Below are 57,671 nucleotides of genomic sequence, written 5' to 3'. Positions count from 1 at the left end.
CGGCATTCCTGGACCGCCTTTAGGACCTTCGTAGCGGATTACCACTACATGGCCGGATTTTACCGTTCCATTATGAATGCTTTCTAATGCCTCATCTTGGGATTCAAACACAATTGCTTCACCTAAAAATGTTTTAATCGAAGGATCTACAGCGCCAACCTTGATTACGGCGCCATCTGGAGCAATATTTCCATATAGGATGGATAGTCCTCCAACAGGGCTATATGGATTGTCTTTTGTCCGAATAACCGCTTCATTGGTGATTGTTGCTTCCTTCACATTTTCCCGAAGAGTTTTTCCTGTAATCGTTAGGCAGTTATCATGCAAAGCACCTTCGACTTTATAAAGTTCATTAATGATGGCACTTACACCGCCGGCACGATGAACATCGTCCATTGAATAATCAGATGCTGGCATAATCTTGGAAAGGTATGGAACTCTTTCAGCAATTTTATTAATTTCGCGAAGATCATAATCGATACCTGCTTCATGAGCAATCGCTAATGTGTGTAACACAGTATTAGTTGATCCGCCCATCGCCATGTCTAGTGCAAAGGCATTATCAATGGCTTCTCGTGTAATGATGTCGCGAGGTTTAATATCTTTTTTAATTAAGTCAATCAAGTGTCTTGCTGCTTGCTTAATTAATTCATGTCTTTCTTCAGAAGTAGCAACCATCGTTCCATTGCCAGGAACGGTCATTCCTAAAACTTCCATTAAGCAGTTCATAGAATTCGCTGTGAACATACCAGAACATGAGCCACAAGTAGGACAGGCATTGGTTTCAATTTCAAGCAGCTGCTGCTGGCTGATGGTACCATTGTGGTAAGCACCAACACCTTCAAAAACTGAAGTAAGGGAAAGATTTTTTCCTGTTGTTGGTGAAACACCAGCTTCCATCGGACCGCCTGATACAAAAACGGATGGTACATTGGTTCGGGCTGCTGCCATCAACATTCCTGGCGTGATCTTGTCACAGTTCGGAATGTAGAAGACTCCATCGAACCAATGGGCATTGATGACTGTTTCGGCACTGTCCGCGATAATTTCGCGGCTTGGAAGCGAATAGCGCATTCCGATATGTCCCATGGCAATTCCGTCATCGACACCGATTGTATTAAATTCGAAAGGAATACCGCCGGCTTCGCGGATGGCTTCCTTGACTATTTCACCGAAATGATTAAGGTGTTTATGACCAGGGATAATATCAATGTACGAGTTACAAACACCGATAAACGGTTTTTCCAAATCACTCGTTTTGACCCCTGTTGCGTATAGTAAGCTGCGGTGGGGAGCACGATCAATCCCCTTTTTAATCATATCGCTTCTCATTTTACGATCTCCTAACTGACAGGTCATGGTTTGTTTCTTCATATTGACAAGCCATTCCGTTATTAAAAAGAAGAGCCTTTGTCGTTCTCATTTATAAAGAATTGAATAAAGGCGCCAAGAAAAATTTCTTAGTACTTATTGACGATTATCATACAACCAATTAAAGACATGGTCAACACAAAAATCTGACAATTCAAACTAGTTAAACAAACTGGGAGCGTTTACAATCCTTTCATCATGGGGTTATATCGAAAATAAAAAAATTTATGAATTTTTTTATTTGCAGATTTATTGTGGGAATTTAAATTAGAGGGGAGGAAATAAACGGAAACAAAGTTAACTTTTCCTTCCATTAATTATAGTAGAAAAAATGTAGCGGCTTGTATATTTATTCAACTGACTGTTATCGTTACTTGAACTTTGAAAGATATTCATATATTTCCTGCAGATTTTTAAAGCCTTTTGTTTCTGCCGCTTTTAGATAATGACTCCAAATCTTGGCTGTCATAAGCGCATCTCCAAGAGCATGATGCCGGTTCCTTATTTCAATGCCGCAGTTCTGGCAGATTTCCTCAAGCGGCCTTGGATTAAAGAATGGGTCTTCGAGCCGTAGCAGGAAGGATGTATCAACAATACGGTGGTCAAAACTACAGCGCAGATAATCCCTTGTCATCTTTCTCATAAAATTCAGCTCATGATTGGAGTGATGGGCGACAAGAATATTACTTTTGATAAATTTGAAAAAATTCACCAGTACATCTGCGGGATTAGGGGCATGACGTAATTCTATCTCTTGAATACTGGTTAGTTCAGAAATCTCCTTTGATAGAGGAAGGTCTGACTTTACGAGAGTATAAAAAGTTTCCCCCGCTTTCATTTCTGCTCCCATCATTTTGACCGCTCCAATCGAAATAATCTGATCCCCCTTATCTGGATAAAAACCTGTTGTCTCAATATCAAATACAACTACCGGCAGCTCATAGAGGGGGATTTGCAGCGTGTTCGTCTGCTTGAGTTCTTTCTGCAGTTCCCTGAGAAATGCCTGCTGCTGCGGTGAAGAGCTCCACGGCAGGCCAGCGTAAAGATTGGAATTGATTTTTCCGGATAGTTGTCTGAAGAATTGAATCATTTCATTCATTGGCATGGGAATCTTCCTTTTCAATTAACTTTCGGACAGAGTGAAAAAGGGCCGAGCCGTATTTGATAACATCTTTTAATTCTTTCGATTGCTCTCTCGATAAGTGGGCGACAGGCAAATAATGGCCAGAATCGTAATTTGTGTGGTTACAATAGATTAGCCGAAAGTTTAATAATTTAATAAACTGATGTTTGAATAAATCTATATCAATATCGGAAAAATGTAGTTCTGAAAGCTTATCTAGCCGTTCAAGTGTGGGTGTTGTCAGCAGATTCTCTTTGATAGCAATGAGACGGACGGCATTTACGTAAGGTAAGATGCCGATTTCTTTGATGTTTAGCAATCCTGCGTATGGCCCGTGTGTTTCAGTCACTAGCTTTCCGAAAACGTTAATGCCATTTTTGAGATACTTCGTGTTGTTAAGCATTTTTTTAACAAGCTGATCTTTATTTGCATTCTGATAGATTTGATTTTTTAAAGTATCTACAAATTCCTCATCTCCCAATAATGTTCTTGCGTCTATAAAGATTAATAGATAGCGAACAGATTCCCATGAGAACTCAAAAATCCACTTCATCAATTGCTGATGCCATTCATTTAAGGATTTGCACCATAACGGATTGCTGGACATCACCCCGCCATCACAATAAGAATATCCGGCTTGGAATAACCCCTTTGATATTTCTTTTCCAAGTTCAAGGAAATAAACCTTTGTTTCAACACGATCATCCTGATAAATAATTCCATGATCTTGGTCGCTCCAGATAGACTGTTCAAACCGGCCGGCTGAACCCATGACAAAAAATGAGAAGGGACAGGGCAAAGGTCCGAGCTTTTCAGCAGTTTGCTTTAAGGCTAAATGGATGACCTTTTTCATTATTTCATCGTGGAGTTGATTTAAATTAATGTGATCGTGAGATGCTGGCTTCATTTTGTCATCCCGAAATTTACGGATTTCCATATAGCAGGAGTCCGCCATTAGGTTCCACCCCTTTTAGAAAGAGGAGGCTGCTCTTGACAGCCTCTTTGTAATAAAAAATTTAAGCATTAAGGCGTTGTTCAGATTTCAGTAATTCAGGGTAGCCGTAGCTGCCGTGTTCGCTCATATCAAGACCGATAATTTCTTCCTCTTCAGTTACTCTCAGTCCGTTCATTGCTGTTTTCATGATCTTAAGAAGGATAAAGGAGACAATAAAGGCAAAGGCGCCGCACACCAAAACCCCCATTGCTTGAACACCTAGCTGATGCAGGCCTCCGCCATAAAATAATCCCGGCTGCCCAACCGTTGCTAATTCTTTTGTGGCGAAGAATCCCGTTGACAGGGTACCCCAAACTCCTGCTGTACCATGAACGGATAATGCTGCAATCGGATCATCAATTTTTCCTTTTTCAAAAAAACGAATGCTGTAGAAGACGAGGATTCCTGCAATAAATCCGATCACCACTGCCGCCCAGGTTTCAACGAATGCGCAAGAAGCAGTAATTGCCACAAGACCTGCTAGTGCCCCGTTAAGCATCATCGGCACATCGGCTTTTCCTAAAACCATCCAAGAGATCATCATCGCCGCGACGGTACCGGCTGCAGCGGCCAAGTTGGTATTGATGGCAACAAAACCGAAAAAGGCTTTGTCAACCGATAACGTGCTGCCAGCGTTGAAGCCGAACCAGCCTACCCATAAAAGCAACACGCTAAGGGCGGTAAATACTTGGTTATGACCGGCAAGATTATTGGCGGAGCCATCCTTATTATATTTGCCGATCCTCGGTTTTAAGATAATCGTAGCTGCCAATGCCGCCATCGCTCCTGTTAAATGAACAACAGTGGAGCCAGCAAAGTCTTGTTTACCATGCTCCGCCAGCCAGCCTCCACCCCAGATCCAATGGGCAATCGGCGGATAGACAATAACGGAAAATAGGAGGGCGAAGACGAGATAGGCGCCTAATTTGGCGCGTTCAGCAAATCCCCCAAGGGCGATTGTTAATGAAATGCCTGCAAATGCTAATTGGAATAGGAAGAATACTGAACCTGAAAGCGCCAAACCATCAATTTCATATCCTGAGTAAAAGAAGTCGGAGAAACCAATAAGAGAATTTCCTTTCCCAAAAATGAGGCCATAGCCAACTGCCCAAAATACAATGGAGCCAATACCAAAGGTAAGAATGGTTTTCCCGGCCACATGACCGGCATTTTTCATTCGAGTTGATCCTGTTTCCAAGAGGATGAAGCCACCGATCATCAAGATGACGAGGACTGCTCCCAGCATCACCCACAGACTGTTCATTAAAAATAAAGTATCCATGATTGTTCCTCCTTTAAAGTATGTTAGTATTTGTAACGTTTAGTGTAGTTGTATTGTTACATGTATTTGTTAGGAGTTCTACAATCCTGTTAGGAATTCTTACATGATTTTTCCTGTTTGGAAGGTCTTCGATGTTGATAGTTGAAACAGAGTCAGCCTAAGACATCAAAAAAGCCCGGCTTCCTTAATGAGAAGCTGGGCCTTTTCGTATCCCGAATTGTGCATTTAGCTGACCTTGTATCATCTTTCTGCGAATTTCTTCCTGGTTTTGTTTCTTTTGTGCTTTTAGCATTTCCTTTCTGATTTCGTGTGTCTGGACACCGTCCTCAATTTTGTTGGCGATATCCACTAGTAGTTCCACGTCTGCGAACGAGTATTTCCGGCTGCCGCCGGCGGTTCTTTCCGGGAAAATGAGTTTGCGCTCTTCATAGTAACGAATCTGTCTTTCGGATAAACCGGTAAGTTCTCTAACAATGCCGATGGTAATGACCTTTTTATCTTTGTAAGATGATTCATTTCCCATGTTTTCTTCTCACCACACTCCATTCTAAGGTCCAATAAATCTTAATATATTTTATGTTATATTTTCTCACATGTAATTGGATTTGACATTTATTTTGTTTTGCTTTGGGAAAAAATTTATCAGGGTAGATAGTGAAACATCCCCCGCGCTTAAAGGTTCTGAAGTCTTCTTAATAATTCGTGTCCTCTTGAGCCCAGGTTTTTCATGAGTTCTTCATATAACTCATCCCGTAATTTATCTAAAAGAAGAATCGTTTTAGCCAATCGAATGGAATTTTTTTGATTCATATGAATCATCCTCTCTAGTTTTATATGAAAAAATTTATCTGAAATTTCGAGTTTTGTCAGGGATTCTGTGAGATTATGTAACATATTTTTTAAAACGGGGTTTGGTAACTTGAAAGGAAACCTTACGGGGGGGGGGGGAATAAAAATGAACCAGGTGCTGGACCTGGTTCATTTTTATTAATATTCCCCATCGAATGGAGTAAACGGAAAGTTAAATCTTCTTTCAACAGCACGCAGGCGTTGATTTACACGCTGCAGGCGGCGCGAGAGCTGGTTAACTTCACGGGAAAGCCGCTCGATTTCCTGCTGCTGGCGATTATTTTCCCTTTCGAGTTGGTTTACCCTGCGTTCAAGCTGCTGCGGCTGTCTATTCGGATCGAACTGAGCATGGGTTCCTTGCGGGAGAATTTGCGGGACATAGGTATTATAGTCCATTTGCGATTGCGGGCTATGATAATAACCGTATGGATTCATTGGGCTACACTCCTTTATTTATGTGCATGTGATATACAATATGTAGGTATTCGTGGAGGAGCAACGGCTAATACCCAGGGAAAATCCTTTTGAATATTTTAAAAAATGAGCTAAATGAATTAGGAATGTGTAAGATTTCAAAAAACTATATATATAATATTATTTTAACTTATTAATATAGTAATAAATTAAAATCTACGAATAGATAAACAATGTTAGGTATAAAAATTTATTATCCCAATATTATAAAGATTTTTGATAAACTACTTTTAAAAATTTATTCAATAGTGTATATTCAAAATATTATCAGAATTAAAAAAATTGATTTTATAAAAAAATATAGGAGGTCCAAAATGAAGAAATTTAAATTATTCACTACAATTTTGGTTGCTGCATTTGTGTTCATTCTCTCAGCATGTGGAACAAGCAAAACAAGCGGGGGCGAAGAGAGCAAGGATAAGACGTTACGAGTCGTTACGGATGCCGCATATGCCCCGTTCGAGTACCAAGATAAAGGGGAAGTGGTCGGATTTGATATCGACTTCATTAACGCTGTTGCAAAGCAAGCGGGCTACAAAGTAAAGGTTGAACATGTTGGCTGGGATCCATTATTCGTTGAAATTAAAGGGAAAACAGCAGACATTGGAATTTCTTCTATTACGATAAACGACAAACGTAAACAAACCTATGATTTCTCAGTACCTTACTTCTTATCTACTAATAAAATCATGATTCCAAAAGACAGCCCGATTAAAAGCGCAGAGGATTTAAAAGACAAGGTCGTAGCTGTACAGAACGGAACAACCGGTCAGGAAGCAGTTGAAAAGCTCCTTGGGGCAGAAAATAAAAATCTTAAAAAGTTTAAGGATAACAATCTGGCAATTATGGAGTTAAAAGGCGGCGGTGCGGACGCAGTTGTTGCTGATAACACTGTCATTGAAGAGTATGTAAAAAATAATCCGAAAGAAAATTTTGTCATCATAGAAGATGAAGCTGCCTTTGATAAAGAGTTTTACGGGTTGTTGTTCCCTAAGGGAAGCAAGTTAAAAGCTGATTTTGATAAGGCTATTAAAGAAGTCATGGAAAACGGTGAATATGCGAAAATCTACAAGAAGTGGTTTAAGGTAGATCCGGACCTTACCGAAGTCAAAGCACAACAAAAATAAACTTTTAAAACTAGAATTGCGTAACTCTTACAAACTAGTAGTTACGCAATTTTTGTCTTAACAACATCACAGTTAAGCACAAGGTTTAAATAGGGGGATTCATGAATGGATATTCGTTGGGACATACTTGCTGAATATGCTCCATTTTTTGCAAAAGGAACATTACTTACCATTGGCCTCTCAATTGCCAGTATTTTAATAGGCACTGTCCTCGGACTATTTATTGGGCTGGGGAAAATGGTGCAGAATAAGTGGCTGGCTTTCCCGTTTAAGGCTTATATTACGTTTTTCCGGGGCACGCCATTATTAGTACAGATTTTATTAATTCACTTTGGACTTATTCCACTCATTATAGGTGAAACAAATGGCATTATCGCTGGTATTACAGCTCTATCGTTAAATTCAGCAGCCTATGTGGCAGAAATTTTCCGCGCCGGTATTCAATCAATTGATAAGGGCCAGATGGAAGCCGCCCGCTCGCTTGGGATGAATCATGTACAGGCAATGCGCTTCGTTATCCTGCCACAGGCTATTAAAAGGATGATTCCGCCGCTTGGAAACGAATTTATTGTCTTAATCAAGGATTCATCACTGGTAGCCATTATCGCTGTTAAAGAATTGATGTATTGGGGACAGGCAATGCAGGGGCAGTACTACCGTGCATGGGAACCATATATTACAGCAGCACTCATTTATTTGGTCTTAACTTTTTCACTCAGCTTATTGTTAAATCAACTTGAAAGAAGGTTGGCCACAGAATGATAGAAGTAAAGAGTCTGAAAAAAACATTTGGAACGAACGAGGTCCTGAAAGGAATTAACGTATCCGTAAAGCCTCAGGAGGTAGTAGTGGTCATTGGCCCCTCAGGATCTGGAAAATCCACCTTTCTGCGCTGTCTTAATCTGCTAGAAACGATTACAGACGGCCATGTTTGGATTGAAGGGACTGACATTACCGATAAGAAAACGGATATCAACGCGGTCCGTACTGAAGTGGGTATGGTGTTTCAACAATTTAACCTGTTCCCGCATAAAACGGTCATTGATAATATCATGCTGGCGCCACTTAAGGTAAGAAAAGTCCCAGCGGAAAAAGCCCGGGAAAAAGGCTTGGAACTTTTACGCAAAGTCGGGTTAGCGGAAAAGGCAGATGCCTATCCTGATTCGTTATCAGGCGGGCAAAAGCAGCGGGTCGCAATTGCGAGAGCACTGGCGATGGAACCGAAAATCATGTTGTTTGATGAGCCTACCTCTGCACTCGATCCGGAAATGGTTGGCGAGGTACTTGAAGTTATGAAGCAACTGGCCAAGGAAGGGATGACCATGGTGGTCGTGACCCACGAAATGGGCTTTGCCCGCGAGGTAGGTGACCGGGTGATTTTTATGGATGGTGGCTTTGTGGTCGAAGAAGGGGTACCGAAGGATATTTTTGAAAATCCTCAAGAAGAACGGACAAAGGCGTTTTTAAGTAAAATCCTATAGAAAACGGAAGGAGGCGGATTATGCCTCCCTTTTCTTTAGCTATCGCTATGCGCAAAAAGAAAAAACCTGTTAAAGCTCGAATACGTTTACAATTTGATCAGCTTTTATTCGATTTTGACATAGCTTAAATAATTGTGTTAAAAAGTCATCAACATCCGTTTCGGAAACCGGGAAGGGAATTTGAACTGAGGTGGAACCGAACATCTGTTTAAAATAAGCTTTTCGTTGATCATTTTTTCCGTCCCGCTTAAAAGGTTTATAGCTCCACATAATATGAGGAATTCCGTCAATATCCTGAACCTGCCGTAATTCTGCCAAGGTAGTAGACTTGTCATAAGCATATATAACTAAGTAATAGATCCCCTTGCGGTGCCAATCAATAAATAGAAGGTAACAGCCTGTTTCAGTACTTGGCTTATTTACCTTAAAGGCAGCTAAGGTAGTCTTCCCATTCGTCCATTGGTGGAACTTGGGTAAGGTACCATTAACGGTTTCTAATTTCTTTATCTCATATTCAGTGGACCTTAAGTTTTCGATTTTTTTTGATAAAAATAATGCCTGCTCCCTTTCCATAATAGATTTCTCCTTTGGATTATTTGTCTTATTATACTTTTTGAGAAGGTAAATAAGGAAGGATGATCTAATTTTTATTTTTTAAAACAGAAAGAAGGTATGTTGTTTGTCTCGAAAATGAAATACAACTGATATAATTTACATAAAAACATTTGGTAAAATCGGTAAAAAGGGACTTATAAGCCACATAACCTTCGAATAGTATGAGGAATAATTATGCCTCTTTACCATATATACAATAGAGTGTTGGCAATTGGGGGGATAGAAATGACGTTAGAAGATCAGTTAAAGGATAAAACCTATTATAAAATGTTCATTAATGAACATGAGGATGAACACCCCATTAAGGTGCTGGGGGAAGCATTTCAGGAGGAAGCCCGAAAGGATCTCCCGGATTTAACACGGATAAGGTATGCCCAAGGGGAAGTATATTTTCATCATAAGGACTATGAAGCAGCTATTTTTAAATGGGAAAATATTATCAACGAGCTTGAACCGTGGGCCAGAAAAAATACCGCGGATGCCTATTATGAACTGGGCCTGTTGTCGGCGGCGGAAGATATATACACGGTGATTGAAACCGATAATTCTACATTGAATGCTGAGGTCGCGTTAAAGTTATTTGCTCTTTATATTGAACGCAGTAAAATTGATGCCGCTGTGGCGGTCATTAAAAGAACGGTGGCTGCTTATCCGGATTACCCAAATGTCACGAATGTGGCCCGCGCTTTTTTTGAAGAGCGGGAAGATTGGGATAATGCCATTGAACTAGCGGTAAACGAAGCAAAGCGGACAGATTCGCTTGAGTGGTTTGAAATTCTAAACACCTATGTGGAAAAAGGAGTGACACGGACGCTGTCACCTAGCTATTTTTCCCATGCCTTATTTAGTTTATATGGCGTAAATAAGGAAAAATTTGAGCAGCTTGTTTCATCGTTATGGAACAGTTATATGAATGAAAATTCCTATCTGCTTTGGATTAAGGAAATCAATCAATTATTGTTGAATCTGGAGTTGGACCGCCAAGATCAATTGCGCGAGCTTTCGCGACTGCATAAAGATACGTATTTTCACTATATTGGCGGTAAGTACTACATTAAACAAATTGATGATTTTCTTCCGGACCTGCTGACAAACTGGGTGCGGCTAGCTGATGGCGGGAATGTTGTTGCCGCGGCAGCGGCTATTTTGTCCTGGAACGAACTATTTCCGGCAAGCCTCAGCGTCTCCATTGTGGAGGAGGCTGAACATTTAATCAGCAAGACAGAGTGTGACATGGATGAACTGGAAGAGTGCTTGTCGTTACTTGAAGCGATTATTAAATGGGCGGAAGTCAACGATATGGGGAAAAACAACCGTGTGAACTGGATTGTTGACCAGCTTGTTGACTTCGATACGCAGCATCTGTTTGTTACCGGACTCGTAGGCAGCGGAAAGTCTACCTTTATCAATACCATCTTCGGTGAGGACGTTCAGGACAGCCCTACTTCATCCGTTGTGATGTTTAAAAACGGCGGAGAAGTGGATATTACCGAAATAACTGACGGAGAGGTTAAGACACTTTCCGGATTTACAGACTTCCAAGAGCGCATGGACCGTCTTCGTAATGCGCTTGAGTCCATCATTGAATTTAAGCAGCCAACTCCTTTTTTACAGGAGAATAGTTTGGCTATAATTGATACACCAGGGTTAAAAGGGAACCAAAACGACCGTTTTGAGGTTTTGAAGTATTTAAACCTTGCTGACTCTGTTTTGTTTGTATTGGATGCGAATGCTCCGTTTACGGAAAAAGAGCGGGCGGTTGTGGCACAAATCCAAGGACTTGCCCCTGACCTGCCGATTCATTTTCTGTTGAGTAAGCTGGACACAATTGTAAATGAACAGGATGCCATTAAGGTTTATGAGGAAACGAAGCATGCGATTCATTCTTATTTGCCTGATGCCAAGCTGTTAGGCTTTTCTTCACAATATGACCGTGTACAGCAGTTAAGCGATCTACAGGTGTTTATCGACTCAATTCGTAATACAAGAAACATAGCAGATAAACGTCTTGCTAAACTGTTATATTTTATTCGCGCGACGATTGCAGGTCTTTTGCAAAAGCGGCTTGACGTTGAAAATCGCTTAATTGAAACGGTTCATTGGAACGAGGAAATGAATATGAAGTTAAGTGGTGCTGTCCATCAATTGAATGATGAGGTATCGCAGAAAACAAAGTCAATCACCAAGCTGTACCGCTCTGTAAAGGAATCGATTGAGGCGGATATTTTTGAAGCTATTCCCAAAATGCTGTCAGAGTGCTCGAACTTGATCGAGGAGGACAGTAATTTCAGTACCATTCATTTGGACCTGAATCATGAGATGAACAACCGCATTCAGGATTATCTGGAGCAGCAGGTAATGCCGAATTACTATAAAAGGCTTCAGGAATGGATTAAGGGCTGTCGGGAGGAATTTGACCAAGGGCAGGATTTATTAATTGAGCTCGGTGCAGGTTTCAATCAAATGTACGGCGAAGAGAGGCTTAGCCTTGAGTGTGATTTTAAGGTGCTTGATGATTGGCTCCGCGATATCGACCGAATGACAAGCCGATTCGTGCTTGAGCCTGTCAATATTTTGCTGAAGCGGACTCCTTCGCAGTTCTTATTGAAAAGTGCCGGGAAGCTGTTTGGGGCCTTGTCGCAGAACAAAACGATGGTATATAACAAATACAAGTCCTTTGTGGAAAACGAGGATTATACAGAGGTTGCTGCACAGGTCTGCCGCCAGTTTTTCCAACCGTTCGAGCTATTTGAAAAATCGTTGGAGAGGGATGTCTCTTGGTTTTTCAAGAGTCCACTAGGTGTCTTAAAATCTGCAGTGGAAGAAACGCGCGGAGAAGCGGCATCAAACCGCGAGATGCTGAACAAGTTGAACGCCAACCCGGAAATGTTCCGCGACCCGCTTACGCTGTTCGAGGTAAGGCTGCGCCAGTTCGAGTGGATGACAGTGGCCGGAAAAGGAATGCAGACGATATATTAATAGTTTTGTTGGGAGATGTCCAGTGGTGGGGGCATCTTCTTTTTTAGTTGCTGGGGGATGAAGGACAAAATCAGGTTCCGGAAGTAGCGAAATGTCCTTGATAAGCCGGATGAAGGACAAAAACAGTTGTCAGTCGAATCAAAATGTCCTTCATATACCTAATAGTTGCAAAAGAAATTTGTCGCACAAAAATCGATTGTTTAAATCCCCCATCAATGGTAGCCTATTGTTAATATCTGTAAAAGGAGGCGAAAAAACTCGTGATTAAAATAACGGGAACACAGACGGAGGCAAAGGTATTCTCCAATTACCCGCAGGAAGCAGCTCTTGAGCAAATCAAGGAGCTTTGTAATCAAGCTTTTTTAAAAGATACCAAAATTAGTATCATGCCAGACTATCATGCCGGGAAAGGCTGCGTGATCGGCACAACCATTCAATTGAAGGATAAAGTGGTCCCGAATCTGGTAGGCGTGGATGTCGGCTGCGGCGTTCTGACTGTCAAACTTCAAGAAAAAAAGGTCGATTTTAATAAACTGGATCAAGTGATAAGGACGTACGTCCCGAGTGGGCAAGAGATTCATACGGATGAGACTGTCGGTTTCGTTAACACGAGTTTTCCGTCCACGGAAGAATTTAAAGCAGCCCATATTCTGAGTCAGAATAAAAGCCTTTATAGTCTTGGAACGCTTGGTGGCGGCAATCATTTCATTGAGGTTTCGACTGACTCTGAAGGATTCCACTATTTAACTATCCATACCGGAAGTCGCTATATAGGAGCAAAGATTGCACAATATTATCAAAAGCTGGCCATTTCTAAGCTCCGTAAGCATGATTTAAGCGAAATCATTGAAAAACTAAAGACTGAGCGGCGCCAAATGGAAATTCAAGCTATGATTCAAAACTACAAAGAAAAAAATCCCATCATTCCGGATGATTTAGCTTATTTGGAAGGCGAGGATTTTAATGACTATATTCATGACATGAAACTGGCTCAGGCATTCGCAAAAGCCAACCGTGAAGAAATCGCCAGAGCGATTACTGAAAATATGGAGTTCGAAGAAGCGGACCGTTTCGATACAATACACAACTATATCGATACAGATAACCTGATTTTGCGTAAGGGTGCAGTATCTGCACAAAAAGGGGAGCGGCTGATTATTCCTATCAACATGCGGGACGGGTCGATTTTAGCAGTAGGAAAAGGAAATGACGAGTGGAATTACTCGGCACCGCATGGAGCGGGCCGCGTCTTGAGCCGGACCCAGGCCATGAAGAAATTAAAGATGGATGATTTCCACAACACAATGAAGGGCGTATGGACGACATCAGTTTCCGAAGAGACACTAGATGAAGCGCCAATGGCCTACAAGCCAATCAATGAAATTCTTGAAAAAGTGGAAGAAACCGTCGTGATTGCAAGCTTTATTAAACCGGTATATAACTTTAAGGCGAGTGAAAAATACACTCCTGGAAGATATAAAAAATAGAAGAGAGACCGCAAGTGGTCTCTCTTCTATTTAATACCCTTTTGCATAATCAACAAGATTAATAGAAGGGTCTTCACCTGAAAGGTAGCTTTTTAAATTCGGTATCAAGATATTTTCGACGACACGATCATTATAATGCTCAGTGGAACCGGAGGTGTGCGGAGTGATAATGACATTTTCCAATTCCCAAAGCGGACTGTCCTGGCTTAATGGCTCTTTTTCGAAAACATCTAGACCTGCTCCGGCAATCTCACCTTCCTGCAAGGCTTTGACGATTTCTTCTTCAACCACGATTTCACCACGGCCGATATTGATAAAGAAGGCCTCAGGTTTCATGAGTTTGAACTGTTCGGCGCCGAACATGCGGCGTGTTTCTTTCGTCAGCGGCAAGGTGACTACCACATAATCGCACTGCGGTAAAAGTGCGTCCAATTGATCGGTAGTGTACATCTCATCGACAAACTCAGCCGGCTGGCCCGAATGCCGTACACCGAGAACTTTCATCCCAAAAGCTTTGGCAATTTTGGCGGTTTCCTTTCCGATTGTTCCGACCCCGATAATGCCAATCGTTTTTCCATGGATTTCGAGCTTCATATTAGCATGATGCCAGGTTTTGGCTTGCTGGTTTTGTACATATGTATGGATTTTTCGGGTTAGACCTAGCATTAAGGCGAAAATTGTTTCAGAAATGGGATAGGCATGCACGCCGCTTGCACCTGTTAAAAGAATATTATGGGCTTCCAGCTTTTCAAGCGGCAAGGTATTGACACCGGCACTCCAACTTTGGAGCCACTTCAGTTTTGAATCAGGAGCAAGGCAATATTCATCAAGGCCTTTTTTCCATCCGGCAATGATTTCAGCATCCTTGGCATGTTCCTGCCAAATATTCTTTTCCTTACTTGCAATCAATTCCCAATCAGGAACAACCATTTTAATTTGGTCGAACAGATTCTGTTCAAGGTTATGAGTAATTACAATTTTTCTTCGCAAGGCTTGGTTCCTCCATTCATTGCAAATCAATCTAAACTAATGATATAGGAATTTTCAAAAAAAGGTAACTGATTTGACTTTTCTAGTTAATTCTAAACGTAAAAATCAAAAGTGTCCCGCAATTGGTTAGTAGAAAGGAGCACCGACATCTTTCATGTGGAAAAATAAGGATTAAAAATACAAAAAAGTCTCTGTTTTTGTTAAAATAGAAAATGAAGAAAGCGTTTTCTAGAAAGAGAGGTTTATAGGAATGAAACACCCTTATTTAAATGAAGATCATGAAATTTTTCGCCAGTCTTTAAGAAAGTTTTTAGAAAAGGAAGCATATCCCTTTTATGAGCAATGGGAGGAAAATCGACTCATTCCCCGCTCGTTTTGGACGAAGATGGGTGAGCAAGGCTTCCTTTGTCCAGACATTGATGAAAAATATGGAGGCAGCGGGGTTGATTGGGGCTTTTCGGTTGTTATTAATGAAGAGCTTGAACGAGTCGGAACCGGAACGATAGGAATTGGACTTCATAGTGATATAGTCGTTCCTTACATAACCGCTTATGGAACAGAGGAACAAAAGCAGCGCTGGCTGCCGAAGTGCGTCACCGGTGAAATCATTACTGCGATTGCGATGACAGAGCCAGGGACAGGTTCTGACCTTGCCAATATTAAAACCACTGCTAAGCTTGACGGGGACCATTATATTGTCAATGGACAAAAAACTTTTATCACCAACGGTATTCAAGCGGACCTCATCGTGGTGGCGGTGAAGACCGATCTGCAGGCAGTTCCAAAGCATAAGGGCGTCAGCCTGCTGGTCATTGAGCGTGACGCTCCCGGATTTTCTAGAGGCCGCAAGCTGAACAAGGTTGGTCTCCATTCCCAGGATACGGCAGAGTTAATTTTTGAAGACTGCCGTGTGCCAAAGGAAAACCTTCTAGGAGAAGAGGGAAAAGGCTTCCTATATTTGATGGAAAAACTTCAGCAGGAACGCCTGCTAGTGGCAATTGGAGCGCAAACAGCAGCCGAAGTGATGCTGCAAAAGACGATTGAATATGTAAAAAGCCGTGAAGCATTCGGCAAACCAGTCAGCCAGTTCCAAAATACGCAATTCAAAATTGTCGAAATGGCCACCGATATTGAAATGGGCAGAGCCTTTTTGGATCAGCTGATTGCCGAGCATATGGAAGGGAAAAACGTTGTGACCAAGGTGTCCATGGCAAAATGGAAGCTGACCGACATTGCCAAGAAGGTTGCATCCGAATGTATGCAGCTACATGGCGGCTACGGCTACATGGAAGAATACGAGATTGCTAGACGGTTCCGTGATATTCAAGTAGGAGCTATTTATGCAGGTACCAATGAAATTATGAAAACCATAATTGCGAAAAATTTAGGATTATAAAAAACCACATGATAATGATGGCAATTGGCCGCTGGCCGATTGCCTCCTTATAAATCCAAATAAAATGGAGGCGAGTAAATGAGCAATACGACTATCGGTAAAATTTTTGAATTAACAGTCCAAAAGTACCCCAACAAGGAAGCCCTCTATGATGTTCGCAAAAATGTCCGCTACACCTATAAAGAGTGGAATGAGCAGGTTAATCTTCTGGCAAATGCTCTCCTTAAACTAGGCGTGAAAAAAGGAGACCGCGTCTCTACCTTTATGTTTAATACAGAAGAACTAGGAACTGCCTTTTTTGCCTGTGCGAAAATCGGTGCCATCTTCAACCCGATTAACTTCCGCCTCATGTCGGAGGAAGTAGCGTTTATTTTATCCGATGCCGCCCCTAAGGTTGTAATTTTTGAAAAGGCATTGGAGCCAGTAATCACGGCTATTGCCAGCCGCTTTGACAGAATCTCGTTCTGGTTTATTGATGAAGAGGCTCCAGCCTATGCCGCCAGCTACCAAGAAAAACTCACCTCCGCCACTGCAGAAGCAATCCAAGCCGAAGTAAACGAAAATGATATTTATGCCTTTATTTATACGAGCGGTACAACAGGAAGACCTAAAGGGGTCATGCATAGCCACCGTAATATGGTCGACCAAAGCCTGCTCTGCGTTGCCTCCCAAAAGCTTGAAAAAGAGGATGTCGGCCTTGTTACAGCTCCGATGTTCCATTGTGCCGAACTCCACTGTGCGTTCCTGCCAAGGGTGCAAATAGGGGCGAAAAACGTCGTCCTGCATCAATTTAATCCGAAAGTGATACTGTCATTAATCGAAAACGAAAAAATTACAAAGTTCTTTGCAGCGCCTACCATGTGGAATATGCTTCTGCAAGAAGATTTGAGCAAGTACAATACCGAAAGCCTGAAGCTAGGCTTATATGGTGCCGCTCCAATGGCGCCATCACTTGTCCATGCTCTCCATGACCGCTTGGGCATCTCCTTGATTCAAGCTTACGGGATGACAGAAATGGGCCCTGCCATAACCTTCCTGTCGGAAAAAGACCAGCTGAGAAAAGCAGGGTCTGCGGGACAAGCGGGACTAAACCATGAAATTCGCGTTGTCAGGACCCGGGAGGATGGGCCGTCCGATCCAGGTGATGTTTGTCCAGCAGGAGAAGCAGGAGAAATTATTGTAAGAGGGCCAAGTATGATGCTAGGTTATTACAATCGTGAAGAGGCTACAGAAAAGGCGATGTATAAGGGCTGGTATCATTCAGGCGACATCGGCTACATGGATGATGAGGGTTACCTTTTTGTAAATGATCGGGTCGACGACATGATCATCAGCGGCGGTGAGAATATTTACCCGCGCGAAGTGGAAGACGTGCTCCATGCACATGATGGCGTGCTAGATGTGGCTGTCATCGGACAGCCTGACGACCGCTGGGGGGAAACCGTCACAGCCTTCGTTGTAAAAAAAGACCCGAATATCACCGAGCAGGACCTAGACGAATATTGCAAAAACAGCAACAGCCTAGCAAACTATAAACGTCCGCGCAAATACATTTTCTGTGAAGCGCTGCCGCGGAACGCCAGCGGAAAAATCCAGAAATTCGTTCTGCGAAAACAATTAGAGGAGCTTTTCAGCCCAGATTCAACAAATAAGTGATAGTTTAAGTGATGCTGTACCAAAGGAATTTGGGTTTAGCCTATTTAAAATAGTAAAGACTGCCGCGTTTATACGGCAGTCTGTTTTTATAATAGTAAAGCTTATTAAAAACACAAACTAACTTGCTTTTCTCGGAATCTCTGAATGATTTGCAAAGTTTCTTTGAATTTGGGCATCTAAAATAGATAATTCATATTGTTCTCTTTCTCTAAGTCCGTCCATAATAACGGATGTTGTATAATAAAAAAGAATAAATGAAGCAATTGTAACCAACCAAGCGACTGCCATTCTTAATTCCCCCTTTTAATAACTTAATTAAATTGTAAATAATGTTTTCTTCGTTTTGTGTGACGTATATCACATAAAATAGGGGTGAAATTTGAACATTTTTAAAACATTTTTATCGGTTGTGAAAGTCCTATTTTTGTTTCATAATTGTGATTTGAAATTTTTTTAAGGGATGAGTGAACTTGGAGTCTACCAACTTAGTAAACGTAACAAGGGGTAATTTAATTGAAAGCGTTCATCATGGACATATTGCAGTGGTGGATGCCAAGGGGAATTTACTTTATTATGCAGGCAATCCTGAAGCAGTGGTTTTCGCCCGTTCTTCGATGAAACCGATTCAGGCAATTCCTGTAGTGGAAACGGGGACAGCTGATCATTATGGCTTCAGCGATGCCGATCTTTCGTTATGCTGTGCTTCGCACAATGGAGAGAAAATGCATACAGACAGGGTTCTAGCCATTCTTGCAAGGGCAGGCCTTGAAGACATTTGCTTGAAATGTGGAACCCATCCACCGCGATGGGAAGAGAGATATAAAGAGCTAATCCGTGAAGGTAAAGAGATTACTCCTTTATATAACAATTGTTCCGGAAAGCATACCGGGATGCTCGTGACTGCCAAACATTTAGGAGAGACACTCGAAAACTATTACGAGCTGAATCATCCCGTTCAACAGCGGATTCTTGCCGCTGTCAGTGAGATGACGGATTATCCGATAGAAAAAATAGAAATAGGTATCGACGGATGCGGCGTACCGGTTCATGGCCTGCCTCTTGAAAAAATTGCTTATGGATATGCCCGCTTGGCACAGCCGGATGCCCTGCCTGAAAATCGTCGTAATGCCGTTAGACGGGTGGCGAAGGCAATGATAATAGCCCCGGAAATGGTTGGCGGGACAGACCGTTTTTGTTCCGATTTTATGAGGATAGGAAAAGGCAGATTCATAGGCAAGGTTGGGGCGGAGGCTGTTTATTGTATTGGTGATCTTGAAACAGGGCTCGGGATTGCCATCAAGGTTGAAGACGGCAATAGCCGCGCGGTCTTTCCTGCAGCAGTCGAAGTGTTGAAACAGCTGAATTTAGTAACTGTGGAGCAAATCGAAGAACTTGCTGAGTACCACCGTCCGAAGTTGCGCAATGCTCGTAATGAGGTAATTGGTGAATTGGTAGCGGATTTTAAATTGCAGCCAGCCACATCCAGTCAGGTTTAATCTATTTATTTTTTGGGGCGTGGTGTTATGAAAGATTCATAAGACTTGACCGATGGGTAAAATCGGAGCACGGGTCGTTATGAAGGGCTCATAACACCTGAACGATAGGTAAAATCAGAGTCCCGGTCGTTATGAGGATTAACCAAACGATAACTATTCAATTTTTCATATCTATTTAGAAAGTAGTATAATAGAGGGGATTAAATCTATCTTCAAAGTAAAAGGAGGACTTCCCTTGTTTGAACAAGCACTTCCCCTGCTGCAATCCCACTTTGGCTACAGCTCCTTCCGCACCGGCCAAGAGCAGGCAATTCAATCCGTTTTAACAGGAAATAACACTATATGCGTCATGCCGACTGGCGGCGGAAAATCGATCTGCTATCAGATTCCTGCTCTCATTCTCCCAGGTACCACCATTGTTGTCTCTCCGCTGATCTCATTAATGAAGGATCAAGTCGATGCCCTTATTCAGGTAGGAATTCCAGCCACTTTTATTAACAGCTCGCTTAGTTTCCAGGAGGCCTATGAACGAATCCAAGCAGCAAAGCACGGAGAATACAAATTATTGTACATAGCACCCGAACGGTTGGAATCGCCGGAATTCCTAAACGACCTTAGACAAATGGAAATCCCATTAATCGCAGTGGACGAAGCGCACTGTATTTCACAGTGGGGGCATGATTTCCGACCGAGCTATCGGCATATCCAAAAAATGATTCAAATGCTGCCGCAAAGGCCAAGCGTCATCGCCTTAACTGCAACGGCAACACCAAGGGTGCGGGAAGATATTTGCAGCCTGCTGGAAATAGATGAACGAAACACCATTATCACAGGCTTTGAACGTGAAAATCTCTCATTCTCTGTCATTAAAGGACAGGATCGTCTTAAATATCTGTTAGATTATCTGAAAAAGAATGACAAAGAAGCGGGCATTATTTATGCTGCGACACGGAAAAATGTCGATATCCTTTACGAACGGCTCCGAAAGGAAAACATCAATGTCGCCCGCTATCATGCCGGAATGGGGGATGCGGAACGCGCCCTCGAGCAGGAACGGTTCCTAACAGACCAAGCTTCGGTTATGGTAGCGACATCTGCATTTGGAATGGGAATCGACAAATCCAATATCCGCTATTGTATTCACCTGCAGCTTCCAAAAAATATGGAAAGCTACTATCAGGAGGCGGGACGTGCAGGCCGTGACGGACTCGCCAGCGGATGTATCGTGCTCTACTCGCCGCAGGATGTGCAAATTCAGCGTTTTCTAATTGACCAATCCAGCGATAGGACCAGAATGACTCAAGAACTTGAAAAACTCCAGCAGATGGTCGATTATTGCCATACAGAAAGCTGCCTGCAGGAATTTATTTTGCATTATTTTGGTGAGACAGAAACGGAGCCGTGCGGCAGATGCGGAAATTGCACGGACGCAAGGACAAGCATTGATGTAACAAAAGAAGCGCAAATGATTTTGTCCTGTGTGATTCGGATGGGGCAGCGCTTTGGTAAAAACATCACCGCACAGGTATTAACAGGCTCGAAAAATAAAAAAGTCACCGAAATGGGTTTCGAAAGGTTATCAACGTACGGAATCATGAAGGACAAAAGTGCAAAGGATGTCAGTGATTTTATCGAATTCTTGATTTCACAGGACTTGCTAGCGATCGAGCAAGGTACCTTTCCAACCATTTATGTATCAACAAAGGGAAAAGAAGTTTTACTCGGAAATCAGCAGGTCCATCGCAGGGAAACTGTCCAGGTGAAACAAGTAACTAAGAGTGACCCATTATTTGAAGAATTAAGGGAAGCCCGCAAACGGATTGCCGAGGCAGAAAAAGTCCCTCCGTTTGTGATTTTCTCAGATGCTTCGCTAAAGGATATGTGTGCTAAGCTGCCGAAAGCAAGTGAAGAAATGTTAAATGTGAGCGGGGTAGGGGAACACAAGCTTCAAAAATATGGATTGGAGTTTATCCAAGTGATTCGAGCGTTTTTAGAGGAAAACCCAAACTACCAAAGCGAATTGGAACCTGAACCGGTAGCGGCAAAAAAGCCGGCGAAAAAAGCGGTGACAGATTCGCACTTAGAGACATTGAACCTGCATCAAAGCCAATTATCCATTCAGGAAATAGCCGAACAGCGCGAGTTGGCAGTAAGCACTGTCGAAAATCATTTGCTGCAATGTGCCCAGCAGGGACTTGCTGTTGATTTTACAAGGCTGATTCCAGGCGAGTATATTCCGCTTTTAGAAAAAGCAGTGGAACAAGCTGGCCGAGACCGCCTAAAACCTATTAAAGATTTGCTTCCAGATGAAGTGAGTTATTTTATGATTAAAGTATATGTGTATTTTTTAAGCAAAAAAAAATAAAAACAGGGCTGTACAAGGCGCTAGTGTCAGGTACAGCCTTTTTTGAAAGACGAGAATATAAATTTCTGGAAATTCAAAGAGTTTGTCGATATTCCTATAAATTTGTTCTATTTCCCCGGCAATTTGTCGATAAACGGATAAGCAGATTGACAAGCATCCATCTGAATATAAACGTAATGGTGTTCATAAGCTTTTGTGTACCATCAAATCCACAAAGTCGGCTATAATAATTAAGTTTGTTAGATTCGATTTAAAGGAGCAAATCATGAAAACGATGAAAAAAATTTCCCCTCAATATGATCCTTGGGAAGCCTATCTGGACATTGAGGAGTACGGAAAGCCCCAGTTGACGAATATTGAATTCACCACCACAACACTTTGCAATATGCGCTGCGAGCATTGTGCGGTCGGCTATACCTTGCAGACAAAGGATCCGGAGGCTCTTCCGCTCGAACTGCTATTACAAAGGCTGGAGGAAATCCCGACACTAAGAGCCCTTAGCATCACTGGCGGCGAACCGATGCTTTCCCTTTCCTCAATCAAAAATTATGTCGTTCCCATTTTAAAATACGCACATGAACGCGGAGTGCGGACGCAAATCAATTCTAATTTAACAATGGACCTCGACCGCTATGAATTAATTATTCCTTATTTGGACGTCCTACATATTTCGCATAACTGGGGAACTATAGACGATTTTGTTGAGGGCGGTTTTGCCCGGATGGAAAAAAAGCCTGATCACCAGCAGCGGGCTAAATATTTTGAAAGAATGATAGAGAACAGCCGCGAGCTTGTCAAAGCAGGTGTGATGGTATCCGCAGAAACAATGTTAAACAAACGGACGCTGCCGCATCTTGAAAAAATTCACCGGCAAATTGTCGATGAGATGCTTTGCCAAAGGCACGAGGTGCATCCGATGTATCCGAGTGACTTCGCTAGCAATTTGGAAGTGCTGACGCTCGAAGAAATACGAGAGGCGATCCATCGTTTGTTGGACATTAGGGATGAAAAAACGTGGATGCTGTTTGGCACACTGCCATTTTATCCGTGCAACAATAAAGAGGAGGACCTTAACCTATTAAAACGGCTCTATTCCAGCAAAAATATCACCGTTCGAAACGACCCTGACGGCCGCTCCCGTCTAAATGTCAACATCTTCAACGGAGATATTATCGTAACTGATTTTGGTGATGCTCCTCCGCTCGGAAACATTCAAACGACGAAACTTCAAGATGCGTATCAGACATGGCAAACCTCGAACTTAGCAAAAGAACTGAGCTGCCACTGTCCATCCGTAAGGTGTCTTGGCCCAAATATTCTTGTCAAAAACAGCTATTATCAAGACATTGATTTTTCAAAACGGCAGACCAATATTTAAAAGCAGGATGACAGAGTATCCTGCTTTTTTATCTTACTATTTAGTAAAAATTCCCTTATACTAGAATTATAGTTTTATACATAGGGGGTTTGTAGCATGAGGATTTTAGTCGTTGGTGCAGGGGCAGTTGGCGGATATTTTGGCGGACGCTTGCAGGAAAAAGGCGTTGATGTCACTTTTTTAGTAAGAGAAGGAAGAAAGAAGCAGCTTGACCAAGCAGGGCTTGTCATTGATAGTGTTCACGGCAGCGTCACACTGACTCCAAAACTGATTTTGTCTGGAGAGGAAGCGGATCCGTTTGACTTAATCCTGCTCTCGACGAAAGCCTATCACCTGCAAGGTGCAATTGATAGCTTCCGGCAATATGTAAATGAAAAGACAGCCATTCTTCCATTATTAAACGGAATCTCCCATATTGAACAATTAGCAGCAGAGTTCGGCCAAGAGCGGATCATTGGCGGCCTGTGCTTTATTGAAACTACCCTAGACCAAGAGGGAAGAATCATCCAAACAAGCCCAAGACACGATATTGTCTTTGGTGAATTAACCGGTGAAAAGACTGAAAGAATCTTAAAAATTGAAGAAGCCTTCAGCGGCACTAGGTCTGGCTATCGACTCAGCGACAACATTAATCAGGATTTATGGAACAAATATTTGTTTATTTCGATGATGTCAGGAATTACGACTCTGATGAGGGCGCCGATTGGACCAATCAGGGAAATGCCAAGCGGCCGGGCAACAATCGAAAAACTGTCACAAGAAATCATTTCCGTCATGAACAAAATTGGTGCGCCTCTGCCTGAAGATATAGCAGCACTTCAACTTAATCAAATTGATAGCTTGGGCTATGCGATGAAATCCTCGATGCAGCGGGATATGGAGAAGCAGCTTTCTGTCGAAGCGGACCATCTGCATGGGTATTTATTAACGATCGCTCGTAAAGAACAAATTCCAGTTCCGGTTTTAGAAGCTGTTTATGCCAATTTAAAAGTGTATGAACTGCAACTGCAGCAAGGCAAATAAATAATAAAAAGGGTGAGCAAAAAGTTGCTCACCCTCTATGCCGTGTGCTTTGCCAGCTTTGGATGCTTATTCATAGATACCAACAAAATTACACCGCTAATGATTAATAACGCGCTGGTACTGATAAATACAGCCGAAAAACCAAGATATCCGGAAATAAAGCCGCCGAGCATTGGGCCAATGATGTTTCCAAGAAACCTCAGACTGTTGTTATAGCCAAGAACCTCACCTTGCATGGCAAGAGGTGCCTCCTGGCGGATATAAGCAATTCGCACCGGAATAATTCCCCCGATGGCAACCCCTAGAACAAACCGAATGATGACCAGCTGCCAAAGATTTGTAACCGCGGCCCCAGGTAAGTAAATAATTCCCGCTAGGAAAAGAAGAATCACCAAAACCTTAATATAACCGTGCCGGTCAGCAATATTTCCCCATCTTCTGGACATCAATAAATTCCCTAAACCAGCAGCAGAAAAAGCAATTCCTGAATAAAAGGCGATATTTTTAGGGCCATGCAGCTCGCCTACAAATAGTGATAGGATTGGCTGAATACTAAAATGGGCGATTTGTACAAGGGCTGAGATGAGCAGAACAGTCAGCATGACCGGATTACGGATAATATGCTGGACAACTTCTTTGCTTGAATAGTGGGACTTCACTCCCTTTTTTACTTCTATTCGAACTTCTTTTACTGCTATCACAAGCAGGGCGGAAAGGAAAATCGTGACGGAGGTCCACTTAAAGGTGTCTGCATAGCCAAAGGTGTCAGCGAGAACCCCGCCAAGCATCGGGCCTAATAAGGAACCCGTAATACTTCCTGTTTGCAGGGTGCCGAGGACACGGCCGGCAATTTCCTTCGGCGTTTGTGTGGAGATAAGTGCCTGTGACATTGGAATAAATCCTGAGAAGAAGCCCATAAAAAAGCGGAGCATGAAAAGCTGCCAAACCGATTGGGCAAACCCAATTAACAGGATCGAAAAAGCCATTCCCATTCCCGAAATGATCAGGATTTTTCTTCTGCCATAACGGTCGCCGATCCTGCCCCAAATCGGCGAAAAGAGGAAGGCGGACACAAATGTAATACCGAATGTTAAACCTGACCAATGCTGGACGTATTTCTCTGAAAAATCACCCAGTGACTCGATGTACAGGGAGATAAACGGCAGAACCATTGTCATGCTTCCAGCTACAAAAAAGTTGGCGAACCACATGATGGCTAAATTTCGTTTTGCCTGGTCCTGTTGTTTCAAGTTAGATAACACTTCTTTCTGTATTTATTTCGATTCTCTAAATATTATTTTACCGAAATTTCAGAAAAATTTAAATAGGAAATTTCATTTATATTTATGGTTTGTGGGATTGGCTATTTGTATAAGCTCGTACTCGTTGAAGAACAATAAGGAGAAATTTAGCAAATAGGCGTGAAAATGGTTTCAAATCATTTATAAGCTTTTTTACATTACAGAAGGGTGGCAGTTATAATGGATGCATATTTGTTACTCATCACACTGCTGGCAATTATCATTGTCATTTTAGGAGTTTCTTGGTTTAAGTGGCATGCATTTATTAGTTTAATGGTCGCAGCACTATTCTTGGCGATTTTTTCCGGAATGGGCTGGGACAAGATTGTCGGTTCCTATGAAACAGGGGTCGGCGCAGTCTTAGGACACTTAGTAGGCATTTTGGCACTAGGTACAATTTTAGGTAAAATGCTCGCTGAATCAGGGGCAGGATTGCAAATTGCCAATTTCTTTATTAGGGCATTTGGCGAAAAGAAGCTGCCATGGGCGATGTTTTTCTCAGGCTTTATTATCGGTATTCCCGTATTTTTTGAAGTGGGAATTTTAATTCTGTTACCGCTGGTTATTTCCATCCAAAAAGCTTCTAAACAAAATATTTTATTAGTTGGTCTGCCGGCTATTGCTGGTTTGTCCATCACACACGGTCTTGTCCCGCCGCATCCCGGGGCGATTGCAGCAATCGGAATTTATGGGGCTAATCTTGGAAAAGTATTGCTGTACTCTTTAATTATTGCGATTCCTACAGGTATAATTGGCGGGCCGTTATTTGCATGGATGATTAACAAACGGGTTATCCCGACCGGCGAACCAACGTTGGTGAAAATCGACGATCAAGCCGATAAAAAATCGGTACCAAGTGTTGGTGTTTCCTTCCTATCGATCTTAATGCCAGTCATATTAATGATATTAGGAACAGCGGCACCATATCTGCATCTTTCAGCTGGTGCGCAAAAAGTGTTAACCTTTATCGGCAGCCCAGTCATCGCTCTGTTAATTTCTTGTTTCTTAGCTTTTTATTTCCTTGGCTTCCGTCATGGAATGGATAGGAACTTAATTAAGAAACTCGTGGAAGAATGTATTATACCAGTCGGTTCAATTATTTTAATCATTGGTGCAGGCGGCGGTTTTAAGCAAATTCTTATTGATAGCGGCGTGGCGAAAGTAATTGCCAGCATGTCTCAGGATTTGAATATATCACCACTTGTACTGGCGTTCTTGATTGCAGGGTTAATCCGGATTGCCACAGGCTCTGCAACAGTGGCATTAACGACTGCTGCTGGAATCGTTGCTCCCATTGTGGCCGGAATGGCCGGAGTCAATTTAGAATTGCTGGTTATTGCAACAGGCGCAGGCTCGTTAATGTTCTCACACGTCAATGACGCCGGGTTCTGGATGGTTAAAGAATACTTGGGACTGACTCTTGAAGAAACCTTTAAAACGTGGACGGTACTCGAAACCATTCTTTCCTTTGTCGCCTTTATTGGGGCACTTATAGTGAATATGCTTGTCTAAGTAAAAAAGCAGAGGATGCCTCAAAAGGGCATCCTCATTTAGATTTACATTCGTGTATTAGAAATGGCTTCCCTAACTTTATCAAGTGAGTTTTTGGCCTTGTCCTTATTGCGGATCATCATGTTAACATAAAGAGCATCTATCAGGCTTAATTGGCCGATTCTCGAAGACAGTGCTTCGGAGCGGTATTCGGTCTCTTCAGAGCTTGTAAAAAGAGCAACATCCACGTTTTGTCCAATTGGTGATTTTGGATAGCTTGTAATACCGATTGTTTTGGCGCCATTTTTTTGCGCTGTTCTTAAAATATTGATGGTGTCTTTGTTTGTTCCCGAATGAGAAATCACCACAGCCACATCTTTTTCGCCGAGCTGGGAAGCCGACATAAGCTGGAAATGGGAATCGATAAAGGCAAATACTTTAATCCCTGTCCGGACAAACTTGTGGAAAGCATCCATGGCGATTACATTTGAGCCGCCCGTTCCATAGAACTCAACCCGGTCAGCCTGCAATAATAAATCAACTGCCTTTTGAATAGAAGGCCCATCGAGAATCTGCAAGGTGTTTTCCAATGCTCTAATATTTGACTGAAAAATTTTCACCGCTACTGTCTTCTCCGTATCATCTTCCTTAATTTCTTCATGAATCTGTTGAATAGGTTCAAATATTTCAGAAGCGAGGGCAATTTTCATTGCCTGGTACCCCTTGAAACCAATCCTTTTGCAAAACCGAAAAACAGTGGCATCGGCGACATTCAAATCCTCTGCCACTTCGTTTATGGTGTTATGAATGATTTTTTCGGGACTGTCCAAGATGTAGTCAGCAATCTTTTTTTCTTTTTCACTAAGCCTTGCGTAATAAGAACGAATTTTTCCTAGACAGTTTTGCGGCATTGGTGATTACCTCACCCATTTTTGCTGGAAGCTGCTGATGGCCCCGTATTCTTCGCTAAATAACCGTGATAGGCGGATATAAATCGGGATTAGGTCCTCATAAATGGCCACATTTTCCTCAATAGGCTGGTGGGCATGGGTGGAACCGACCAATTCTGACATAATCGAGAAATCTTCAATTTCTCCAAGTGCATACATACCAAGGACAACAGCACCTAGGCAGGAACTTTCAAAGCTTTCCGGTACAACAACTTCCTGGTTGAAAATATCCGCCATCATTTGTCTCCACAATGCTGACCGGGCAAACCCGCCTGTTGCCTGGATTTTTTGCGGTACGCCAATCATTTCCTGAAGGGCGAGCATAACGGTATATAAATTTAGAATGACACCTTCAAGGACAGAACGAATCATATGCTCTTTTTTGTGATGAAGGCCAAGTCCAAAAAACGAACCGCGGGCATTGGCATTCCATAAAGGTGCACGTTCACCCGCCAAATACGGATGGAAAATGAGCCCCTCTGCACCAGGCGTGACCTTGTCGGCAATTTTTGTTAAGACATCGTAAGGGTCGATGCCAAGTCGTTTTGCTGTTTCAACCTCCGACCAGGCAAGCTGATCGCGAACCCAGCGGAAGGTCATCCCGCCGTTATTGACTGGACCGCCGACAACCCAATGATTTTCAGTTAACGCATAACAGAAAATTCTCCCTTTTGGATCAGTCACTGGCTTGTCCGTTACAGTCCGAATCGCGCCGCTGGTGCCGATCGTGACAGCCATTACTCCTGGGTCAATGGCGTTGACGCCGAGATTGGAAAGAACACCGTCACTTGCTCCGACTACAAATGGAGTGTTCCCTGATATTCCAAGCTCCTCGACATATTCATTTTTTAAGCCGGTTAAATAAAACTTTGTTGAAACTGGTTCAGGCAATTGTTCAGTGGTAATACCGGCAACACTTAGTGCTTCTGCATCCCAATTAAGCTGTTCGAGGTTAAACAGCCCTGTTGCAGAGGCGATGGAATAATCCATCACATAACGATTAAATAGCTTAAAGAATATGTACTCTTTAATACCGATAAATTTGCTGGTTTTGCTAAAGATTTCAGGATGATCCTCTTTTAGCCAAGTAATTTTGGCAAGCGGTGACATCGGATGAATCGGTGTTCCGGTTCTACGATAAATGGCAAGACCATTCAATTCGTTTTTAATTTTTTCAGCTGTTTCTGTAGCGCGGCTATCTGCCCACGTAATGCAGCGGGTAATTGGTTTACCGTTATCATCCATGGCGATAAGGCTGTGCATGGCGGAACTAAAAGAAACAAGCTTAAGCTGTTCCAAATTGATTTCGCCCTTTTTGATAGCTACTTTCATCGTTTCTAGGACAGCTTGGAAAATTTCCTCCGGATCCTGTTCTGCAATGGACGGGGCAGGGCTGTATAAAGGGTATTCAACATGATGCATGCTGATAACTTTCCCTTTTTCTGCAAAAAGAACTGACTTTGTACTTGTGGTACCAATATCAACACCGAGATAGTAAGAGGTTCTAGTCATTGGGTTAATCTCCTTTATGAAGCGTTATTGTATAGTTCAAAAATTTTTTACTCCAGTATCATTATATAAGAAAAAATATTCCTGCACACTACAATTTGTCCTATAACTATTGTTAAACATACATAAAGAGATTATTAGATAGTTTTAAAAAAGAAAGGGAAAATGGTGTTTGCAGCGAATATTTTAAACGTATATGCAAATTATTACGGGAGGGAAGTTCATGTCTGAAAAATATCCAGTTCTAGAAGGTGCTGAACCGTTTTATTTTGAAGGAAATCGTGTCGGTATCTTGGTCTCACATGGTTTTACGGGGTCCACCCAAAGCATGCGCCCGCTTGGGGAGGCTTATGCCAAAGCAGGCTACACGGTTTGCGGGCCGCGCTTAAAAGGGCACGGAACACATTATGAAGATATGGAGCAAACAACATATCAAGATTGGATTACTTCGGTAGAGGAAGCTTACCAGTGGCTACAGGAACGCTGTGACACGATTTTTGTGACTGGTTTATCAATGGGCGGAACATTAACCTTGTATATGGCTGAAACCCATCCAGAAATTCGCGCGATTATCCCTATTAATGCAGCTGTTGATATTCCGGCCATGTTACCAGTCCGCCAATTAGAAGATGTGCGTTATTTAGATGCGATTGGTTCAGATATTAAGAAGCCGGGTGTCGTGGAACTTGCCTATGAAAAAACACCGGTTCAATCTGTGAAGGAAATCTTGACCTTTATGGAGGAGGTAAAAGCAGACCTTCACAAAATTACCTGCCCGGTATTAATTTTTGTTTCTGATGAAGACCATGTCGTCCCGCCGGATAACTCGCAAATCATTTATGATGACATTCGCTCAGAGGTTAAAGAACTTCATCGGGTGAAAGACAGCTACCATGTGGCCACACTAGATAACGACCAGCAGGTAATTATCGAAAAAACATTAGAATTTATCGAAAAAAATCTTTAATGGAGACAATTTTTTTGTCTCTTTTTTTGTTGCATTTTTGGAACAATATTTAGTGAAGGAGTGATGATTAGTGAACCATTGTGAAACTTTTTTAAGAAGTAAGAACTGGATTGATAATGATTTGGATGCCAGGTACATAAATGTGAATCATCCCTATGCGATTCTGATTTCAGAGGATGAAGGGATGATTACCTTAAGGGGAAACACCGGTTTTGATAATGGTCAGAATGGAGAAGAAATCTTCTCTTTTACCTCATTACAAGAGTTGCAGGAATGGTTTGAGAACAATATTGGGGAGTAGATTTTAGCGACAAAGCCACCAGGAATGGATGGCCTGGAGTTATGTCGGTAGGAACAAAAACTCTCGCTTTCGTAAACCAAGTGGGAGTTTGTTTTCATTTAGTCGCTAATAGAAAGTCTATTGACATATAAATGTAAAAGGGTTACTATTATCTCAACTTCAAGATATCCTGTTTAGGGTAATTGAAGGTTATTTTTGAAATAATATCTCGAATTCAAGATAATCGCATTTATTCTAACCGATTTTGAAAAAATAAGAATGTAGGAGTGGAGGTAATGAAACTTTTAGGGTTACATCATGTATCGATTTTGACCGGAAAAGCAGAAAGAAATTATGAGTTTTATACAAAAATCTTAGGAATGAGATTGGTAAAGAAAACAGTAAACCAAGATGATACATCATCATATCATCTCTTCTATGCGGATGCAGAAGGAAATCCCGGTACTGAGGTGACGTTCTTTGACATTCCTAATCTTGGAAGTTCATACAGGGGAACTTCAGATATTTCCACTGTATCCTTAAGAGTTTCGACTACTAATTCTTTATTGTTTTGGAAGGAACGATTGAAACAGGCTGGTGTTCAACATGATGAAATTGAAAAAAGAGCAAATCGTGATACATTAGCCTTCAAAGATTTCGATGGGACACGTTTAATACTGGTCGCCGACAACGGTGAAGAAGGTGTTAGGCCGGGGGTTCCTTGGGTCCGGGAAGATATTCCAAAAGAACATGCCATAATAGGTTTAGGACCTGTTACCCTCACTGTTGGAATGGCAGAACCTACCATTGGTGTGCTTACTGAAGTCATGGGATTTCAATATGTGGGATCATACCCATCACTTGAAGGGGATTTTCCTGAAATATTGGTTTATGCAACAGGTGAAGGGGGCAGTGGCGCAGAAGTGCATATTGAAAGAAGGCCCGATTTGCCAAAAGCTCGATTAGGCCGTGGGGGAGTTCATCATGTTGCATTCCGTGTTCCAAATGAAGAAGAATACAATCAATGGGCACAACGTTTGAAGGATTATCGTTTGCCGAACTCAGGAAAAGTAGAACGTTATTATTTTAAAGCATTATATTTCAGAGAGCCAAATGGCATTTTGTTTGAATTATCAACAGATGAGCCAGGCTTTGCAACAGACGAACCGATGGAAACAATGGGTCAAAAGCTGGCATTACCGCCATTTTTAGAGCCAAGCCGAAAAGAGATAGAAGAAAAGCTGCGGCCGCTAGATCTAAATTGAATATTTGTGAAATTTATAAAAGAATCGGAATCCAATAAAAACAAATAATTAATACTTGCTGAAGTGAATAATGCAGCCTAATAAACTAAAAAAGCCTTAACCAATGGGTCAAGGCTTTTTCTGTTTTAACAGCAGCGTGAAACTTTACCGCCCTTCGCATTGTAACGTGCATCCTGAGCCTCACAGAAGAATTCTTTCCGTGTTTTAATAGGCTCGCCAGGATGGTGCGATTCCATATGAGCTACATATGTTTCATAGCTTGGAACTCCAACCAGTAAACTAATAAACTGCTTACGGTAGGCGTTAAGCTTTCTCAAGCGATTAAGCATATTTCTTCAAATCCCCTTCGGTACGCGGAATAAATGGTTCTTCGTGTACTGTTAATTTTTTGCCGTTTAAAACCTGAAGCCAAATTCGAATGGCTGCGATTAATACCAAAATGACAACAACCATGAAAATACCCGTTAGTGTGGCATCCACGTAATCATTGATCAGTACCTGATTCATTTGTGCTGGAGAAGTCGCTGGTGCAAGAACCTTGCCGGCATCATTCGCTTCTTTGAAAATTTTGGCATGAGCAAGGAAGCCGATTTTTGGATTTTCATGGAATAGCTTTTGCCAGCCTGCTGTTAGCGTAACAATTAATAGCCAAGCGGTTGGCACCAAGGTAACCCAGGCATACGCTTTTTTGCCCATTTTAAAGAGAATCGTTGTTCCAAAGAGCAGGGCGATTCCAGCCAGCATTTGGTTGGCTATACCGAAAAGCGGCCATAGTGTATTAATACCGCCAAGCGGGTCAATAACGCCTTGATACAGGAAGTAACCCCAGAATAGAACGCATAATGCGGTTGCAATAAGGTTTGGAACCAGCGCGTCAGTTTTCGCAAATGGCTTATAAACGGTTCCTAAAATATCCTGGATCATAAAGCGGCCGACACGAGTACCGGCGTCAATAGTTGTTAAGATGAACAACGCTTCGAAAAGAATCGCGAAATGGTACCAGAATGCCATTAACGCCTTTCCGCCAATAACTTTTGAGAAAATAACCGCCATACCAATCGCTAGGGTTGGGGCACCGCCGGTTCTGGAGAGAATCGAAGCTTCCCCTACATCCTTGGCATAATTCGCTAAATCTTGAGGAGTGACCGTAAAGCCCCAGCTGGATACAACAGAAGCAGCTTGGGTAACGTCCGTTCCGATTAAGGCAGCTGGGCTGTTAATCGCAAAATACACACCAGGATGCAGCACGCAGGCGGCAATCATTGCCATGACGGCAACAAAGGATTCTGTCAGCATCGCACCATAGCCGATTGGGCGGGCATGTGATTCTGTTTCAATCATTTTAGGTGTTGTACCGGATGAAACGAGAGCATGGAAACCGGAAACAGAACCGCAGGCAATAGTTATAAATAAGAACGGGAAGAGGTTTCCTGCAAATACTGGACCCGTACCATCAATAAACTTCGTTACACCAGGCATTTCTAGGTGTGGAGCAACTACGACAATACCGATTGCAAGTCCCATAATGGTACCCACTTTTAAGAACGTACTTAAGTAATCGCGTGGTGCGAGCAGCAGCCAAACAGGCAGTACAGATGCAATAAAGCCATAAATAATCATCATAATGGCAATCGCTTCGCCTTTGAACGTGAACATGGCTGCTAAAGTTGGGGTTTCGGCAACTGTCTGTCCGAAAACTAAGGCAAGTAAAAGTAAAACAATACCGATAATGGATGCTTCGCCAACGCGGCCAGGGCGGATGAAACGCATGTAAATTCCCATTAATATCGCAATCGGAATCGTTGCTGCGATCGTGAACATTCCCCAAGGGCTTCCTACAAGTGCTTTTACGACAACAAGGGCTAAAACTGCTAATAAAATAACCATGATTCCTAAGATCCCAATCATCGCAATGACGCCTGTAACCTTGCCCATCTCTTCTTTAATCATCTCTCCGAGTGATTTACCGTTGCGGCGCATGGAAGCGAAAAGAATAACAAAGTCCTGAACAGCACCAGCCAAAACAACACCAACGACAATCCAAAGTGTTCCAGGCAAATATCCCATTTGAGCTGCGAGAATTGGACCAACTAATGGACCTGCACCGGCAATAGCGGCGAAATGGTGGCCAAATAAAACCCATTTGTTTGTCGGTACAAAATCTTTTCCGTCGTTATGAATTTCAGCAGGGGTTTTCCTTTTATCGTTTAACTGAAATACTTTTTCTGCAATAAACTTGCTGTAAAAACGGTAAGCAATGGCATATACGCAGACAGCGGCTGTTAACAGCCAAATCGCACTGATGCTTTCGCCCCTGTTTAAGGCCATGACGGCAAAACCTGCTGCTCCGAGGGCGGCAATGACTCCCCAGATAATAATGGATTTAAACGCTTTCATAAAGATTCACACCTTTCCTATTTAGAATAATATTATTATATTTTATTATTTTCTGAATTCAAGTAAATTTTTTGTGAATTTTGACAAATTTCCCGAAATTTTGATAAACTGACTAGAAATTGCCTTATTACAGGTTTTTGAATTAAACTATTTATCAAATGTTGAAATTGACGTGGTGAGATATAGATGAATAATGAAGCAGAACGAACGTATGAAATTATGGAGGTTTGTCTTCTGGCGGGGAAAATTATGCTGCAGAGCGGCGGGGAGACGTATCGGGTGGAAGATACGATGATGCGGATGGCAGCCTCGTTCGGGATTGAAAAGTCACATAGCTATGTTACGCCAACGGGCATTATTTTTTCCGCCGAAGGGTCGGAACCGACAAAAACCAAGTTGATTAGAATTTCAGAGCGTTCGACAGATTTAGAGAAGGTCGCCATCGTGAATAGTATTTCACGAAAAATATCAAGCGGTGATCTGGATAGTAAAGAGGCGATGAAACAGCTAAAGGAAATTGAAGCCAAGGACCTTTCCTTCCCATTCAGGATGCAGGTCGCTGCAGCTTCCTTGGCAAGCGGCTGTTTTATGATTATGTTTAAGGGAGAATGGAATGATTTTTTGCCTTCAATGATTGCCGGAGGTGCGGGATATTTAAGCTTTGTTTATTTCCATCGTTTTATACCGATTAAGTTTTTCTCTGAGTTTTTGGCGGCATTTGTGATTGGGCTGCTTTCCCTTCTTTTTGTAATCATCGGGGTGGGCCATCAGCTGGATAAAATCATTATTGGATCGGTCATGCCGTTAGTACCCGGTCTATTAGTAACCAACGCCATTAGAGACTTAATGGCGGGCCACCTTGTTTCCGGACTGTCAAAAGGTGCCGAAGCGTTTCTGACAGCCTTTGCCATTGGGGCTGGAATTGCGGTAATACTGAAATTCTTGTGAGTGAGGTCTTGGAAAAGTGGATATTTTAGCTCAGGTCATAACCAGCTTTATTGCAACAGGGGCATTTGGCATCCTTTTTAATGCACCGAGGAATACCTTGGTGAAATGCGGGTTGATTGGTGCAGGAGGCTGGCTGGTTTATTATCTTGTAGAAGGATATTATGATGATCCTGTTTTGGGAACATTATTGGCGACGGTCTTTATAGCTGTGCTAAGCCAGGAATTGGCAAAATTATATAAAACCCCTGTGATTATTTTTAGTGTTGCGGGAATTATTCCATTAGTACCAGGGGGACTCGCTTATAATGCCATGAGAAATTTTGTGGAAGAGAATTATAACACGGCACTTGGTTCTGCTGCTCAGGTTTTGATGCTTGCGGGAACCATCGCCTTTGGGCTAGTTTTCTCCGAAGTGATCAACCAAGTAATTCGAAAAATCAATGAAAGAAAGTTAAAAATATAAATTTTTTTTAAGAGGCTGTTCTTTCATCTATACCTGGAAAAGCCTCTGGATTTCATTTGGAAACTTTTCCTCTTTTAGGTTCTTTTAATGTTTGGTATAGTAATATATTAGTATATTAGTACTACTTGAAAAGTTCACAAGAAGGGTATTTATCATTTATGAAGAAAACGATTATCTTGCTTATTGTAATCATAGCGACTCTGTTTGGTTCAAAGACCATAATTGGGGTTAAAGCAATACGATCAGCAATAGAAACCGTTTCGGAAGCTCCGCCTCTAAAAACACGCCAGATAGCGCTTCAAAAAGATAGTCCTATTTTACCTGAGAGCAAACTTCTTGATATCCCGTTGATTAATCAAATGGATAAGCCGCTGCTCTATAATGGCTGTGAAGTGACAAGCCTTGCGATGGTAATGCAATATCATGGAATCAAAGTGACGAAAAACGAGCTTGCTGAAAATATTAAAACAGTTCCGTTTACCTATAGCAACGGACTAAAAGGAAATCCAAATACCGGATTTGTTGGAGATATGGCACATGGGCCGGGACTTGGGGTGTACAATGGCCCCGTTTACGAGCTTGCCCAAAAATATGCTGGGGAACGTGCCATAAATTTAACGGGCAGTCCATTTACAGACCTGTTGAAAAAAGTAAACCAAGGACATCCAGTTTGGATTATCACGACAACAGGCTTTGCTCCGGTAAACGTATTTCAAACCTGGAATACCCCAGAGGGAAAAATCGATATCACCTTCAGTGAACACAGCGTGGTGATTACTGGTTATGACCAGTCCCACATCTATGTCAATGACCCATACGGTACAAAGAACAAAAAACTAGACCGCGAAACCTTTATCAAAGCATGGGAGCAAATGGGCAAACAAGCAATTGTTATCCAATAGCGTCCTGTAAATTGGACGAAGGCAGAGGAATAGCTCCTCTGCCTTCTATTGCTTTCCTTATTTTAGGATTTATCGTAACTTGAATAGCTGCAAGTTCATTATGCTGCCTTCATGTAAAAATTTAAATATTTCGTAATTAAATATGCCGCGGTACAATTTCCACCAGTAGGTTTTATAAACCTAAACGATGCCAGCCCTACCTCTCTAACATCCTTACGGCTCCGAGGCCGTTCCAGTGTGAATAAGTCTTTCCAAAAAAAACACGAGTGAAAAGCCAGTAAAATTCTTACATTGTGTATTCTCTATTTATTTCAAGTTATACAAATGAAAAGCACAATTAATAATATTACATGATTAATCTGTATTTGTCAATTGGCTAATTGAAATATTTTCAAGATTAATCCACGCTTTTAAACATTTTTATAAAAAGGATTATTTGAATAGTAAATAGAAGTATTTATTTAAAAAAGGGGGGACCAGATGGAGGGTTTTCATTAACAGATATATGGATCCCGGTGCAATCGAATCCACTATTTTAATTGATTGGTTGAGAGGGGCAAAACGCCTGAATCAGATGAGAAACGGAGTCTTGGGCTTGGGTCGTTATGAAAGGTTCATATCGGCTGAACCACCGAAAAAATAAATGCCACGGTCGTTATGAAGCCTAAAAACAAATCCATGCAAAGGAGGTGCACTACATTGATTTTCTTCCGAAGATTATTTCTAACGGCATCCAAATACCGCTATCGAACCGTCATCCTTTTCACAACCATTTACATATTTATCAATGCAGAGATTATGAGAATACTAGAGCCGAAAACCTTTGAAAATACCTTTCACGCGGTCTGGTGGATTCTGACCACAATGACAACGGTCGGATACGGTGATATTTACCCGATGACGCTGTTGGGGCGGACCTGGGCGATGGTCATCGTCTATACGCTGGGTATCGGGCTTTTCGGCACCGTCATCGGGATGATTATCGACAGTGTTTCCAGGTATAAGCAAATGAAGGAGGAAGGCAGGATGACCTTCAAAGGTGAAAATCATTTTGTCATTGTTGGCTGGACAGCCAAAAGCAAAAACACTATTAAAGAGCTGTTTGCAGCGGAGCCCAAAACGGAAATTGTACTAATTGACGAGTTGGAGAAAACGCCGTATGAGCATGAACGGTTCCTCTACATACAAGGAAGCCCAACCGATGAGGAGACCCTCAAAAGGGCAAGAATCGAAAAAGCAAAAGCGGTATTGCTGTTTGCTCCTGACGGCATCACCAATCAGGATTTAGCTGACGGGAAAACACTCCTAACGGCTTCCTCCATCGAACGCTATGATGAGGGAACAGAAAGTAATATTTACACCATTGCAGAAATATTAAATGAAAGGCATGTCGGTAATTTCAACCATGTAAAAGTAGACGAGTTCATTCTTTCACACCAATCTGTATCCAACCTTATGGCCAAATCCGCCCAAACCAAGGGTACGAGCCATCTTTTTACACAATTATTAAGTAGAAGGGATGGGGACGCTGGGAGCGACCTTTGGGAGGTAGAATTAAAACCGGAATGGAAAACATACGGCGAGGCCTACGAAGCCTTGAAAAATAAAGGAGCCCAGCTGATTGCCGATCGGGATGACTTAAACATCCTCAAAAAATGGCACGACTCCATCCCAAAAGAGGCGAGACTGTTTGTTATTTGCGACAAAAAAACTTATCAAAGGATATAAAAAACGCATCCCGGCGGAGATGCGTTTTTTTAAACCTAATACGTTAAACATCCGGCGATGATCACACCGATAGAAACCGACAAAAACATCAAGAAAAGTCCAACGGCCTGGTTATCGTCCTCGATGCTTTGAGTAACATTAAACTTTGGTGTCAGCCACTCTGCCAAATAAAATACAATAATCTGCGCTAAAATTCCAATTCCGCCCCAAATGGCCATATCCGCCAAAGAAATCGAATTAGCTGCCGTAGAATACAGCACAATCGCAAGGCCCAGCAACCTGCCGCCAAGAACATAACTCGCTGCCTTATTCCCTTTAGCTATTAAGGAAAATTCCTTAACCTTGGTTGTGACCTCCATAAGAAATAGCCCAACAATTAACAAACCAAGCGAAACCGCCAAATATAATAAAAAATCCGTCATGATCCATTATTCCCCCTTTTTTACTCCAACTGGCAAAAAGTAAGACTCATTGCCGGTAATTTTTCCTCCTGCGCGGATTCCAATCGCACTTGGTTTTCCAGCGATGAGGAAGGATCCAATAACATAGGAAAGCTCTTCCTGCCCCTTTTCTGTTTCAAGCGTTACAGTCGGAAGCGAACAATAAGATTGATAGACTGACAATTCATCCTTATAGGTTGCAAATGCATTCTGTTCATAAACCCTAGCATGAGCATCCCAAATCGTCACTGTGTCCCCCTCCCGCCCGAAGGACGGCTTTTCAACATAGGGTGCCTTGCCAACAAAGGCATCCGGATCAAGATAAGTTGGCAGCAAATATTCCTTGATCCAGCCTAGTTCTTCCTCAGAATAAAAAACGCCTTGCTCCGCCAATCCCCAAATTAAGCATTGGACCGATTTTGGCTGGAGCAAAAAAGCTGAAATAGGATTGACCACAGCCAGCTTTCCATCTTTTACTAGCTGCAAAAGTTCAATACCAACTGGAGCGCCGCTGATTGGATCTCTGTCCTCCAGTAAATGTTCAAGTGGGTATGTCTGCCGGTATAGTACATCGATAGGGATCCCATCGGCATCCGCTAAAGCACCATCTGTAATCCGCAGGTCAGCCAATGGAACCAATTTATTTCTTACCTGACAAAGCTCGCTTAAATAAACGCTGGTCTGCCAATCTTCCATGTGATCCTGATGGGCTGTAAAAACGACATTAGGGGAGGTTTTTCCCTCAGCAGCCTCTAATACCGCTTTGGTAATGCCTGAAGAAAGAAGCCGCTCCCCGCCCTGATTCGGGTCGATTAAGCCAAATTCCTTGCCGACCTTCCCGTTGATGTGGAAGCATTCCACAATAAAGGTCGGCGTGTCACTGTTGAATTCCAGCAACTTAACACCCGTTTCTGTTACAGCAAAATCAAACCGGGAAATCACCGATTCCGGAAAATGATTTTTCAATCGTAAAAATGGAATGCTCTCAACCGGGTATCCAAGCTGCAACAGCTGCTCATCCGGAAGGCTCCGCAGAAGTGTTGCTGTTTTAAAAAAGACTCTGCCCATCCGCTCCGTTGCTTCTCTTAATTGCAAAGCGGTCGTAACTGAAATGGGGAATGTGTGAAATAAACCATATTCACTGCCATATAAGTCTGACCAAAAGGCCGGGAACTGCGAATAAAACTGTCTGCGCCGTGTAGAATAATCCCCCATTCTAACCTCCAAATCCGCCCTTCGTTCCGCTGCCAAAGCCCCCTTTAAAGCTGGATGAGGAATGATAGGACTTATAGGAGGAGGATTTTAGAAGTGAAGATTTATTTCGGAAATATTTGCCGCCATAAAAAAAGTGCCCATAATGGCTAGAACCTGTGTCGTCACATTGCCAGACACCTTGCTCATCATCCCAATCCCAGTCCCGGCAGCTACGGTCATCCGGCTGGGGCGGCAGGTCGTCGGAACAGCCAGCGATCGTTCCGGCCATTAGAGAAGTAAGAACGCCCGTGATAAGCAATCTAGTTTTCTTCAAACTTCTCACTCTCCTTTTTCAATTTGTAATTTTATTATAAAATGAATTTTAAGGAAAACAATGGAAAAGTAAAAGAAAAAAGGAGAGATTGATTTGAGGCTTGAATATCGGCTAGTTGAAGAAAATCAGCAATACCCTGCGTTATGGCACTACTACGACATTTCCAAATCGGAAGCGGCCGCGCGAATGACCTGTGAATATTTTGTAAAAAACAATGAGACGTACAAGGTTACCGCTACTGCACTTGACCCAGACGGAACGGCAGTCATTTATGTTGACAAAGAAGAGTTCAGCAATGATACGCTGGAGAAATATCATTCGCATATTGGATTTGAAACAAGGGAACTGACCGAACAGGGGAGCATTTTAATCGATCAAAAAGAAATTTGGGAGCACGACGAAGTGCTCGCTGCCCTTCACTCAGATTTCATCTATATAAAAAGGGGAGAAAAGTTTTTAGAATTTGCGATGGACTCAAGGGAGATTGATGAGGATCGCAAATGCTATGTATACTATGGAAACTTTACCGGCAACAGCCGTTGACGTCTTTTTAAAAGATTTCCGGAGAAGAAAAACCGCCATCGACACTTCCTGCCAAAAAATTTTCAGCATAAGAAGGAAAGTGCCGTTTTTTGTCGTATTGTAATGGATAATATAATTGATTCCTCGGGGGAATGACGATGCTGGCGGAAAAGCTTCTTTTGCAACTGTTAATTGTATTAGCACCAGTCCTGCTTTGTAGTGCTTTAACTGACTATAAGAAAAAATGGAATTCACCAATCATCTGTGGGTTCATGCACAGTCTGGCAGCAATAGCCTGCATGATTTTTAGTTATTCAAATTATGGCCTTATTTGGGATCTTCGCTACGCTCCGCTTATTCTTGCCATTTTATATGCAGGACCTGCTGCCGGCGGGATGGTCATAGCCTCTATTATTGGAGCTCGCATTATGATGGGTGGTGGAAGTGTCCATTACGCCATTGTGGGCTGCCTGCTTACTTCTATTGTCCCTTACCTTTTGCGAACCCGCTTTTGGAATGCTTCTTCAATTCGAAGAGTTCAGTTCACTTTATTATCGGGCGTCTGGTCTTTAATTCTATGCTATTTATCACTTCTAACCTATCATTATCTAAATGGAAATACTTTTAAATTGTTTATAAACATTCCTGATTTACTGCTTTTCGCTCTTATTTATACCGCTTCCCTAATGCTTGCTGCAAAGTTATATGAAGGGCTGATTGAGAAAAATAGAATGAAGGAAGAGATACTGAAAGCAGAAAAGCTTAATACATTAAGTGAACTGGCGGCTTCTATCGCCCATGAAGTCCGCAACCCATTAACAGTGGTAAAGGGATTTCTACAATTGATGCAGCAGGATGAGAAAGGGAAGAATTATGAATATTTCGGGCTGGTTTTAAGTGAATTAGGACGGGCTGAGGCGATCATTAGCGATTACTTGAATTTTGCCAAGCCGAAATTCGAAAAACTAGAAGAATTCGCCTTAAAAGACATATTGAAGGAAATAGTCACGCTACTCGAACCTTATGCTGTAAAGCAGGGTGTACAACTAGAAAGTGAATTGGACACATCCGATTTTTGCCTTTATACAGATCGAAATCAGTTAAAACAGGCTCTTGTAAATCTTGTGAAAAATGCGATTGAAGCGAACTCAGAGGAAGGCGTTGTGACGATACATACAAGGTCCGACCAAACCCATGCCTCCGTTTTGATTACTGATAACGGAAAAGGAATGACACCCGAACAACTATCGAGGATTGGAACATTGTTTTATACGACCAAAGATAAGGGAACGGGGCTGGGAACTTCTGTATCCTTAAGAATTATTGAAACGATAAAAGGAAAGGTTTCCTATCAAAGTGAAACAGGACTGGGAACAACGGTAACAATTGTTCTTCCAGCAGGTAAAAAGGAAGAGTTAGTTAGCAGTATCATTAATGAAGAACCGACAGTAGTTAAAATAATGTAAAAACAGATGACATCCTTTCGTTGGATGTCATCTGTTTTTTTTATTCAGTTAAACTATATCGAAATAGAGAAAATGATGAATTTTAATAAGGGTTATTTTATGTTAATTCAGTGCAAAACCAGTATATTCCCAGTGTAATATTACCAATTTTTTTATTTTTAAAAAATATTGCTTTTTCGATAAAAAGATTATATTATACCGATATAAATTTTATTTGTCTTTTCAGAAAATTATAACATTGAACCCAAGGAGGTTTAAATAATAAATGGATTTATTTAGGAAAAAATCAGTTCAGGACCTGATCCAGGAATCAGAGAAAAAAGGTGCCGCCTTAAGGAAGGAGCTGGGGGCCTTTGACTTAACGATGCTTGGGATAGGGGCCATTATCGGGACCGGAATTTTTGTTGTCACAGGGGTTGCTGCTGCGGAACATGCCGGGCCAGCGCTTATTATTTCTTTTATCTTATCGGGTTTAGCCTGCATTTTTGCCGCTCTCTGTTATGCGGAATTTGCTTCAAATGTACCGGTTTCCGGAAGTGCCTATACTTACAGCTATGCGACCTTTGGTGAATTGATTGCATGGATTTTAGGCTGGGATTTAATTCTCGAGTACGGCTTTGCATCAGCGGCGGTTGCCAGCGGCTGGTCAGGCTATTTCCAAGGGCTGCTTGCAGGGTTTGGGATTCATTTTCCGAAAGCCATAACAAGTGCGTTTGACCCGGCAAACGGGACATTTGTTGACGTTCCTTCGATCGTCATCGTCTTTTTACTTACTTTGCTTTTATCTCAGGGGGCAAAGAAATCTACCCGTTTAAATAACATCATGGTAATTATCAAGCTTGTTGTTGTTCTTTTATTTATTGGTGTTGGTGTATGGTATGTAAAGCCAGCTAACTGGACTCCTTTTATGCCATTCGGATTCTCCGGCGTAGCGACTGGAGCGGCTACGATTTTCTTTGCATATATTGGCTTTGATGCTGTATCGACAGCTGCTGAGGAGGTTAAAAACCCGCAGCGCAACATGCCTATCGGAATTATTGCTTCATTGCTTGTTTGTACGGTTTTATATATTGTTGTTTCCGCTATCCTAACGGGAATTGTACCTTATAATCTGTTGGGGGTGAAAAACCCGGTTGCATTCGCCTTAACCTATATCCATCAGGATTGGGTGGCCGGTTTCATTTCAATTGGGGCAATCACTGGTATTACAACGGTACTTCTAGTTTTACTTTACGGACAATCCCGCCTATTCTACGCAATCGGCCGTGACGGATTGCTGCCAAAAGTGTTTTCCAAGGTAGATGAAAAGAAACAAACACCGGTTGTAAACTCTTGGATCATTTGTTTATTGGTGTCTGTTATTGCAGGATTTGTTCCATTAAGTAAACTGGCTGAATTAACAAACATTGGAACCTTGTTCGCATTCATGACAGTTTCAGTTGGGATTTTATATCTTCGAAAAAACAACCAAGTTCCTAAAACAGGCTTCAGAGTCCCGTTTGTACCGTATATTCCGATTTTGGCATTCTTGTTCTGCGGATATTTAGCGGTACAGCTGCCGGCTATAACATGGATTAGTTTTGGTGTTTGGCTGGTAATTGGATTGTTCGTCTACTTCGGCTATGGACGAAAGCATTCGACATTAAATAATTCATCTGGACAATTGAAAAAGGTCAGCTAATATAAAGGGGAGTTCCAATCAAATGGGACTCCCTTTTAAATTTTCCCAATAAAAAAATGTCGAAAATCATCGTTTTTTTCATTTATTTTATAATGTTATTCTAAAAAAATGGTAGAATAGTATGAGTGATGTATGGAATTTTGAATTTTTAGAATAGTATCTAGTTTAAGGAGAACACTCATGGAAATAAGTAGCAAAGGTCCGAAGCTAATATATGAAGAAAAAAAGGCGATTAAGTTATTTTTGTGGCTATTTTATTTCTTATTTTTTTTATATGACTTAGCCTGGAATGTTATATTGCCTAGATACACAGATTATGGAGATTTTGAGCCTCTAAATTCTGGACTGGGAATATGGCTTTACCCCTTAGTGTTAATACTGTTGCTAGTCTCACTGTATCTTATTAAAAAGAATGAACTGTATATAGTTAAATATTTTTTCCTGATTGGCTATATTTTAATTGATTTAGTCGATAATTTATTAAGGTATTATGGAACTTCTCGAACTTTTGCATCGGGAAGTGTTGTTGAACTTCTATTTCTCATTTTTTCACCCGTATTCGTAAATAAAATTTACTTTTGGACCACTTCAATAGGAATAGTTCTAAAGTATATTTTGCTAGGACTGATATTATCAACAGCCAATGTCCTGCCGCCAATTATTATTAGCATGGTCATTTCAGCAATTGCCTATATCATTTTAATTAGGTTTTATTCATATATAAATTCCTTAACGAATGTTCATGAAGAACTTCGTCAAAAAGAAAAACTCGCAGTTATTGGTCAAATGGCTACGGTGATTGGGCACGAGATTCGAAACCCACTTTCAGCATTAAAAGGGTTTACGCAATTGCAGTTAGAGAACAATATGCAAACTAAGAATTATTATCCTATTATGATTCAAGAAATAGATAGAATTAATGTCATTGTCGATGACTTGATGTACCTGGGAAGGCCGAGAAGGATACAGTTTGAAAAAAATAGTATGGAAGAAATTATTGATTATACTTTGTCAATTATGAGACAACAGGCTAAGGATCACGGGATCAAAATTGAAAAGGCAGTCACGGAACCTCTGCCTTTGATTGAATGTGGAGAGAAGCAATTAAAACAGGTATTTATCAACTTGCTGAAAAATGCAATTGAAGCTATGCCGAATGGCGGCTTGATCAGAATCCAAATCAAAATGGCAGATAAAGAAAAACTGTTAGTTGCCGTCGAGGATGAAGGTTGCGGAATTGCAGACGAAACTGTTCAAAATTTAGGAATGCCCTTTTATTCCACCAAGGAAGATGGTACTGGTTTAGGCTTCTATATAACAAAGCAAATTATTGGGGACCATAAAGGGGAAATAAAAATAGCAACAAAGCTTGGTAAAGGAACAACGGTAGAAGTTGAGTTGCCTCTAATCCAAAAGTACTAAATGAGTTAATAATGATAACAGGACAAAATTTTCTTTAATTATACATAAACATATGTATTCGGATTAAAATAAATGATTTATAATGAAGAAAAGTGTCGTAAATACAAAAATATAGGAAAAATGTCTGATGCAGAAAACCGTAACTTAGATTTTTTCTTATGATAGAAGAATGGGATTTCTAATGTGAGGTTGGAAAATGAAAACAAAAAAAATAGATCCAAATATACTAAATGAAGAAAGTCAAACAATCAAATGGTTTATTGTTTTATTTTATATCATCTCCATATCTTATGATTTATTTTATAGTATTATCTCAAAGTTTAATCCCAAAATGGAATATGAAACTCCGGATGTATTAGGATTTTGGATTTATATCTTCATGTTTGCTTTAATACCTGTAGCACGTTATCTATATAAAAATCAGAAACAGCACCAAATAAAATATGTATACTTTATTTCTTACACTTCTTTAACACTTATTAATGATGTCATTTCTTTTATCGGGAAGCCGGAGCTATATAAGAGTGGAAATGCTGTTGAAATGCTCTGGTTGTTATTAGCACCAATTTTTGTCAGCAATACCTTTTTCATGGTTGTTTCCTTTGGATTATTATTAAAGTATATAATTGCAGGATTAGTTATCCAAACTTCAAATGTATTTTCGCCCTTATTACTGCTAGGAGTTTTATCAATTTTTTCATTTATAATATTAAATAGGTTCCAATCGTATGTTAAAGCTATTAAAACCTCATACGATCAACAATTAGTCGGTCTTGTAAAAGGAGTAATTGCAACTCTCGAACTAAAGGACCCCTATACGAGAGGACATAGTGAACGGGTAGCCAGCTATGCACTAGAGTTGGCAAAAATCAGCGGTAAATTCTCTGCAGACGATTTAAAAGATTTTAATTACGCCTGTTTACTTCACGATATCGGTAAAATTCATATCCCAGACCGAATACTGATGAAGCCTGGTAGACTTACAAATGAAGAATACGAAATAATTAAATCACACACAGACGTAGGGGCTGAAGCCGTATCGAAAATTGTTGGCTTTAAGCACAGTATTGAAGTCATTCGTTCTCATCATGAACGCTGGGATGGAAAGGGGTACCCGGATCAATTAAAGGGGGAAGAAATTCCGTACCTTGCAAGAGTCTCCGCTATTGCAGATGCTTTTGATGCTATGACATCCACGAGATCCTATAGGGCTGCCTTATCAGTTGAGGAGGCATATAAAAGGATATTAGAAGGAAAAGGTTCACAGTTCGACCCTGAACTGGTAGATAATTTTCAAAAGGTATTCCCGAAATGGAAAAGAATTCATGATTCCTTTAATAAAGAAATAGACAAAATCATGCTCCATAATAACTTTTGGGTTGAAAAGGAGGTGGAAGGATGAAAATACGCAAACTTAAGAAGGTTAAAGTTACATGCTGGTGGTGTTTATGGATGTATTAATATATTAGTTGGGATGCTTGCTTTTTGCTCAGCATCCTTTTTTCATAAATTATATAAATAAAGGATGTTTATATGAACCTGACAAGCAATTCTATTCTTCATCTAGTACCAATCGAGATACGCAAAGATAAAAAACACTATATTGTTGAAGCTGAGGTTTCCGGTGAATTTTATGAAATGCCTGAGGTTTGTATTGATGCTATAAACTTGTTGAATAAAGGAGAATCGCTTGGGCGGACAGAAAAGCTGCTGAAAGAACAGTACCCGACTGAGGAGATTGACATACTTGATTTTGCTCAACAGCTTCTCGAGCTTCATCTAGTAGCCGAAATGGATGGTGTTAAATTAAATCTTCCAACAGCCCAAAAAAGCCACTCAGGCTTTTTATGGGTTCCCCAAAAACTTGGGCAATTCTTCTTTAACCGCTACACTAATTCCGTTTATTCGGTTCTGATTCTAGCTTGTATAGCCCTGTTTGTGTTAAACCCATCTTTATTTCCACATTATAAGGATTTGTTTATTTTTGATCTGATGGTATTGAATATCTCAGCCTGGCTCGTCCTATCTTTCTTTTTAGTGTTAATTCATGAATTTGGCCATGTTTTGGCCATAAGAGCCTACCAACTCCCAACTAAATTGGAAATAGGGCACCGCTTATTCCTAGTTGTATTAGAAACGGATATGTCATCTAGTTGGAAGCTGCCAGCAAAGGATCGCAATGTTTTGTATTTAGCAGGACTTCGTTTTGATACGGTGATTCTGTTTTTTGCTCTTATTGGCCAGTCAATTTTCCCAGTGGGATCAGGGATTTTCCTGAGTGTGCTGAAGGTAGTTGTTTTAGATACCTTTATTCGGATGGTCTACCAGTGCTGTATCTATATGAAAACAGATTTATATTATGTTTTTGAAAACACGACGGGTGCCTACAATCTCATGGAAAATGCCCAGCAGGTGTTTAGGAACTTGTTTACATTTATTAAACCGGCCCGTCAAAAAGAGGTAATGTTTGAAGAAGAAAAGGGGACGGTTTTCACTTATACCATATTTTATGTACTCGGTGTGGGACTGACGCTATCTTTATTCTTCGGTTACTACCTTCCCCAAGTCTTATTTGCCATGACAAAGATTCACCACTGTTTTCACTACGGGCCATCCACCTATCATTTCTGGGATGCCGCTTTGTCCTCATTGCAGCTGTTAATTGGGTTCTTGCTGCTTCTGTATTCTTTACGAAAAAAGTACATCAAAAAGCAAAATATCTAGCTCCAGCCACAAGATGCTGGGGCTTTTCTATTTGTGACGAACTTTTGTCAAAATATGAGATATATAAGGGTTTTTTTCCCCCTAGATGGGGGAGTTCCCTGATAAAGAAAACACTGTCGTTTTTCTTACAATAAGAATAAGAAAACGATAGTGTTATTTTTTTGCTAATCGAAATTCACTATCGTAAATTTCGAACGCATAAATTCAACTACGCCTCTGTCTTCGTCCTACCGGACTTGCCAGTCGGCGAGTTTACATTTAAGGGAGGATCAAGAAAATGGAGTCAACTATTCAATCGGCGAAAAAACGGGATAATACCGTCAATAATGCATTTGCTTCCCATTTTGCCAAATCAATGTTTTTAAGCGTAGCCGGACTTGCGATTTTGGTGTTTATCGGAACAAGAATGTTTACACATATTGACTTAAACCTTTATGGATATATGGTAGGAACGATTACTTTCATAGGAGGTTTCTTTTACCGCTTCATCTCCTGGGGAGAAAGACCGCCAACCAAAATTATCATTAAAAAGGGCTTAAAGCTGCTTTTTAGAAAAAGCACTCCAAAAACAGTAGTAAGCCACTTAGCGATTTACGACTTCATCAAAAAGCGCGGATTTTATCGCTGGTTGCAGCACGTATTAATAGGGTGGGGCTGTGTGCTTGCTTGTTTAGTTACTTTCCCGCTCGTGTTCAGCTGGATGTACTTCAATATGGATGGAAATGGCTATTACACAGTAGTCTTAATGGGAATGGACTTAGTACGGATTAAAGCAGATGGAATCATCGCCTGGTTTTCTTACAATGCTTTAAATATTTCAGCCATCATGGTGATTACAGGAGTTTGCATGGCGCTTTACCGCCGCATGAAAAATATGCAGGCAAGAGCAGAGCAAAAATTCATGTACGATTTCTTGCCGCTCTATATGTTGTTATTTATTTCAGTAACTGGTCTATTATTGACAGTCCAAAACGTATTCTTACATGGATGGATGCAGCCGCAAATGTCGCTGATCCACCAGTTTTCAGTCATTGTAACGCTTATCTATCTGCCATTTGGTAAGCTTGCTCATATTCCGTTCCGTCCGATGAGCGTATTTGCTAGAAACTACCGTGAACATTATGGAGAACAGCATATGAAAGAATGTAAAGTGTGCGGAGATAAATTTGTATCAGTCGAACAATCGAACGATATTATTCAAGTATTGGGAACTAACAACATGGAGTTCAACATGGAAGACGGCTTTAATCTTGTGGAATTGTGCCTGCCATGCCGCAGAAAGTACCGTATCGCCAGATTCTCAGGATTCCCTACCCATCAAGTGAAGGTCAAGGAGGCAAATCAGAATGCAAGAGGTTAACCAAAAAGCCCCAAAAGATAAATTTTTTAGAGAAATCGAAAACGTACGTCATCCAAATGAAACCTTAATAAAAACACACTGCGCCTATTGTGGTATGCAGTGCGGGATGAATTTACGTGTAAATACAAAAACAAACAAAATTATCGGGGTTGAGCCTCGCTATGAATGGCCGGTTACGGTCGGAAAAATGTGTCCGAAAGGGGTTACTGCTTACCAGCAGACGAACCATCCGGACCGCATCTTAAGACCGTTAATCCGTGACGATGCTTCCTTAAAAGGAACAGACAAAGGGTTCCGTGAAGCAACCTGGGATGAAGCGTATGATTTAATTGCTCGGAAATTCAAAGAGCTTCAAGGGAAATACGGCAAAGATACATTGTCTGTTTTCAGTGGTGTATCAATGACCAATGAAAAGTGCTATTTAACAGGTAAGTTTGCAAGAGTTGGTTTGCAAACTCGCTATATCGATTATAACGGACGTTTCTGTATGTCCAGTGCAGCCGGCGGATTCCTTCGCTCATTCGGCGTTGACCGTGGTTCGACATTACCATGGACCGATATCCATGAAACAGATTGCTTGTTCATCGCCGGAAGCAACACGGCAGAATGCCATCCAACTTCGATGTTCCGCGTTTGGAACGTCCAGGAAAGAGGCGGTTATCTGATCGTTGCCGACCCACGTGAAACCCCGATTGCAAGACGTGCCGATGTTCACTTGGATTTAAGACCGGGAACAGACTTGGCACTTGCTAATGGTATTGTGAACCTATTGATCCAAAACGGCTATGTTGATGAAGAATTCGTCAACCAACACACAAATGGCTTTGAAGAAACAAAAGAATTAGTCAAAGAATTTACTCCTGAATATACAAGCGAGATTACAGGAATTGCAGTTGAAAAAATTATCCGTGCTGCTGAGATTTATGGTAAAGCGCCAAACGCAGTCGTGATGTTTGCACGCGGCATCGAACAGCAGCATAAAGGGGTCGACAACGTTTCTGGTTACACCAACATGGCGTTAGTTTCTGGGAAAATCGGCCGTCCGAAATCAGGTGTTGCAACATTTACCGGCCAAGGTAACGGTCAAGGCGGCCGTGAGCATGGCCAAAAATCAGACCTGCTGCCAGGCTACCGTAAGCTCACTAATCCAAAGCATGTTGAGGAAGTATGTCAGGTGTGGGGAATTACCCCTGAAGAAATGCCGCAGCCAGGTGTATCTGCTTATGAAATGTTTGAATTAATGGATCAAAAAACAATACGCGGTTTGTATTTGCTTTGTTCAAATCCAGCGGTATCTGCACCAAACCAAAACTTTGTCCGTAAGGCATTAAAAGGATTAGATTTTATGGTTTGCGCCGATTTCTATCTTTCTGAATCAGCAGAATTTGCCGATGTTATTCTTCCTTCCGTTACTTGGTCAGAGGATGAAGGAACGGTTACAAATATTGAAGGGCGCATCATAAAAATCAATAAGGCACAGGAGCCGTTAGGCGAATCAAAGCCCGACTGGCAAATGCAAGTGGAGCTTGCTGAAAAACTTGGCAGGGGAAAATATTTCTCCCACTTAAAAACAGCCAGAGATGTAGCAGATGAATTCCGTTTAGCTTCAAAAGGTGGATACGCTGACTATTATGGCGCTACCTGGGATAAAATCGATAAACAAGACGGTGTGTTCTGGCCTTGCCGTGATGAAAAGGACCCTGGTACACCACATATGTTTTTAGATAAGAAGTTCTATCATCCAGACGGAAAAGCAAAAATTTGCGCATTGCCATACCGCCCGCCTGCAGAAGAGCCGGATGCGGAATATCCGTTGCGCTTAACGACCGGACGTGTTGTGTTCCACTACCTATCTGGTAACCAAACACGCCGCATTCAATTCTTGCGTGATATGTGTCCGGAGCCATATGTTGAGGTTCATCCGGAAACAGCTGCAAAATATAATATTGAACATGAAGAATATGTCCGCCTTTATACTCGCAGAGGAGAGGCTGAATATAAAGTAAAAATTACCGAAGCCATTCGTAAGGATACAGTGTTCGTGCCGTACCATTTCGGTCACGAGAAATCTATCAATCTATTAACAATTGCCGCTCTTGATCCAATTTCAAGAATGCCGGAATTCAAGGCTTGTGCCGCACAGATTGAAAAACTAGAAATGAAGAAGGTGCAATAAAGTGGTAAAAAAGAGGTTATATCTTGAACTGGAAAATTGCATAGGATGCCGTTCCTGTTTGGCTGCTTGCACACAGTGCGGCGGACACGAACAGCGCAACCGCAACTATGTTTACGATGTAAATCCGCTTAAGAACCGGCAGACGATGCCTTTAATGTGCCTTCACTGTGTGAATCCGGCATGTGCGCGCAGTTGTCCAGCCCAAGCGATCCAAATCCATGAAACAGGAGCCGTCCTTTCGGCTCTTGTGGAAAAATGTATCGGCTGCCAAAACTGTACAATTGCCTGCCCATATGGAATACCGAAGTTCGATACAGAGCAGAATTTAATGTATAAGTGTGACCTATGTATTGACCGCACCAAGGACGGTATCCCGCCAATGTGCGCGAGCGTATGTCCGTCCAATACACTTCAATGGTTAACAGACGAAGAAATCGAAGCAAAACAAAAGCAATTTAATCTTGATAATGGCAAATGGGTAACCAGCATGCCATATTTAGAAGGCGAAACTAACGTACGTGTGAATCTCCCTGGAATCCTGCAGGGCGTCACTAAACTGTTCTAGGAGGGATTACCATGAGCGATAAAAATAATAAAATCCCGTTCAATGAAGATAACTATACCCACAATATTAATAGAAATAACGAACGAAAGTTGGACCGCCGCGGTTTCATGAAGACCTTGGTTGGTGCCGCTGGAGTGTTCGCCGTTTCATCACTTCCTTGGGGAGTCATGGCGGCAAAGGAGCTCAACCGCTTAGAAGATAAAAAATATCCGAAACATAAAATTGCTGATTTAGATAAGGTTCCTGTAGGTGACGCTGTTGATTTTCATTTTCCTGGCGAACACGACAGCGCCATTCTAATTCGCATATCGGAAAAGAAATTTGTCGCGTACCAAAATGCCTGCACACACCTGCGTTGTCCTGTTTTTTGGCAAAAGGATGAAGGCGAGATGCTATGTCCTTGCCATCACGGAAAATTTGATGTTGAAACAGGCGCACCAATTGCCGGCCCGCCAAGACGTCCATTGCCTGAAATCCATGTGAAAGTGGAAAACGGCGCTGTCTATGCCGTGGGGGTGAAGCGTTATGAAGCGTAGTTATATCCCTGTCGGCCTGCTGCTTGTGGTGCTGATGTTAAACATTATTTTTACACAATACATGGTGCATCAATATTTTTACGAAAATTACACAAACACCATCATCGCTGCTGTTGTGAATGTTGTCTTATTCCCAGTTGCATTCATCATTTATAAAAAAGGTGTGAATGTCAATGACTAGTGAAACGTATATTGATTTCTGCTTTGTTCGCCCGCAGGCCGGTGGATTTTCTGGGGAGATTGACGAACTGCTGAAATCGCTGTTTGCCAAGAAACGTTTAAATTGGTATCTCGAAGAAAAGGTCGTTGAAGGTGCCGAAATGGTGATTGCTGAAATTAAAGGGATGAGCAGTTGGGTGTCCGAGGACGAAACGATTAAGTTTATCGAGGAAAACGCGGGAGAGAAGTTTTGGGAGTACCTGCAAGGCTACAAGATGTTCATCTACCCTGTTGAGAGAGGGTGTAATAGCTGTGGCGTCCATTGATATCAAGAAAATACAGGAGCGTTTCGCCGGTGCTGAAGTTGAAATTGCCATTCAGGACCGGGATGGCGGGGACCAGGCCCCTGTGGTGAGCAAATCGATAAAAAAGGTTCAGCTTTGCCCGGATGGAACTCATCTCCGCTTCTATTTTGATGATTTTTACTTTTTGGCAGTGCCTTTGGCAAGCCAAGTAACGGAGTCTGCTGGTTTGTGGTCGGCTGCCGATGAGGAAAGTGGTTTAACCTATACGTTTAAAAAGGTTCAGGTCTTCTAGGAGAACCTGAATTTTTTTATAAGCTTTTTAAATCACCAATAGGTTTAAAATTAGACTTGAGATATATTTAAATTGAGAATTAGAAGACAGGAGGGCAGGTAAAAATGGATTCATTAAAAACAAACCCTAATGTTTGCACATATATTATTGACTCCCAAGAAGAGGAAATCAAAAGAATTGCGCATGAACTGCATGAAGGGGTCGGCCAGAACTTATATAGTATTTTAACAGGATTACAGTTTCTCGCGTCAGGAGAACAGGACTCGTCTAAGAAAAGCTACATGAGGGAAATGAACCTGCTGATTGAAAAAACAATCCAGGAAATTAGATTGCTCTCCGTCGAACTCCATCCGCCTGCCCTGACAACACTTGGATTGTTACCGGCCATGAGAAGCTATATTGGATGTTATACCTCTACATTTGGCATAATCGTGGAGTTAGAGTCCAGCGGTGAGGGAAAATTAATCGCGGAAAAACAACGGATTGCCGTATTTCGTGTATGTCAGGAAGCATTAACCAATATTGCAAAGTACGCAGATACAGCCATTGTAAAAATGAACTTTTTCTGGAAAGAATCTGAACTAAAGATTACCATCCGTGATTTCGGGAAAGGATTCCAGCCTGAAGAGTTCCAAGGAAATGAACCTTCTTCAGGGCTCGCGGCGATGAAGGAAAGAATGCTTCTGATTGGCGGTGAGTGTGTGATATCCTCTAGAATAGGAGAAGGAACATCGATAGAAATATCTCTTCCATTATCGAATTAAAGGGGAGTTTACATTGATAAGAATTCTGTTGGTAGATGACCATGCCGTGGTAAGAAGCGGCCTGAAAATGCTGCTGCAAACGAATCCTGAAATGGAAGTAGTCGGAGAAGCATCTGAAGGCAATGAAGGCATCAAAAAAGCGTTGAAGCTAAAACCGAATGTGGTTGTCATGGACCTTAGCATGCCGCATGGAAAAGACGGCCTTACCGCAACAATGGAATTAAAAAAGCAAATGTCTGAAGTGAATATTTTAATTTTAACGATGCATGATGACGAGGAATACCTGTTCAGAGCCATCCAAGGCGGCGCCAGCGGCTGTATTTTAAAAAGCGCCCCGCATGATGAATTAATGTCGGCAATTGAATCTGTGGCTAAAGGAGATGCCTACTTGCATCCGTCTGCACAAAAACGCCTGATGGAGGAATACTTAGCAGGCGTAAAACAGGATGGCAATGATACGTACAATCTGTTGTCCGAGCGGGAAAAAGAAGTGCTTACTCTTATTGCCAAAGGATACGCTAATAAAGAGATTGCCGAACAGTTGGTCATCAGTGTCAAAACGGTCGAAACCCATAAAAGCAATCTGATGGAAAAATTGCAAATGAAAACCAGGCCTGAGCTGGTCGAATATGCCGTTAGGAAGGGGCTATTGGGATATGGCATTTAAGGAGAACGTGCGTAGATGTCAGAGTTAAGGGAACTCCCAGAATTGTTTATAGTTTGTGAGCGGTTAAGAGCTGAGATCGGCTGCGATTTTGTCGGGCTTGCCCTGCAAAATGAATCAGGTCCTGATGTCAGGTGGCATTACGCTTCCGGAAATTTAAACGATAAATACAAACGAATAACGGTCCGTTTCGGAAAAGGAATCGCAGGAAAAATTATATCAAGCGGCAGCCCTATGATGATTACAAATTTTCCAAACTCCATCATAGGAAAAGTGACGGATTATCCCATTAATCTTGCTGAAAAACTTGTGGCTACCTATGCGGTCCCTTTATTTTTTAGTGGCATACCAAAGGGAGTGCTCCTTATCGGAAAAAGAGAGGAGTACTTCTTTGCAGAAGAGGAGCAGGAAAAGGTGGCTGAATCTGCCCAAGCTCTCGAACAGCTATTAAAGGAGCATTTATTTTGATGCGGGGGATGGAAATGGACAAGGATTTACAGCAAACAAGAAATGAATTGACGGATTACAAATTTGCCCTTGATGCCTCCTCAATTGTTGCCATCACCGATGCGAGGGGGATGATTACATATGTTAACGACCAGTTTTGCCTAATATCTAAATTTTCAAGGGAAGAACTGATTGGGCAGGATCACCGTATCATCAATTCGGGACATCATTCAAAAGAATTTTTTAAAGAGATGTGGAGAACGATTGGCAGCGGTCAGGTGTGGAAGGGCGAGATTTGTAATAAAGCCAAAGACGGGACCTATTATTGGGTCGATACGACGATTGTTCCTTTTTTAAATGATAAGGGCAGGCCGTATCAGTATTTGGCAATACGTTATGAAATTACTGAACGCAAGCGGGTCGAGCAGGAACTGCAAAAAATGATGGCACGGATCATCGATGTCCAAGAGGAGGAGAGAAAGCGTTTTTCACGGAATCTTCATGACGGAATCGGACAAAACCTCTACAGTCACCTGATTACCATTAACCGCCTTTTGTCGGAGATGGACCATTCGCTCTTGCAGCAGATGCAGGAGGAAGCTACCCAATTAATTGAAGAAATCCGGGAAATCTCTTGGGAACTGAGGCCTTCTGTCTTGGATGACCTAGGTTTAATTCCGGCGATTCGCTCTTATCTTTCTCGGTATTCCAATCATTATAATATTGACGTCTATTTCGATTGCGCGTTAAACCGGCGCCTTGACATCAGCATTGAATTGACGATTTACCGAATTATCCAGGAAGCACTGACAAACATTCGTAAATATGCCGAGGTTTTGGATGCTTCCGTAACAGTTAGGGAAATGGACAATGTTGTCCGAGTAATGGTTGAAGATAAGGGGAAAGGGTTTGATCTGGGGAATCAGTCTCCAGGAGTCGGGCTGTTCAGTATGGATGAACGGGCTCGTTCAGTCGGCGGCACCTTGTCGATTAATACTGAACCGGGGATTGGCACGAAAATCATTCTGGAAGTGCCGATATCCAAGGATTAAAGAATGTGGGTTTAAGTATATCAGCGGATTTTTCGGTTATATCAGCGAATCGTCCGTTTATATATGCGAATTAAATAATCAGAATGATATAAAAGGCTGCCCCGAAAAGCGGGGCAGCCTCTTTATTGTTAAAGTTTAAACGAACTCTTCAAGGAAACAATCCTATTAAACACAAGCTTTTCACCATACGCGGTATCCTTAGGATCAACATTGAAATAACCATGCCGGAAAAATTGAAATTTGTCATGCGGCTGGCATTCCTTCATGTTTGGCTCAACATAGCCTTGGTGCACTTCCAGCGAATTTGGATTCACTTTATCAAGGAAAGTCGCGCCTTCATCTTCCTCTGTCTCGTCTAAAATCAGCGGTTCGTAAAGACGGAACTCAGCAGGAACGGCATGTGCCGCTTCGACCCAGTGAATAGTTCCTTTTACTTTTCGGCCAGTAAAGCCCGTACCGCTCTTTGTTTCAGGATCATAGGTGCAGCGCAGTTCAACCACTTTGCCATCTGCATCCTTGACAATTTCCTCGCATTTAATGAAATACGCATGCTTCAGACGGACCTCATTGCCAGGGAAGAGGCGGAAGTACTTTGCTGGCGGGTTTTCCATAAAATCATCCTGCTCAATGTAAATCTCACGGGAGAATGGAATTTTCCGCATCCCCATATCCGGATTTTCCGGGTTGATTTCCGCATCCAAAAGCTCAATTTGTCCCTCTGGATAGTTGGTGATGACCACTTTTAATGGATTAATAATACCCATTGTCCGCGGCGCCTTTAATTTTAAATCCTCGCGGACGAAGTGCTCGAGCATTTCCACATCAACTGTAGCATTATTTTTGGTAACAGCCGTTTCACGAACAAACGCCCGGATAGACTCAGGGGTGAAGCCTCTTCTGCGCATTCCGGAAATGGTCGGCATACGTGGGTCATCCCAGCCATCAACAAACCCTTCATCAACTAGCTGCTTCAGCTTCCGCTTGCTCATTACGGTATTGGTTAAATTCAAGCGGCCAAATTCGATTTGCTGCGGTGTGTTCTCCATCTCACATTGTTCAACAACCCAATTATAAAGTGGACGCTGATCCTCGAATTCAATCGTACAGATAGAGTGGGTAACTCCTTCAATCGCATCCTCGAGCGGATGAGCGAATGCATACATCGGATAGATACACCATTTATCGCCTGTATTATGATGTGTGGCGTGAGAAATGCGGTAAATAACCGGGTCGCGCAGGTTAATATTTGGCGAAGCCATATCGATTTTCGCACGTAACACC

55 protein-coding genes (2 of these 55 running past the window's edge) are annotated in these 57,671 nt (G+C 41.8%); 36 read left to right on the top strand and 19 right to left on the bottom strand.

The features are described from left to right. The 7 genes from ilvD to ACFPA1_RS26025 all read right to left on the bottom strand — a co-directional run. Nucleotides 1–1,332, bottom strand: the 5' portion of a protein-coding gene (gene ilvD / locus ACFPA1_RS26055; protein ID WP_378587319.1) for a dihydroxy-acid dehydratase. Its footprint begins 339 nt before the window's first position; only the first 1,332 of its 1,671 coding nucleotides appear in the window; the start codon lies at nt 1,330–1,332; its stop codon lies beyond the left edge, outside the window. 409 nt (nt 1,333–1,741) lie between these two features. After that, complete coding sequence (locus ACFPA1_RS26050; protein ID WP_378587316.1) at nt 1,742–2,476, bottom strand: exonuclease domain-containing protein; 735 nt, start codon at nt 2,474–2,476, stop codon at nt 1,742–1,744. Further along, nucleotides 2,463–3,449, bottom strand: coding sequence for a DUF294 nucleotidyltransferase-like domain-containing protein (locus ACFPA1_RS26045; protein WP_378587314.1), 987 nt, complete (start codon nt 3,447–3,449; stop codon nt 2,463–2,465). The genes ACFPA1_RS26050 and ACFPA1_RS26045 overlap by 14 nt, the downstream gene beginning before the upstream one ends. A gap of 61 nt (nt 3,450–3,510) precedes the next feature. Next, nucleotides 3,511–4,770, bottom strand: a complete 1,260-nt coding sequence (locus ACFPA1_RS26040) for an ammonium transporter (RefSeq protein WP_378587311.1) — start codon at nt 4,768–4,770, stop codon at nt 3,511–3,513. A 184-nt stretch (nt 4,771–4,954) separates the two neighbouring features. Beyond that, nucleotides 4,955–5,293, bottom strand: coding sequence for a MerR family transcriptional regulator (locus ACFPA1_RS26035; protein ID WP_213146497.1), 339 nt, complete (start codon nt 5,291–5,293; stop codon nt 4,955–4,957). 149 nt (nt 5,294–5,442) lie between these two features. Continuing rightward, a complete protein-coding gene (locus tag ACFPA1_RS26030) occupies nt 5,443–5,580 on the bottom strand; it encodes a hypothetical protein (protein ID WP_378587308.1) in 138 nt (45 codons plus the stop codon). Nucleotides 5,581–5,757: 177 nt separating this feature from the next. Continuing rightward, the gene (locus ACFPA1_RS26025; RefSeq protein WP_213146498.1) at nt 5,758–6,054 is read right to left on the bottom strand and encodes a hypothetical protein; all 297 of its coding nucleotides are present in this window, start codon (nt 6,052–6,054) and stop codon (nt 5,758–5,760) included. A 353-nt stretch (nt 6,055–6,407) separates the two neighbouring features. Here ACFPA1_RS26025 and ACFPA1_RS26020 point away from each other — a divergent pair, with 353 nt between their 5' ends. From ACFPA1_RS26020 to ACFPA1_RS26010, 3 genes are all read left to right on the top strand, one after another. After that, the gene (locus tag ACFPA1_RS26020; protein ID WP_378587305.1) at nt 6,408–7,220 is read left to right on the top strand and encodes a basic amino acid ABC transporter substrate-binding protein; all 813 of its coding nucleotides are present in this window, start codon (nt 6,408–6,410) and stop codon (nt 7,218–7,220) included. 105 nt (nt 7,221–7,325) lie between these two features. Further along, nucleotides 7,326–7,982, top strand: coding sequence for an amino acid ABC transporter permease (locus ACFPA1_RS26015; RefSeq protein ID WP_213146500.1), 657 nt, complete (start codon nt 7,326–7,328; stop codon nt 7,980–7,982). Next, nucleotides 7,979–8,701: an amino acid ABC transporter ATP-binding protein gene (locus tag ACFPA1_RS26010; protein WP_213146501.1), complete on the top strand. Its 723-nt coding sequence runs from the start codon at nt 7,979–7,981 to the stop codon at nt 8,699–8,701. The genes ACFPA1_RS26015 and ACFPA1_RS26010 overlap by 4 nt, the downstream gene beginning before the upstream one ends. Before the next feature lie 69 nt (nt 8,702–8,770). Here the strand turns inward: ACFPA1_RS26010 and ACFPA1_RS26005 are convergent, their stop codons facing one another. After that, entirely contained in the window at nt 8,771–9,274 is a 504-nt protein-coding gene (locus ACFPA1_RS26005) for a hypothetical protein (RefSeq protein ID WP_213146502.1), read from the bottom strand. Nucleotides 9,275–9,541: 267 nt separating this feature from the next. Between ACFPA1_RS26005 and ACFPA1_RS26000 the strand changes: the two genes are divergently transcribed. Beyond that, nucleotides 9,542–12,295 (top strand): dynamin family protein, encoded by a 2,754-nt coding sequence (locus ACFPA1_RS26000; RefSeq protein ID WP_378587300.1) that lies wholly within the window; start codon nt 9,542–9,544, stop codon nt 12,293–12,295. A 260-nt stretch (nt 12,296–12,555) separates the two neighbouring features. Further along, nucleotides 12,556–13,782, top strand: coding sequence for an RtcB family protein (locus ACFPA1_RS25995; protein WP_378587297.1), 1,227 nt, complete (start codon nt 12,556–12,558; stop codon nt 13,780–13,782). Nucleotides 13,783–13,812: 30 nt separating this feature from the next. Here the strand turns inward: ACFPA1_RS25995 and ACFPA1_RS25990 are convergent, their stop codons facing one another. Further along, entirely contained in the window at nt 13,813–14,772 is a 960-nt protein-coding gene (locus tag ACFPA1_RS25990; protein WP_378587294.1) for a D-2-hydroxyacid dehydrogenase, read from the bottom strand. Between the two features lie 250 nt (nt 14,773–15,022). Here ACFPA1_RS25990 and ACFPA1_RS25985 point away from each other — a divergent pair, with 250 nt between their 5' ends. Both ACFPA1_RS25985 and ACFPA1_RS25980 read left to right on the top strand, forming a co-directional pair. Beyond that, nucleotides 15,023–16,168 carry an acyl-CoA dehydrogenase family protein gene (locus ACFPA1_RS25985; RefSeq protein WP_213146505.1) on the top strand — a complete coding sequence of 382 codons (1,146 nt, stop codon included), beginning with the start codon at nt 15,023–15,025 and terminating at the stop codon, nt 16,166–16,168. A gap of 78 nt (nt 16,169–16,246) precedes the next feature. Next, nucleotides 16,247–17,824 carry a fatty acid--CoA ligase gene (locus tag ACFPA1_RS25980; protein ID WP_378587290.1) on the top strand — a complete coding sequence of 526 codons (1,578 nt, stop codon included), beginning with the start codon at nt 16,247–16,249 and terminating at the stop codon, nt 17,822–17,824. Nucleotides 17,825–17,941: 117 nt separating this feature from the next. On the opposite strand, the gene ACFPA1_RS25975 is transcribed toward ACFPA1_RS25980, so the two are convergent. Next, nucleotides 17,942–18,112: a hypothetical protein gene (locus tag ACFPA1_RS25975; RefSeq protein WP_378587287.1), complete on the bottom strand. Its 171-nt coding sequence runs from the start codon at nt 18,110–18,112 to the stop codon at nt 17,942–17,944. A gap of 182 nt (nt 18,113–18,294) precedes the next feature. Here ACFPA1_RS25975 and ACFPA1_RS25970 point away from each other — a divergent pair, with 182 nt between their 5' ends. From ACFPA1_RS25970 to ACFPA1_RS25955, 4 genes are all read left to right on the top strand, one after another. Next, nucleotides 18,295–19,320 carry an asparaginase gene (locus ACFPA1_RS25970; protein WP_378587284.1) on the top strand — a complete coding sequence of 342 codons (1,026 nt, stop codon included), beginning with the start codon at nt 18,295–18,297 and terminating at the stop codon, nt 19,318–19,320. A gap of 235 nt (nt 19,321–19,555) precedes the next feature. Continuing rightward, a complete protein-coding gene (recQ, locus tag ACFPA1_RS25965; RefSeq protein WP_378587281.1) occupies nt 19,556–21,685 on the top strand; it encodes a DNA helicase RecQ in 2,130 nt (709 codons plus the stop codon). A gap of 265 nt (nt 21,686–21,950) precedes the next feature. Continuing rightward, nucleotides 21,951–23,063, top strand: coding sequence for a radical SAM/CxCxxxxC motif protein YfkAB (gene yfkAB, locus ACFPA1_RS25960; protein ID WP_213146510.1), 1,113 nt, complete (start codon nt 21,951–21,953; stop codon nt 23,061–23,063). Nucleotides 23,064–23,159: 96 nt separating this feature from the next. Further along, nucleotides 23,160–24,086, top strand: coding sequence for a ketopantoate reductase family protein (locus ACFPA1_RS25955; protein ID WP_378587277.1), 927 nt, complete (start codon nt 23,160–23,162; stop codon nt 24,084–24,086). 35 nt (nt 24,087–24,121) lie between these two features. Here ACFPA1_RS25955 and ACFPA1_RS25950 read toward each other — a convergent pair whose 3' ends face one another. After that, nucleotides 24,122–25,348, bottom strand: coding sequence for an MFS transporter (locus ACFPA1_RS25950; protein WP_378587275.1), 1,227 nt, complete (start codon nt 25,346–25,348; stop codon nt 24,122–24,124). Between the two features lie 219 nt (nt 25,349–25,567). Here ACFPA1_RS25950 and ACFPA1_RS25945 point away from each other — a divergent pair, with 219 nt between their 5' ends. Further along, nucleotides 25,568–26,899 (top strand): gluconate:H+ symporter, encoded by a 1,332-nt coding sequence (locus tag ACFPA1_RS25945; protein WP_378587272.1) that lies wholly within the window; start codon nt 25,568–25,570, stop codon nt 26,897–26,899. 44 nt (nt 26,900–26,943) lie between these two features. Here the strand turns inward: ACFPA1_RS25945 and ACFPA1_RS25940 are convergent, their stop codons facing one another. Both ACFPA1_RS25940 and gntK read right to left on the bottom strand, forming a co-directional pair. Further along, nucleotides 26,944–27,789, bottom strand: coding sequence for a MurR/RpiR family transcriptional regulator (locus tag ACFPA1_RS25940; protein WP_378587269.1), 846 nt, complete (start codon nt 27,787–27,789; stop codon nt 26,944–26,946). Nucleotides 27,790–27,795: 6 nt separating this feature from the next. Further along, on the bottom strand, nt 27,796–29,340 hold the full coding sequence (gene gntK, locus ACFPA1_RS25935; protein ID WP_378587266.1) for a gluconokinase: 1,545 nt from the start codon (nt 29,338–29,340) through the stop codon (nt 27,796–27,798). Between the two features lie 220 nt (nt 29,341–29,560). Here gntK and ACFPA1_RS25930 point away from each other — a divergent pair, with 220 nt between their 5' ends. The 3 genes from ACFPA1_RS25930 (at nt 29,561) to ACFPA1_RS25920 (ending at nt 31,849) form a co-directional block, all read left to right on the top strand. Next, nucleotides 29,561–30,304 (top strand): alpha/beta hydrolase, encoded by a 744-nt coding sequence (locus tag ACFPA1_RS25930; protein WP_378587263.1) that lies wholly within the window; start codon nt 29,561–29,563, stop codon nt 30,302–30,304. 70 nt (nt 30,305–30,374) lie between these two features. Beyond that, nucleotides 30,375–30,605, top strand: a complete 231-nt coding sequence (locus ACFPA1_RS25925) for a hypothetical protein (protein WP_213146516.1) — start codon at nt 30,375–30,377, stop codon at nt 30,603–30,605. A gap of 275 nt (nt 30,606–30,880) precedes the next feature. Beyond that, nucleotides 30,881–31,849, top strand: a complete 969-nt coding sequence (locus tag ACFPA1_RS25920) for a ring-cleaving dioxygenase (RefSeq protein WP_378587260.1) — start codon at nt 30,881–30,883, stop codon at nt 31,847–31,849. A gap of 125 nt (nt 31,850–31,974) precedes the next feature. Here ACFPA1_RS25920 and ACFPA1_RS25915 read toward each other — a convergent pair whose 3' ends face one another. Together ACFPA1_RS25915 and ACFPA1_RS25910 are read right to left on the bottom strand one after the other, a co-directional pair. Next, on the bottom strand, nt 31,975–32,178 hold the full coding sequence (locus ACFPA1_RS25915; RefSeq protein ID WP_213146518.1) for a YbdD/YjiX family protein: 204 nt from the start codon (nt 32,176–32,178) through the stop codon (nt 31,975–31,977). Continuing rightward, entirely contained in the window at nt 32,171–34,246 is a 2,076-nt protein-coding gene (locus ACFPA1_RS25910; protein WP_378587256.1) for a carbon starvation CstA family protein, read from the bottom strand. Before ACFPA1_RS25910 ends, ACFPA1_RS25915 begins: the two co-directional genes overlap by 8 nt. A 186-nt stretch (nt 34,247–34,432) precedes the next feature. Here ACFPA1_RS25910 and ACFPA1_RS25905 point away from each other — a divergent pair, with 186 nt between their 5' ends. The 4 genes from ACFPA1_RS25905 to ACFPA1_RS25890 all read left to right on the top strand — a co-directional run bounded on the left by ACFPA1_RS25905 (nt 34,433) and on the right by ACFPA1_RS25890 (nt 38,287). Continuing rightward, nucleotides 34,433–35,194: a threonine/serine exporter family protein gene (locus tag ACFPA1_RS25905; RefSeq protein WP_378587253.1), complete on the top strand. Its 762-nt coding sequence runs from the start codon at nt 34,433–34,435 to the stop codon at nt 35,192–35,194. Nucleotides 35,195–35,210: 16 nt separating this feature from the next. Next, a complete protein-coding gene (locus tag ACFPA1_RS25900; RefSeq protein WP_378587250.1) occupies nt 35,211–35,657 on the top strand; it encodes a threonine/serine exporter family protein in 447 nt (148 codons plus the stop codon). Nucleotides 35,658–35,815: 158 nt separating this feature from the next. Beyond that, nucleotides 35,816–36,559 (top strand): C39 family peptidase, encoded by a 744-nt coding sequence (locus ACFPA1_RS25895; protein WP_378587247.1) that lies wholly within the window; start codon nt 35,816–35,818, stop codon nt 36,557–36,559. 699 nt (nt 36,560–37,258) lie between these two features. Continuing rightward, nucleotides 37,259–38,287 (top strand): ion channel, encoded by a 1,029-nt coding sequence (locus ACFPA1_RS25890; protein WP_378587244.1) that lies wholly within the window; start codon nt 37,259–37,261, stop codon nt 38,285–38,287. 35 nt (nt 38,288–38,322) lie between these two features. On the opposite strand, the gene ACFPA1_RS25885 is transcribed toward ACFPA1_RS25890, so the two are convergent. Genes ACFPA1_RS25885 through ACFPA1_RS25875 form a run of 3 tightly spaced genes read right to left on the bottom strand, consistent with a single transcriptional unit; the run spans nt 38,323 to nt 40,255 of the window. After that, the gene (locus ACFPA1_RS25885; protein WP_213146523.1) at nt 38,323–38,709 is read right to left on the bottom strand and encodes a DUF350 domain-containing protein; all 387 of its coding nucleotides are present in this window, start codon (nt 38,707–38,709) and stop codon (nt 38,323–38,325) included. Between the two features lie 6 nt (nt 38,710–38,715). Next, the gene (locus tag ACFPA1_RS25880) at nt 38,716–39,942 is read right to left on the bottom strand and encodes a glutathionylspermidine synthase family protein (protein WP_378587240.1); all 1,227 of its coding nucleotides are present in this window, start codon (nt 39,940–39,942) and stop codon (nt 38,716–38,718) included. Nucleotide 39,943: 1 nt separating this feature from the next. After that, nucleotides 39,944–40,255: a hypothetical protein gene (locus ACFPA1_RS25875; RefSeq protein WP_378587237.1), complete on the bottom strand. Its 312-nt coding sequence runs from the start codon at nt 40,253–40,255 to the stop codon at nt 39,944–39,946. 93 nt (nt 40,256–40,348) lie between these two features. Here ACFPA1_RS25875 and ACFPA1_RS25870 point away from each other — a divergent pair, with 93 nt between their 5' ends. The 17 genes from ACFPA1_RS25870 (at nt 40,349) to ACFPA1_RS25790 (ending at nt 56,390) form a co-directional block, all read left to right on the top strand. Next, nucleotides 40,349–40,798 carry a hypothetical protein gene (locus tag ACFPA1_RS25870; protein WP_378587234.1) on the top strand — a complete coding sequence of 150 codons (450 nt, stop codon included), beginning with the start codon at nt 40,349–40,351 and terminating at the stop codon, nt 40,796–40,798. Between the two features lie 137 nt (nt 40,799–40,935). Further along, nucleotides 40,936–42,243 carry an ATP-binding protein gene (locus tag ACFPA1_RS25865; RefSeq protein WP_378587231.1) on the top strand — a complete coding sequence of 436 codons (1,308 nt, stop codon included), beginning with the start codon at nt 40,936–40,938 and terminating at the stop codon, nt 42,241–42,243. Between the two features lie 265 nt (nt 42,244–42,508). Beyond that, nucleotides 42,509–43,924, top strand: coding sequence for an amino acid permease (locus tag ACFPA1_RS25860; protein WP_378587228.1), 1,416 nt, complete (start codon nt 42,509–42,511; stop codon nt 43,922–43,924). A 180-nt stretch (nt 43,925–44,104) separates the two neighbouring features. Then, nucleotides 44,105–45,346, top strand: a complete 1,242-nt coding sequence (locus tag ACFPA1_RS25855; protein WP_378587226.1) for an ATP-binding protein — start codon at nt 44,105–44,107, stop codon at nt 45,344–45,346. 196 nt (nt 45,347–45,542) lie between these two features. After that, nucleotides 45,543–46,748 carry an HD-GYP domain-containing protein gene (locus ACFPA1_RS25850; RefSeq protein WP_378587223.1) on the top strand — a complete coding sequence of 402 codons (1,206 nt, stop codon included), beginning with the start codon at nt 45,543–45,545 and terminating at the stop codon, nt 46,746–46,748. 131 nt (nt 46,749–46,879) lie between these two features. Continuing rightward, nucleotides 46,880–48,070: a hypothetical protein gene (locus ACFPA1_RS25845; RefSeq protein ID WP_378587220.1), complete on the top strand. Its 1,191-nt coding sequence runs from the start codon at nt 46,880–46,882 to the stop codon at nt 48,068–48,070. A 277-nt stretch (nt 48,071–48,347) separates the two neighbouring features. Continuing rightward, complete coding sequence (locus tag ACFPA1_RS25840; RefSeq protein ID WP_378587217.1) at nt 48,348–49,430, top strand: hypothetical protein; 1,083 nt, start codon at nt 48,348–48,350, stop codon at nt 49,428–49,430. Further along, nucleotides 49,417–51,606 (top strand): molybdopterin oxidoreductase family protein, encoded by a 2,190-nt coding sequence (locus ACFPA1_RS25835; protein WP_378587214.1) that lies wholly within the window; start codon nt 49,417–49,419, stop codon nt 51,604–51,606. Before ACFPA1_RS25840 ends, ACFPA1_RS25835 begins: the two co-directional genes overlap by 14 nt. A 1-nt stretch (nt 51,607) precedes the next feature. After that, a complete protein-coding gene (locus ACFPA1_RS25830) occupies nt 51,608–52,171 on the top strand; it encodes a 4Fe-4S dicluster domain-containing protein (protein WP_213118184.1) in 564 nt (187 codons plus the stop codon). A gap of 11 nt (nt 52,172–52,182) precedes the next feature. Further along, a complete protein-coding gene (locus ACFPA1_RS25825) occupies nt 52,183–52,707 on the top strand; it encodes a Rieske (2Fe-2S) protein (protein ID WP_213146533.1) in 525 nt (174 codons plus the stop codon). After that, nucleotides 52,697–52,888, top strand: coding sequence for a hypothetical protein (locus ACFPA1_RS25820; protein ID WP_213146534.1), 192 nt, complete (start codon nt 52,697–52,699; stop codon nt 52,886–52,888). Before ACFPA1_RS25825 ends, ACFPA1_RS25820 begins: the two co-directional genes overlap by 11 nt. Next, nucleotides 52,881–53,192 carry a hypothetical protein gene (locus tag ACFPA1_RS25815; protein WP_213146535.1) on the top strand — a complete coding sequence of 104 codons (312 nt, stop codon included), beginning with the start codon at nt 52,881–52,883 and terminating at the stop codon, nt 53,190–53,192. Before ACFPA1_RS25820 ends, ACFPA1_RS25815 begins: the two co-directional genes overlap by 8 nt. Further along, nucleotides 53,179–53,463: a hypothetical protein gene (locus ACFPA1_RS25810; RefSeq protein WP_241113786.1), complete on the top strand. Its 285-nt coding sequence runs from the start codon at nt 53,179–53,181 to the stop codon at nt 53,461–53,463. The genes ACFPA1_RS25815 and ACFPA1_RS25810 overlap by 14 nt, the downstream gene beginning before the upstream one ends. A 104-nt stretch (nt 53,464–53,567) precedes the next feature. Further along, nucleotides 53,568–54,227, top strand: coding sequence for a sensor histidine kinase (locus tag ACFPA1_RS25805; RefSeq protein WP_378587207.1), 660 nt, complete (start codon nt 53,568–53,570; stop codon nt 54,225–54,227). 13 nt (nt 54,228–54,240) lie between these two features. Next, entirely contained in the window at nt 54,241–54,894 is a 654-nt protein-coding gene (locus tag ACFPA1_RS25800) for a response regulator (protein ID WP_378587204.1), read from the top strand. A 15-nt stretch (nt 54,895–54,909) separates the two neighbouring features. Beyond that, nucleotides 54,910–55,359 carry a GAF domain-containing protein gene (locus ACFPA1_RS25795; RefSeq protein WP_213146537.1) on the top strand — a complete coding sequence of 150 codons (450 nt, stop codon included), beginning with the start codon at nt 54,910–54,912 and terminating at the stop codon, nt 55,357–55,359. A 14-nt stretch (nt 55,360–55,373) separates the two neighbouring features. Next, nucleotides 55,374–56,390: a PAS domain-containing sensor histidine kinase gene (locus ACFPA1_RS25790; protein WP_378587199.1), complete on the top strand. Its 1,017-nt coding sequence runs from the start codon at nt 55,374–55,376 to the stop codon at nt 56,388–56,390. Nucleotides 56,391–56,518: 128 nt separating this feature from the next. Here ACFPA1_RS25790 and ACFPA1_RS25785 read toward each other — a convergent pair whose 3' ends face one another. Further along, nucleotides 56,519–57,671 carry the 3' portion of a glutamine--tRNA ligase/YqeY domain fusion protein gene (locus ACFPA1_RS25785; RefSeq protein WP_213146538.1) on the bottom strand. The gene runs 500 nt beyond the window's last position, so the window shows 1,153 of its 1,653 coding nt (coding positions 501–1,653); the start codon falls outside the window, past its right edge; the stop codon is at nt 56,519–56,521.

The organism is Neobacillus sp. GCM10023253 (genome assembly GCF_042653105.1).
GTDB lineage: Bacteria > Bacillota > Bacilli > Bacillales > Cytobacillaceae > Neobacillus > Neobacillus citreus.
This window is presented reverse-complemented; position numbering and strand designations above follow the sequence as displayed.

Coding starts and splice junctions, on each gene's coding strand:
- ACFPA1_RS25835 (WP_378587214.1), top strand. CDS start 49,417: ATGCAAGAGGTTAACCAAAAAGCCCCAAAAGATAAATTTTTTAGAGAA.
- ACFPA1_RS25845 (WP_378587220.1), top strand. CDS start 46,880: ATGAACCTGACAAGCAATTCTATTCTTCATCTAGTACCAATCGAGATA.
- ACFPA1_RS25825 (WP_213146533.1), top strand. CDS start 52,183: ATGAGCGATAAAAATAATAAAATCCCGTTCAATGAAGATAACTATACC.
- ACFPA1_RS25985 (WP_213146505.1), top strand. CDS start 15,023: ATGAAACACCCTTATTTAAATGAAGATCATGAAATTTTTCGCCAGTCT.
- ACFPA1_RS26015 (WP_213146500.1), top strand. CDS start 7,326: ATGGATATTCGTTGGGACATACTTGCTGAATATGCTCCATTTTTTGCA.
- ACFPA1_RS25930 (WP_378587263.1), top strand. CDS start 29,561: ATGTCTGAAAAATATCCAGTTCTAGAAGGTGCTGAACCGTTTTATTTT.
- ACFPA1_RS25905 (WP_378587253.1), top strand. CDS start 34,433: ATGAATAATGAAGCAGAACGAACGTATGAAATTATGGAGGTTTGTCTT.
- ACFPA1_RS25885 (WP_213146523.1), bottom strand. CDS start 38,709: ATGACGGATTTTTTATTATATTTGGCGGTTTCGCTTGGTTTGTTAATT.
- ACFPA1_RS25795 (WP_213146537.1), top strand. CDS start 54,910: ATGTCAGAGTTAAGGGAACTCCCAGAATTGTTTATAGTTTGTGAGCGG.
- ACFPA1_RS25880 (WP_378587240.1), bottom strand. CDS start 39,942: ATGGGGGATTATTCTACACGGCGCAGACAGTTTTATTCGCAGTTCCCG.
- gntK (WP_378587266.1), bottom strand. CDS start 29,340: ATGACTAGAACCTCTTACTATCTCGGTGTTGATATTGGTACCACAAGT.
- ACFPA1_RS25850 (WP_378587223.1), top strand. CDS start 45,543: ATGAAAACAAAAAAAATAGATCCAAATATACTAAATGAAGAAAGTCAA.
- ACFPA1_RS25820 (WP_213146534.1), top strand. CDS start 52,697: ATGAAGCGTAGTTATATCCCTGTCGGCCTGCTGCTTGTGGTGCTGATG.
- ACFPA1_RS25940 (WP_378587269.1), bottom strand. CDS start 27,789: ATGCCGCAAAACTGTCTAGGAAAAATTCGTTCTTATTACGCAAGGCTT.
- ACFPA1_RS25920 (WP_378587260.1), top strand. CDS start 30,881: ATGAAACTTTTAGGGTTACATCATGTATCGATTTTGACCGGAAAAGCA.
- ACFPA1_RS25865 (WP_378587231.1), top strand. CDS start 40,936: ATGCTGGCGGAAAAGCTTCTTTTGCAACTGTTAATTGTATTAGCACCA.
- ACFPA1_RS25805 (WP_378587207.1), top strand. CDS start 53,568: ATGGATTCATTAAAAACAAACCCTAATGTTTGCACATATATTATTGAC.
- ACFPA1_RS26025 (WP_213146498.1), bottom strand. CDS start 6,054: ATGAATCCATACGGTTATTATCATAGCCCGCAATCGCAAATGGACTAT.
- ACFPA1_RS26050 (WP_378587316.1), bottom strand. CDS start 2,476: ATGCCAATGAATGAAATGATTCAATTCTTCAGACAACTATCCGGAAAA.
- ACFPA1_RS25980 (WP_378587290.1), top strand. CDS start 16,247: ATGAGCAATACGACTATCGGTAAAATTTTTGAATTAACAGTCCAAAAG.
- ACFPA1_RS25855 (WP_378587226.1), top strand. CDS start 44,105: ATGGAAATAAGTAGCAAAGGTCCGAAGCTAATATATGAAGAAAAAAAG.
- ACFPA1_RS25910 (WP_378587256.1), bottom strand. CDS start 34,246: ATGAAAGCGTTTAAATCCATTATTATCTGGGGAGTCATTGCCGCCCTC.
- ACFPA1_RS25955 (WP_378587277.1), top strand. CDS start 23,160: ATGAGGATTTTAGTCGTTGGTGCAGGGGCAGTTGGCGGATATTTTGGC.
- ACFPA1_RS25975 (WP_378587287.1), bottom strand. CDS start 18,112: ATGGCAGTCGCTTGGTTGGTTACAATTGCTTCATTTATTCTTTTTTAT.
- ACFPA1_RS26030 (WP_378587308.1), bottom strand. CDS start 5,580: ATGAATCAAAAAAATTCCATTCGATTGGCTAAAACGATTCTTCTTTTA.
- ACFPA1_RS26040 (WP_378587311.1), bottom strand. CDS start 4,770: ATGGATACTTTATTTTTAATGAACAGTCTGTGGGTGATGCTGGGAGCA.
- ACFPA1_RS25815 (WP_213146535.1), top strand. CDS start 52,881: ATGACTAGTGAAACGTATATTGATTTCTGCTTTGTTCGCCCGCAGGCC.
- ACFPA1_RS25915 (WP_213146518.1), bottom strand. CDS start 32,178: ATGCTTAATCGCTTGAGAAAGCTTAACGCCTACCGTAAGCAGTTTATT.
- yfkAB (WP_213146510.1), top strand. CDS start 21,951: ATGAAAACGATGAAAAAAATTTCCCCTCAATATGATCCTTGGGAAGCC.
- ACFPA1_RS26005 (WP_213146502.1), bottom strand. CDS start 9,274: ATGGAAAGGGAGCAGGCATTATTTTTATCAAAAAAAATCGAAAACTTA.
- ACFPA1_RS25840 (WP_378587217.1), top strand. CDS start 48,348: ATGGAGTCAACTATTCAATCGGCGAAAAAACGGGATAATACCGTCAAT.
- ACFPA1_RS26035 (WP_213146497.1), bottom strand. CDS start 5,293: ATGGGAAATGAATCATCTTACAAAGATAAAAAGGTCATTACCATCGGC.
- ACFPA1_RS26010 (WP_213146501.1), top strand. CDS start 7,979: ATGATAGAAGTAAAGAGTCTGAAAAAAACATTTGGAACGAACGAGGTC.
- ACFPA1_RS26000 (WP_378587300.1), top strand. CDS start 9,542: ATGACGTTAGAAGATCAGTTAAAGGATAAAACCTATTATAAAATGTTC.
- ACFPA1_RS25860 (WP_378587228.1), top strand. CDS start 42,509: ATGGATTTATTTAGGAAAAAATCAGTTCAGGACCTGATCCAGGAATCA.
- ACFPA1_RS25790 (WP_378587199.1), top strand. CDS start 55,374: ATGGACAAGGATTTACAGCAAACAAGAAATGAATTGACGGATTACAAA.
- ACFPA1_RS25945 (WP_378587272.1), top strand. CDS start 25,568: ATGGATGCATATTTGTTACTCATCACACTGCTGGCAATTATCATTGTC.
- ACFPA1_RS26020 (WP_378587305.1), top strand. CDS start 6,408: ATGAAGAAATTTAAATTATTCACTACAATTTTGGTTGCTGCATTTGTG.
- ACFPA1_RS25895 (WP_378587247.1), top strand. CDS start 35,816: ATGAAGAAAACGATTATCTTGCTTATTGTAATCATAGCGACTCTGTTT.
- ACFPA1_RS26045 (WP_378587314.1), bottom strand. CDS start 3,449: ATGGCGGACTCCTGCTATATGGAAATCCGTAAATTTCGGGATGACAAA.